Source organism: Butyricicoccus sp. AM32-19 (genome assembly GCF_003480365.1).
Taxonomy (GTDB): domain Bacteria; phylum Bacillota; class Clostridia; order Oscillospirales; family Butyricicoccaceae; genus Agathobaculum; species Agathobaculum butyriciproducens.
In genome coordinates this window covers 173015-226523 of the sequence record NZ_QUIX01000003.1, presented here as the reverse complement: position 1 = coordinate 226523, position 53509 = coordinate 173015, and the positions used below count along the sequence as shown (strand labels likewise).

The 53509-nt window shown below is 53.6% G+C and carries 53 protein-coding genes, 1 tRNA gene and 1 riboswitch (1 of these 55 only partly in view); of the genes, 31 read left to right on the top strand and 23 right to left on the bottom strand.

Features of this window, described 5'->3' with window-relative positions:
- Window positions 1-83: 83 nt before the first annotated feature.
- Genes DW806_RS04820 through DW806_RS04810 form a run of 3 tightly spaced genes read right to left on the bottom strand, consistent with a single transcriptional unit; the run spans window position 84 to window position 899 of the window.
- Window positions 84-380 (bottom strand): DUF3847 domain-containing protein, encoded by a 297-nt coding sequence (locus DW806_RS04820; protein ID WP_008703759.1) that lies wholly within the window; start codon window positions 378-380, stop codon window positions 84-86.
- Window positions 373-714: a DeoR family transcriptional regulator gene (locus tag DW806_RS04815; RefSeq protein ID WP_008703761.1), complete on the bottom strand. Its 342-nt coding sequence runs from the start codon at window positions 712-714 to the stop codon at window positions 373-375. The genes DW806_RS04820 and DW806_RS04815 overlap by 8 nt, the downstream gene beginning before the upstream one ends.
- Window positions 711-899, bottom strand: a complete 189-nt coding sequence (locus DW806_RS04810) for a hypothetical protein (protein WP_005930722.1) — start codon at window positions 897-899, stop codon at window positions 711-713. Before DW806_RS04810 ends, DW806_RS04815 begins: the two co-directional genes overlap by 4 nt.
- Before the next feature lie 483 nt (window positions 900-1382).
- On the opposite strand from DW806_RS04810, the gene DW806_RS04800 reads away from it, so the two are divergent.
- Window positions 1383-2189, top strand: coding sequence for a helix-turn-helix transcriptional regulator (locus DW806_RS04800; protein WP_118729272.1), 807 nt, complete (start codon window positions 1383-1385; stop codon window positions 2187-2189).
- Between the two features lie 99 nt (window positions 2190-2288).
- On the opposite strand, the gene DW806_RS04795 is transcribed toward DW806_RS04800, so the two are convergent.
- From DW806_RS04795 to DW806_RS04770, 6 genes are all read right to left on the bottom strand, one after another.
- Window positions 2289-2855: a CPBP family intramembrane glutamic endopeptidase gene (locus DW806_RS04795; RefSeq protein WP_117762285.1), complete on the bottom strand. Its 567-nt coding sequence runs from the start codon at window positions 2853-2855 to the stop codon at window positions 2289-2291.
- A gap of 47 nt (window positions 2856-2902) precedes the next feature.
- A complete protein-coding gene (locus DW806_RS04790) occupies window positions 2903-3280 on the bottom strand; it encodes a TnpV protein (RefSeq protein WP_118729271.1) in 378 nt (125 codons plus the stop codon).
- 656 nt (window positions 3281-3936) lie between these two features.
- Window positions 3937-5295 carry an MATE family efflux transporter gene (locus tag DW806_RS04785; protein WP_118729270.1) on the bottom strand — a complete coding sequence of 453 codons (1359 nt, stop codon included), beginning with the start codon at window positions 5293-5295 and terminating at the stop codon, window positions 3937-3939.
- A gap of 118 nt (window positions 5296-5413) precedes the next feature.
- Window positions 5414-6904, bottom strand: coding sequence for a Na+/H+ antiporter NhaC family protein (locus DW806_RS04780; RefSeq protein WP_118729269.1), 1491 nt, complete (start codon window positions 6902-6904; stop codon window positions 5414-5416).
- Window positions 6905-7044: 140 nt separating this feature from the next.
- Window positions 7045-8430: an alanine/glycine:cation symporter family protein gene (locus DW806_RS04775; protein ID WP_118729277.1), complete on the bottom strand. Its 1386-nt coding sequence runs from the start codon at window positions 8428-8430 to the stop codon at window positions 7045-7047.
- 144 nt (window positions 8431-8574) lie between these two features.
- Window positions 8575-9774, bottom strand: a complete 1200-nt coding sequence (locus tag DW806_RS04770; RefSeq protein WP_118729268.1) for a nucleotide sugar dehydrogenase — start codon at window positions 9772-9774, stop codon at window positions 8575-8577.
- 97 nt (window positions 9775-9871) lie between these two features.
- Between DW806_RS04770 and epsC the strand changes: the two genes are divergently transcribed.
- Genes epsC through DW806_RS04755 form a run of 3 tightly spaced genes read left to right on the top strand, consistent with a single transcriptional unit; the run spans window position 9872 to window position 11416 of the window.
- A complete protein-coding gene (gene epsC, locus DW806_RS04765) occupies window positions 9872-10648 on the top strand; it encodes a serine O-acetyltransferase EpsC (RefSeq protein ID WP_118729267.1) in 777 nt (258 codons plus the stop codon).
- Window positions 10649-10700: 52 nt separating this feature from the next.
- Window positions 10701-11060, top strand: coding sequence for a sulfite exporter TauE/SafE family protein (locus tag DW806_RS04760; protein ID WP_118360541.1), 360 nt, complete (start codon window positions 10701-10703; stop codon window positions 11058-11060).
- The gene (locus DW806_RS04755) at window positions 11057-11416 is read left to right on the top strand and encodes a sulfite exporter TauE/SafE family protein (protein WP_118729266.1); all 360 of its coding nucleotides are present in this window, start codon (window positions 11057-11059) and stop codon (window positions 11414-11416) included. Before DW806_RS04760 ends, DW806_RS04755 begins: the two co-directional genes overlap by 4 nt.
- A gap of 252 nt (window positions 11417-11668) precedes the next feature.
- Here DW806_RS04755 and rnhA read toward each other — a convergent pair whose 3' ends face one another.
- A complete protein-coding gene (gene rnhA, locus DW806_RS04750; RefSeq protein ID WP_110435770.1) occupies window positions 11669-12106 on the bottom strand; it encodes a ribonuclease HI in 438 nt (145 codons plus the stop codon).
- A gap of 252 nt (window positions 12107-12358) precedes the next feature.
- On the bottom strand, window positions 12359-13759 hold the full coding sequence (locus DW806_RS04745) for a sodium-dependent transporter (RefSeq protein ID WP_118729265.1): 1401 nt from the start codon (window positions 13757-13759) through the stop codon (window positions 12359-12361).
- A gap of 269 nt (window positions 13760-14028) precedes the next feature.
- Here DW806_RS04745 and proC point away from each other — a divergent pair, with 269 nt between their 5' ends.
- The 4 genes from proC to DW806_RS04725 all read left to right on the top strand — a co-directional run bounded on the left by proC (window position 14029) and on the right by DW806_RS04725 (window position 17061).
- Window positions 14029-14835 carry a pyrroline-5-carboxylate reductase gene (gene proC, locus DW806_RS04740; RefSeq protein ID WP_118729264.1) on the top strand — a complete coding sequence of 269 codons (807 nt, stop codon included), beginning with the start codon at window positions 14029-14031 and terminating at the stop codon, window positions 14833-14835.
- Window positions 14836-14974: 139 nt separating this feature from the next.
- Window positions 14975-15292 (top strand): hypothetical protein, encoded by a 318-nt coding sequence (locus tag DW806_RS04735; protein ID WP_117750626.1) that lies wholly within the window; start codon window positions 14975-14977, stop codon window positions 15290-15292.
- Between the two features lie 78 nt (window positions 15293-15370).
- Complete coding sequence (locus DW806_RS04730) at window positions 15371-16243, top strand: radical SAM protein (RefSeq protein ID WP_118729263.1); 873 nt, start codon at window positions 15371-15373, stop codon at window positions 16241-16243.
- Window positions 16244-16461: 218 nt separating this feature from the next.
- A complete protein-coding gene (locus DW806_RS04725) occupies window positions 16462-17061 on the top strand; it encodes a zinc dependent phospholipase C family protein (RefSeq protein ID WP_118360546.1) in 600 nt (199 codons plus the stop codon).
- A gap of 91 nt (window positions 17062-17152) precedes the next feature.
- Here DW806_RS04725 and gyrA read toward each other — a convergent pair whose 3' ends face one another.
- From gyrA to dnaA, 8 genes are all read right to left on the bottom strand, one after another.
- On the bottom strand, window positions 17153-19735 hold the full coding sequence (gene gyrA, locus DW806_RS04720; RefSeq protein ID WP_118729262.1) for a DNA gyrase subunit A: 2583 nt from the start codon (window positions 19733-19735) through the stop codon (window positions 17153-17155).
- A gap of 58 nt (window positions 19736-19793) precedes the next feature.
- Complete coding sequence (locus DW806_RS04715) at window positions 19794-20816, bottom strand: threonine aldolase family protein (protein ID WP_118729261.1); 1023 nt, start codon at window positions 20814-20816, stop codon at window positions 19794-19796.
- An 11-nt stretch (window positions 20817-20827) separates the two neighbouring features.
- Window positions 20828-22768: a DNA topoisomerase (ATP-hydrolyzing) subunit B gene (gene gyrB, locus DW806_RS04710; protein WP_118360549.1), complete on the bottom strand. Its 1941-nt coding sequence runs from the start codon at window positions 22766-22768 to the stop codon at window positions 20828-20830.
- Window positions 22769-22922: 154 nt separating this feature from the next.
- Window positions 22923-23183, bottom strand: coding sequence for an extracellular matrix regulator RemB (remB, locus tag DW806_RS04705; RefSeq protein WP_110435761.1), 261 nt, complete (start codon window positions 23181-23183; stop codon window positions 22923-22925).
- 269 nt (window positions 23184-23452) lie between these two features.
- Entirely contained in the window at window positions 23453-24565 is a 1113-nt protein-coding gene (gene recF / locus DW806_RS04700) for a DNA replication/repair protein RecF (protein WP_118729260.1), read from the bottom strand.
- A gap of 76 nt (window positions 24566-24641) precedes the next feature.
- Window positions 24642-24848, bottom strand: coding sequence for a S4 domain-containing protein YaaA (yaaA, locus tag DW806_RS04695; RefSeq protein WP_110435759.1), 207 nt, complete (start codon window positions 24846-24848; stop codon window positions 24642-24644).
- Window positions 24841-25950, bottom strand: a complete 1110-nt coding sequence (gene dnaN / locus DW806_RS04690; RefSeq protein WP_118729259.1) for a DNA polymerase III subunit beta — start codon at window positions 25948-25950, stop codon at window positions 24841-24843. The genes yaaA and dnaN overlap by 8 nt, the downstream gene beginning before the upstream one ends.
- Window positions 25951-26376: 426 nt before the next feature.
- A complete protein-coding gene (gene dnaA, locus DW806_RS04685; RefSeq protein ID WP_243022633.1) occupies window positions 26377-27654 on the bottom strand; it encodes a chromosomal replication initiator protein DnaA in 1278 nt (425 codons plus the stop codon).
- A 547-nt stretch (window positions 27655-28201) separates the two neighbouring features.
- On the opposite strand from dnaA, the gene rpmH reads away from it, so the two are divergent.
- The 15 genes from rpmH to DW806_RS04615 all read left to right on the top strand — a co-directional run bounded on the left by rpmH (window position 28202) and on the right by DW806_RS04615 (window position 41431).
- A complete protein-coding gene (gene rpmH / locus DW806_RS04680) occupies window positions 28202-28336 on the top strand; it encodes a 50S ribosomal protein L34 (protein WP_110435757.1) in 135 nt (44 codons plus the stop codon).
- Window positions 28337-28416: 80 nt separating this feature from the next.
- Window positions 28417-28677, top strand: a complete 261-nt coding sequence (locus DW806_RS15115) for a hypothetical protein (protein ID WP_158578291.1) — start codon at window positions 28417-28419, stop codon at window positions 28675-28677.
- On the top strand, window positions 28643-28987 hold the full coding sequence (gene rnpA / locus DW806_RS04675; protein WP_110435756.1) for a ribonuclease P protein component: 345 nt from the start codon (window positions 28643-28645) through the stop codon (window positions 28985-28987). Before DW806_RS15115 ends, rnpA begins: the two co-directional genes overlap by 35 nt.
- Entirely contained in the window at window positions 28984-29196 is a 213-nt protein-coding gene (gene yidD, locus DW806_RS04670; protein WP_110435755.1) for a membrane protein insertion efficiency factor YidD, read from the top strand. Before rnpA ends, yidD begins: the two co-directional genes overlap by 4 nt.
- Window positions 29197-29302: 106 nt before the next feature.
- Window positions 29303-30310 (top strand): YidC/Oxa1 family membrane protein insertase, encoded by a 1008-nt coding sequence (locus DW806_RS04665; RefSeq protein WP_158578290.1) that lies wholly within the window; start codon window positions 29303-29305, stop codon window positions 30308-30310.
- 3 nt (window positions 30311-30313) lie between these two features.
- Window positions 30314-31351, top strand: a complete 1038-nt coding sequence (gene jag / locus DW806_RS04660; protein WP_118564344.1) for an RNA-binding cell elongation regulator Jag/EloR — start codon at window positions 30314-30316, stop codon at window positions 31349-31351.
- Window positions 31352-31366: 15 nt separating this feature from the next.
- Window positions 31367-32728 (top strand): tRNA uridine-5-carboxymethylaminomethyl(34) synthesis GTPase MnmE, encoded by a 1362-nt coding sequence (gene mnmE / locus DW806_RS04655; protein WP_110435752.1) that lies wholly within the window; start codon window positions 31367-31369, stop codon window positions 32726-32728.
- 374 nt (window positions 32729-33102) lie between these two features.
- Window positions 33103-34989 carry a tRNA uridine-5-carboxymethylaminomethyl(34) synthesis enzyme MnmG gene (gene mnmG, locus DW806_RS04650; protein WP_118729258.1) on the top strand — a complete coding sequence of 629 codons (1887 nt, stop codon included), beginning with the start codon at window positions 33103-33105 and terminating at the stop codon, window positions 34987-34989.
- On the top strand, window positions 34986-35690 hold the full coding sequence (rsmG, locus tag DW806_RS04645) for a 16S rRNA (guanine(527)-N(7))-methyltransferase RsmG (RefSeq protein ID WP_118729257.1): 705 nt from the start codon (window positions 34986-34988) through the stop codon (window positions 35688-35690). The genes mnmG and rsmG overlap by 4 nt, the downstream gene beginning before the upstream one ends.
- A 262-nt stretch (window positions 35691-35952) precedes the next feature.
- A complete protein-coding gene (locus DW806_RS04640) occupies window positions 35953-36786 on the top strand; it encodes a ParB/RepB/Spo0J family partition protein (RefSeq protein WP_243022631.1) in 834 nt (277 codons plus the stop codon).
- Window positions 36787-37445: 659 nt separating this feature from the next.
- On the top strand, window positions 37446-38222 hold the full coding sequence (locus tag DW806_RS04635; RefSeq protein ID WP_116705075.1) for a ParA family protein: 777 nt from the start codon (window positions 37446-37448) through the stop codon (window positions 38220-38222).
- Window positions 38222-39097, top strand: coding sequence for a ParB/RepB/Spo0J family partition protein (locus DW806_RS04630; protein ID WP_118729256.1), 876 nt, complete (start codon window positions 38222-38224; stop codon window positions 39095-39097). The genes DW806_RS04635 and DW806_RS04630 overlap by 1 nt, the downstream gene beginning before the upstream one ends.
- Window positions 39098-39109: 12 nt before the next feature.
- Complete coding sequence (locus DW806_RS04625; protein ID WP_118729255.1) at window positions 39110-39679, top strand: hypothetical protein; 570 nt, start codon at window positions 39110-39112, stop codon at window positions 39677-39679.
- Window positions 39680-39712: 33 nt separating this feature from the next.
- Window positions 39713-41005, top strand: coding sequence for a serine--tRNA ligase (gene serS / locus DW806_RS04620; RefSeq protein WP_118729254.1), 1293 nt, complete (start codon window positions 39713-39715; stop codon window positions 41003-41005).
- Window positions 41006-41038: 33 nt separating this feature from the next.
- Entirely contained in the window at window positions 41039-41431 is a 393-nt protein-coding gene (locus DW806_RS04615; protein ID WP_118729253.1) for a thioesterase family protein, read from the top strand.
- 49 nt (window positions 41432-41480) lie between these two features.
- Here the strand turns inward: DW806_RS04615 and DW806_RS04610 are convergent.
- Window positions 41481-41564, bottom strand: a tRNA-Leu gene (locus tag DW806_RS04610).
- A 799-nt stretch (window positions 41565-42363) separates the two neighbouring features.
- Here DW806_RS04610 and DW806_RS04605 point away from each other — a divergent pair.
- From DW806_RS04605 to DW806_RS04590, 4 genes are all read left to right on the top strand, one after another.
- A complete protein-coding gene (locus tag DW806_RS04605; RefSeq protein ID WP_116705072.1) occupies window positions 42364-42621 on the top strand; it encodes a heavy-metal-associated domain-containing protein in 258 nt (85 codons plus the stop codon).
- 95 nt (window positions 42622-42716) lie between these two features.
- Window positions 42717-43607: a helix-turn-helix domain-containing protein gene (locus DW806_RS04600; protein WP_158578289.1), complete on the top strand. Its 891-nt coding sequence runs from the start codon at window positions 42717-42719 to the stop codon at window positions 43605-43607.
- 263 nt (window positions 43608-43870) lie between these two features.
- A complete protein-coding gene (locus tag DW806_RS04595) occupies window positions 43871-44182 on the top strand; it encodes a DUF6110 family protein (RefSeq protein ID WP_116705070.1) in 312 nt (103 codons plus the stop codon).
- A gap of 209 nt (window positions 44183-44391) precedes the next feature.
- Window positions 44392-46500, top strand: a complete 2109-nt coding sequence (locus tag DW806_RS04590) for a heavy metal translocating P-type ATPase (RefSeq protein WP_118729251.1) — start codon at window positions 44392-44394, stop codon at window positions 46498-46500.
- Window positions 46501-46889: 389 nt separating this feature from the next.
- Here DW806_RS04590 and DW806_RS04585 read toward each other — a convergent pair whose 3' ends face one another.
- The 3 genes from DW806_RS04585 to DW806_RS04575 all read right to left on the bottom strand — a co-directional run bounded on the left by DW806_RS04585 (window position 46890) and on the right by DW806_RS04575 (window position 48843).
- Window positions 46890-47339 (bottom strand): GNAT family N-acetyltransferase, encoded by a 450-nt coding sequence (locus tag DW806_RS04585; RefSeq protein WP_442861142.1) that lies wholly within the window; start codon window positions 47337-47339, stop codon window positions 46890-46892.
- 29 nt (window positions 47340-47368) lie between these two features.
- Window positions 47369-48115, bottom strand: coding sequence for a hypothetical protein (locus DW806_RS04580; protein ID WP_118729250.1), 747 nt, complete (start codon window positions 48113-48115; stop codon window positions 47369-47371).
- 122 nt (window positions 48116-48237) lie between these two features.
- Complete coding sequence (locus DW806_RS04575; protein ID WP_021885137.1) at window positions 48238-48843, bottom strand: YczE/YyaS/YitT family protein; 606 nt, start codon at window positions 48841-48843, stop codon at window positions 48238-48240.
- Between the two features lie 245 nt (window positions 48844-49088).
- Here DW806_RS04575 and DW806_RS04570 point away from each other — a divergent pair, with 245 nt between their 5' ends.
- The 4 genes from DW806_RS04570 to DW806_RS04555 form a co-directional block, all read left to right on the top strand.
- On the top strand, window positions 49089-50441 hold the full coding sequence (locus DW806_RS04570) for an MATE family efflux transporter (RefSeq protein ID WP_118729249.1): 1353 nt from the start codon (window positions 49089-49091) through the stop codon (window positions 50439-50441).
- An 87-nt stretch (window positions 50442-50528) separates the two neighbouring features.
- Window positions 50529-50893: riboswitch (cobalamin riboswitch) on the top strand.
- Window positions 50894-51057: 164 nt separating this feature from the next.
- Window positions 51058-52071, top strand: coding sequence for a sirohydrochlorin cobaltochelatase (locus DW806_RS04565; RefSeq protein WP_442861141.1), 1014 nt, complete (start codon window positions 51058-51060; stop codon window positions 52069-52071).
- 526 nt (window positions 52072-52597) lie between these two features.
- Window positions 52598-53494, top strand: a complete 897-nt coding sequence (locus tag DW806_RS04560; protein WP_118729248.1) for a hypothetical protein — start codon at window positions 52598-52600, stop codon at window positions 53492-53494.
- On the top strand, window positions 53491-53509 hold the beginning of the coding sequence (locus DW806_RS04555; RefSeq protein ID WP_118729247.1) for an ABC transporter substrate-binding protein. It continues 1127 nt past the right edge of the window; 19 of the gene's 1146 nt are visible here — the first part of the coding sequence; its start codon is at window positions 53491-53493; the stop codon falls past the right edge of the window. Before DW806_RS04560 ends, DW806_RS04555 begins: the two co-directional genes overlap by 4 nt.

Genomic DNA, 53509 nt, shown 5'->3' with positions numbered 1-53509 from the left:
AAAATCACAGCCCTCCGGCGAGGAGCCTTCGGAGAACGCAATGCACCAACCTCTGGGTGGTGTATAATTGCGCCCTTAGTAAACTAAGGGGTTTCTGGCTTCTTCCGTTCCAGCAGTTTTTTCAATAATTCCTGCGTGTCCTGCCTGTGAAAAATGATTTTGAGCAACACCTTGACATCATCATCTGTCAGGCGTTCCGGCTCTTGCAGAAAACTTTCCAGCATACCGCCACGGATACAGAGCCGGTGCGTCCGTTCCTTTCGGGTAAGCTGCTTCAACTGGTGCTGCAACGCCTTTTCATCATTGATGGCTTTCCGCAGTTTCTTTTCGCTTTTTTCCAACTCCCGGTTGAGCTTTTCCAGCTTTGAGGTATCAGGCAAGGGCAGCGTTCTCCTTTCCCGGTATCAGCACATAAATCCTGTTTGGTTCTCCAATGCCCTGACGCACCCGCATGATAAGCCCGGCGGTTTCCAGTTCATTCAAAGAACGCTTGACCGTCATGGGGCTGCGGGACAGGACTGTAGCAATGGCTGTGACAGGGAAGCAGACAAACAGGATTCCATTTTCGTCCTCCTGCCCTTTGGACAGCATAGCGTCCAGCATCCGGCAGTACATGACCTTTGCGGTGCTGCTGACTGGAAATCCTGTCAACGCTCTGGGAAAGGGCATACAGGGCGGCAATGGTGTGTCTATCGTCATAAATTCAAAATTCATTCGGTGTGTTCCTCCTTTTTCTTTGCTCGTTTGGATAAATAACGGGGGCAGTCAATCACAACCGCCCGGAAGCTCTGCCTGCACCCGTGCTGGCATTTCCGGCATAATTCGTTGTAAGTGACACGCCCCCGGTCATTGAGGTAAAAGGAAAGCTCATGCTTCCTCTTTTTGCTCATTCTCGGCATATTGCGCTTCCTCCCGTTTTAGTGTATGGTTTCGGGGCGATTTTCGGCAAAATTACGCTCATAGAGCCGCTTAAAATCTCCCGAATTATCAGCGATAGGGTAGACTATCCCCCTATCCGATTGTCGTGTTTCGGTATCATTTCAGTGTCAGTTCGCCAGTTCTCCCCGGTGTCGTTCCTCCCCTGAATCTCACAGCGGCGTATCGCTCCCTTTGGTATGCTCGTTTCGGTCAGGGTTCCTCCACATCCCTGCCAAAAGTCATGGCACTACATCGCCGGGGAAGCATATCCCACACAGGCTGGTCATTCGATTGGAATAATCCATCGATGAACTACCTGTATCATAGAACATTTTTGTGCCCTATGCCGTATGTCCACAAAGTAGGAATTAGGGGTAAAAATCAGAAATTTCCACGATTGCGGAATTGATATGGTATAATCAATTCAACGGTTATAAATGTTGTCAGAAGGGGGAACTGCTTCAATGAACGGAGCTACTACAATACAGGAACGGCTAAAAGATTTACGATTAAACAAAGGATTAAAACTGGAAGAACTGGCTGAGCAAACGGGTATTTCAAAATCGGCTCTTGGCAGTTATGAAAAAGATGACTATAAGGAAATCAATCATGGCAACCTTATCCTGCTGGCAGATTTTTATGGGGTGTCCCTCGATTATCTCTTTTGCCGGACAGAGAACATGGTGGAGATCAACACGCCATTAAGGGAGCTGCATTTGAGTGATGAAATGGTGGCACTTCTGAAAAGTGGTCGGATTAACAACCGTCTGCTCTGCGAACTTGCCACACATAAGGATTTTATCAAGTTTCTTGCGGATATTGAGATTTATGTGGATGGGATTGCCACCATGCAGATTCAGAACCTCAATGCCCTTGTCGATACCGTCCGGCATGAAATCATTGAACGGTATCGCCCTGGCGAAGACGACCCCCATTTGAAAGTGTTGCAAGCCGCCCATATCAGTGATGATGAATATTTCAGCCACATGGTTCTGGATGACCTCAACCTCATTATCCGGGATATTCGGGAAGCCCATAAAAAGGACAGCGAGAGTGCACCCCAGACCACCGTTGCCGATGAACTGAAAGAAAATCTGGAAGCTGTCGAAAATTTCAAAGGCAGCCGGGATGAAAAGCTGGTTGTTCTTTACTGCAAGCAGCTTGGTATCAACTATAAAAATCTGTCAGACGAAGAATTTCGCTGGCTGATTCGGATTCTCAAAAAATCAAAGAAAATGGGAACGCCTATCAGCCAGAGGAAAAAACGATAAAGAAAAACCGCTGTTGCATGGTTTGTTGGCTTCCATGTAGCAGCGGTTCGTGCTGTGGTTATTCAGTTGATATTGTATAAAGCGATAAACTGTAAGCTATCAATCGCCACTTAGGCGTGTTTTCCCAATAACAATGTAAAACAACGGTATCATTATAATCATTGCTGCTATGATATGTACATATATGAAACTTTGTGTTCCTGTAACAAGAAACAAACTTGTTATTGTATAATTCCATAACCAATGAAATCCTGTGGGCATCCAAATACTCTTTGTAGTGTAAAACATTTCATTGGCAAATATTCCATATAGAAAAGGAAAAATAAACATTACCAGAACAGAAATATTATCGGTATTAAAAATATGTGGTAGTGTAAAAATAAGTGCAGCTATTACGCAACTCAAATACTTATTTTTACATTTTTGCAGCAACAGCCCAAAAATAATTCCTCTAAAAATAACTTCTTCAATAAAGGACACGAAAAAGTAAAATATGAATTTCCCTTTATGATTCATCAACAGTGATAAAAAATCAGTGTCTTGAAGAATTATATTTGATTTGACTGATGAATAAACTATAAACAATACAATGATTGGCATTATAGCTCCAACTGCAAAATTCAGAAAATCTATTTTTCTAAAATATAACCCTATGCTTTTTAACATAACGCACCTTTTAACCTCTGATTTGTCATAATCCTGACACCATACTATTATGAATAAATTATCTCTTGCAAAACAATTTCTTCTGCCCGATTGTGGATATTATTGCACCGCCGCACCCATTCCATTTGACGGGTACACTTTAATTCCTCGGTTACGCCCTCGGCAATTTTCATCTGCTCCATGATGGTGTCTAACCGTTCCTGTGCCTGTTCGTTCAGGTCTGAAAGATATGTCCATAACTCTCCAGTCAAGGTCAATGTGTTCAATCGGGCTGGATGGATTTCCCTTAAATATTCCCGGTGCAGCCGTCCATACTTTCCAACGGGGCGGTGTTCTTCCGGCAGTTTCAGGTCTGGGATGTAGTAATCTCCAACAAGGATATAATCAATTCCGTTTTCCGTTATTCTTGGTTTCAATTCGCTCATGTTTTAATCTCCTCATTCTGGCTCATTTTTTTGCAAGTCTAGCTCTCCAGAAATATTGGTAAATCTTTGGTAAATTTGAGACTGAAGCACAAAAAACGCTTAAAAACGGGGCTTATGAGACGATTTGAGACTTTTCATCATGCCCGGTAAATCCTGCCGTGGCAAATAAAAAGTATCCTCACCCAAACACCTCCTGCTGTTTTTCTCCATCATATCACACAGAGCCGCAATCATCACGCAATTTCAAAACCCACCATTCCTGTGAACGGCATGCGCGCCTCGTTTTTTCCGTGCAAAACAGTACCCCGCCGAATGGAATTATACTCGCTTTCCATCCGGCGGGGTATCTCAATTATGAGGAGTTGTTCTTCATATTGCGGAAGCTGCGACCCTGCAATTCATCAGCCGGTATCGAAGCCGTTACTCGACGGTGCTGTCCGCTTCTTCCGTATTATCTGCTGTGCTTATACCATAGCAGATTTTCGATCATCCGGAACGTCTTTTTCACGAAATGCAGTTTTGCGGGAACGAAATGCAAAAAGGCCCTGCCCTAAAGCGAGAAATTGTCAGCCGTGTCGTTATGCAGATTCTTAATAAACAGGCATGAAAAAAGGTTTCCCGATGGGAAACCCTTTCATTTACAATTTTACGGCCGGTTAGAATGTAGGCAGATTCTTTTTCCATGCGCCGGACTTATAGAAGAACACCGACAGACCCGAGCCGAGGAACCAGCCAATCGGCCAGCTAAGCCAGATACCGTGCTCGTTGCCGACCACATAGAACAGTGCAATGGACAGCACCACGCGGATAATCAGGTCGGAGAACGTCGTTACCATGAACGGACGCATTGCGCCGGCGCCGCGCAGCACGCTGTCGCATACGAACTTGGTGCATACGACCAGATAAAACGGCACAACCGTGAACAGGTAGCCTCGTGCGACATCGATAACACCGGAGGCACTGCCCGCCGGAACGAACAGGCTGATGATCTTATTCGCAAACGGCAGATAGATCGCCATAAACACCACGGACAGGCCGAGCGAATACACCGCACCCCATTTGAGACCCGGACCGATGCGGTCCAGCTTGCGGGCGCCGATATTCTGCGCAACATAGCTGGACAGACCGGACGCGAACGACATGCAGCAGGTCAGCGCAAACTGGTTGACGCGGTTTGCCGCCGAGAATCCCGCGATAACGGTCGCACCGCACAGGTTGATGTAATACTGAATGACCACATTGCCGACCGATACAAAGCTCTGCTGTGCGATGGACGGCACGGCGTAGTTTGTCAGGCGGCGCAGCATTTCGGGCGCGAACAGCACGAAGTGGTGGCCCGTATCAAATGAGCGCACACGGTGCAGCAGCAGCACAAACGCCAGAATACCGGACGCACCCTGCGCAATAAACGTCGCCCATGCAACACCGGCAACGCCCCAGTGCAGACCGGCAACAAATACCATATCCAGAATGACATTGCCGACCGAGGACAGCACAAGCAGGATCAGCGGCGTTCGGCTGTCGCCCATGGCATTGAAGATACCCGTACACACGTTATAGATAAACAGGAACAGCAGACCAAACACATACACGCGCAGATACAGTGAGCCGTCCGCAAAGATATTCTCCGGCGTGGACAGCGCGTTCATGATGCCGTGCGTACCGATGGCTCCGATCAGCGTCAGCAGCAGCGCTACCGCCGTGGTGGTGAGCAGTGCGGTCGAGATGGCGGTCTTCATGCGCAGATAGCGCTTTGCGCCGAACAGCTGCGAGACGAGCACGCCGGTACCGATGTTGATACCGGTTGCGACCGCAACGAACAGCTGTGTGATCGGATAGCTGGCGCCGACGGCGGCCAGCGCCAGCTCACCGGCTTCTACAGTTTCGGCAAAACGGCCTACGATGATGGAGTCAGCCATCTGGTACAGCTGCTGGAACGCGACGCTGAGCAGCAGCGGAATCGAGAACCAGAACAGCTTCTGTGACGTTTTTCCGACGGTAAGGTCAGTGGTCAAACGGGATACCTTCTTTCGGGAGTCTGCTTATCCGGTTTTGACCGGATAAAATGGTTTTTTTGCAATTTTATGCTCTCCCCGAAGGGAGAGCATAATTTTACGACTTTGATTTACGTTGTTACGCCTTTTTCTTCTGACGTGCGGTAATAACCGCAATAGTGAGCACCAGCAGTACCGCACCTACGCCAAGCGCCAGAATGCCGTTTCCGGTCACACCGCCGACGAGGAAGCCGACAAAGCTCATCGCCGCGATCATCAGCGCGTACGGCATCTGCGTGGAAACGTGATCAATATGGTTGCACTGTGCACCCGCGGATGCGAGGATGGTCGTATCCGAGATAGGCGAAATGTGGTCGCCGCAGACCGCACCGGACAGGCAGGCTGCCACGGTCATGACCAGCATGGTGGACGGTGCATCGCCGAATACCGCAATAGCGATCGGGATCAGGATGCTGAACGTGCCCCAGGAAGTACCGGTGGCAAAGGCCAGACCGAGCGCGATGAGGAAGAATACCGCCGGCATGAACATACCGATGGTGGATTCCGCCTTCACCACAGAGGATACGAAGCCGCCGATGTTGAGGTACTCTTCACGGCAGACACCGGACAGCGTCCACGCAAGCGTCAGGATGAGAATAGCCGGAACCATTGCCTTGAAGCCCTCGGTGAATGCCTCACAGAACTGGCCAAAGGACAGCACCTTGCGCGGGATGTACAGCACAAAGGTGAACAGCAGCGTGAAGAACGAGCCGAGCACCAGCGCGGTGGAAGAATCGCAGTTTGCGAACGCCTCAACAACGTTTGCGCCGTCCAGAATGCCGCCGGTGTACAGCATGCCTGCAATGCAGAGCACGATCAGTACGCTGATCGGCAGGATCAGGTCGTAAACCTTGCCCGAGCCGGCTACAACGTGAGTTTCCTCAATCAGAGAGAGATCGTCATCCTTATGCGCGAGCTCGTACTTTTTCATCGGGCCGAAGTCGAAATCAGCAGCCATCAGCCAGATGAGGAACGCCAGCGTGAGCAGCGCATACAGGTTCAACGGGATGGTCTTGAGGAACAGCGAGAAGCCGTCCAGCGTGCTCGATTCCGGCAGGGACGAGCCGACCGCCGCCGCCCACGAGGAGATCGGCGCGATGATGCAGACCGGAGCCGCCGTTGCATCGATGATATACGCCAGCTTTGCCCTGGAAATGCTGTACTTGTCCGTCACCGGGCGCATGACCGTGCCGACGGTGAGGCAGTTGAAGTAATCGTCCACGAAAATGAACATTCCGAGGAACGAGGTCGCAAACGACGCGCCGCGCCGGCTGCGGATGGTCTTGACCGCCCACTCACCGTATGCGCGTGATGCGCCCGATTTGGTGATGAGCGATACCAGAATGCCGAGCAGTACGAGGAAGATACAAATATTGATATTATCTCCCAATTTACTGCCCATGATGGTGAAAGTCGTTTCGACGGCTTTCAGCGGATGGAAGCCCGTATAGAGCAGCGCACCCGAAAGAATACCGATCATCAGCGAGGAGTAAACCTCCTTCGTGATCAGCGCAAGCGCGATTGCGATGATCGGCGGCAGCAATGTCCAGACAGTTGCCGTAACGTCCATTCCTTATTTCCCCCTTATACGCAGACATATCGTGTCCGCAATTCCATTCTATTTTATATGGATTTAACCGGATTTACAAGTGCTAATCCGGTTTTTTCCGTCCGAAAAGATATTTTTGTGCAACTTGCAATGGTTTAACGTCATAAATTGCGTTTATAGCGACACCATTCCGCAATCACCTGCCGCCGAAGGGCCAGCACGCCCGCTAGATTAGGCAGCGCCATCAGGCCGTTGAACGTGTCGCTGAGCGCCCACACCGGCTCAAGCCGCATCATGCAGCCCGCTACCGCCGCCAGAAGAAAGGCCGCCTTGTAGACCGGAATCACCCGCTCCCCCATCAAATAGGCCGCTGCACGCTGTCCGTAATATGACCAGCCGAGCAGGGTCGAGAATGCAAACAGCGCGAGCGACACCGCAACGAATCCCCTGCCGAACCGTCCGAATACGGTGGAGAACGCCTCTGCGGTAAGCTGTGCACCGGTTGTCAGCTGAGAAAGCAAAGGCGTTCCGGACGCGAGCGCGTAGCGGCTTACGTCGTATACCCCGCTCGTGAGAATGACGAACGCGGTGACACTGCACATCACAATCGTGTCGAAGAACACCTCAAAAACCGCCCACATCCCCTGTTCACACGGCTCTTTTGCGTCTGCGGCAGCATGCACCATGACGGATGAGCCCAGCCCGGCTTCATTTGAAAATACGCCGCGCGACACGCCCGCCCGGACGGCCTGCGTCATGCCGTAGCCGAGCACGCCGCCTGTGCCCGCCCGCATATCGAATGCCATCGAGCAAATCTGCGCGAACGCCTGCGGCAGCGCCGCCCGATACACCCACAGCACAACGACCGCACCGCCCATGTAGAACAACGCCATGAACGGTACGAGCGTTTCCGTCACGCGGGACAGCCGTTTGAGGCCGCCGAGCAGCACCGCGCCGAGCAAAACCGCGGTCACCGTGCCGACGATCCCGCTCGGTATGCCGAACGAGCCGGAAAGTCCCTGCGCGATTGAGTTGCACTGGCTCATGTTGCCGATACCGAACGATGCCAGCACACAGAACAGCGCAAAGGCTCCCGCCAATAGCGGACTGTGCAGACCGTTTTTCAGGTACAGCATGGCTCCGCCGCGCCAGCTGCCGTCCGCTCCCCGCTCACGGTAGAGCATGCCGAGCGTGTTCTCCGCAAAAGCCGTCATCATGCCGACAAAGGCGCTCACCCACAGCCAGAATACCGCGCCCGGACCGCCGAGCGTCAGCGCGGTTGCCACACCGGCGATGTTGCCCGTGCCGACCGTCGCGGCAAGCGCAGTGCACATGGCCGCAAACGGAGAAACGCCGCCGCTTGTCCGTCTTGCAGCACCGGTAAAGCAGGAAAACAGTGTTTTCCGCAGCCAGAGCATGCAGTACCGCACCTGAAAAACTCCGGTCACCGCCGTGAAGTACAATCCGGTGCCGAGCAGCAGAATCAGCATGGGCGCGCCCCATATCAGGCCGCGCAGCCGCTCATTTACCTGTAAGATATCGTCCATCGGCATCCCACCTCTCCCCTGTTCCGCATTATATGAACCGGAATTCAGCGGCAGAACGCCCATAATCACTCATTTCTAACGACTAATTCCTACTTCAAACAACAGAAAGCCGCCCAGACAGGCGGCTTTCTGTTATTTGCGAAATTATTCCATCAGACCAACGCAGTCGAAGTACGGCTTCTCTGCGATCTTGTCTTTGTTCTCCTTGAACAGTGTGTGACCGAGTGTGATGACCAGATAATCTGCCTTGAGAACCTCCTCGAACGATACGTTCGGGATGTTCTGCACCTCAGTGCCCTTGGCGAATGGCTCGCACGCAATAACCTTTACGCCCTTTTCCTGCAGGATGTGGCACAGCTCGATGGACGGCGACTCACGCAGATCGTCAACGTCCGGCTTGTAGGACAAGCCAAGCACGCCGACCGTGTCGGTTACCTTCTTCATCTTTGCTACAACCTTGTCAGCGACGAAGTGCGGCTTGTTCTCGTTGCGCTCGCGTGCCGCAAGGATAACCTTAGCCTCCGCCGGGAACTGCTCGTAGATAAACCACGGGTCAACTGCGATGCAGTGGCCGCCAACGCCGACACCCGGGGTCAGGATGTTAACGCGCGGATGGCAGTTTGCCAGCTTGATCAGCTCAAATACGTCAATGCCCATCTTGTCGCAGATAACGGACAGCTCGTTTGCGTAAGCGATATTGACATCACGGAAGGTATTCTCGGTCAGCTTGCACATTTCGGCGGTCAGGTCGTCGGTCTTGTGAACGACACCCTTCTCAAGCACCTTCTCGTAGATGGATGCCGCCATTTCAGCAGCCTCCGGCGTGCGGGCGCCGACGATGCGATCATTGTTCTTCAGCTCGTACATCATGTTGCCCGGGATAACGCGTTCCGGACAATGTGCAACGTGAATCTCATTCATCGGAATGCCGGATTCCTCGCTCAGTACACGCGCGAGCATCTCGGAGGTGTGCGGCGGCACGGTGGACTCCAGAATGACCAGATTGGACGGCTCGAGCACCTTGCCTGCCATACGGCCTGCAGACTCTACAAAGCGCAAATCAGCCTTGTGGCTGCCGTTCTCGTCCTTAAAAAACGGCGTCGGAACCGAAATATAGAATACATCGGACTTGCCAAGCTCTTCGGAAAAATGCAGATGACCGTGTGCAACAGCCTTTTCAAAGGCTTCCTGCAGACCCGGCTCTACAATATGGATATGACCGCCCTGCAGGGTTTCGATGGTATTTTTGTTTACGTCAAAGCCGCAGACCTCAAAACCGGCCTCAGCCAGCGTGATCGCCGTCGGCAGGCCGATATACCCCAGTCCCATGACAGTAATTTTCATAATTTTCGTACCTCGTTCAGCATAATCTTCTTACATTATACCACTTTTTTCACGGAATTCAACGTAGTGTTTGAATTTTCACCGAAAAGAGTCTATAATGATACTATCGTTCGTTTATGCAAGTATCATAAACGACTGTCGGAACCTTTTATCTTCCGATTGCATATACTGCTTTATACCCCTAAAGTTTGGAAGGGATACTATGATTTTTAAGGGATTGCTCGAGGATGCACGCTCGATCCGGGACCGTGACCCGGCAGCACGCACCACATTGGAAGTTGTTTTGCTCTATCAGGGCTTTCATGCCCTGTTTTACCACCGTCAGGCGCATTGGCTGTACAAACACAAGCATTTCTTTCTTGCGCGTGCACTGTCGCAGTTTGCACGGCATATGACCGGTATTGAGATCCACCCGGGCGCCAAGATCGGCAAACGCCTGTTTATTGACCACGGCATGGGCATCGTTATCGGTGAAACCGCCGAGATTGGTGATGACTGCACGATTTACCACGGTGTAACGCTCGGCGGTACCGGTCACGACACCGGCAAGCGTCATCCGACCATTGGCAACAACGTGCTCATTTCGACCGGCGCGAAGGTTCTCGGACCGTTCAAGGTGGGTGACAACAGCCGTATCGGCGCGAATGCTGTCGTACTGCAGGAGGTTCCGCCGGATTCCACGGTTGTCGGCATCAAAGCGCGCGTCGTCAAGATTGCCGGTCAGCGTGTCGGTCCGTCTCCGGCATATGCACTCGACCAGGTCAACCTGCCGGACCCGCTTGCACAGGAGCTGTGCCGTCTGCAGAACCGTGTTTACGCCAACGAGCAGAAGCTCAAAAAGGAAGAGGAACGCGAGCGCGAAGCCGACAAATAATACACATAAAAGCAAGCCCTTCGGTGCAAACTGTCACCGGAGGGTTTCTTTTATGAAAATTTCAGTAAAATATGCGGTCACCGGTGCACTTTCCGGTGCAGCAAACGGATTTTTCGGGGCGGGCGGCGGGTTATTTCTCGTACCGCTGCTGATTTCCTGGTGCGGCATGGAGCAGAAGCGCGCATTTGCAACCTCAGTCGCGGTAATTTTCCCGCTGTGCGCGGTCTCAGCGGTGATTTACTGGCTAAAGGGCGGTCTGCCGATTGGGCAGGCGGTGCCGTATCTGCTCGGCGGCGCGGCAGGCGGCGTGCTGGCCGGAAAGCTATTCGGCAGGGTAAAGGCGGACTGGCTGCGCCGTGCATTCGGCGTGTTGATTCTCTATGGCGGCATCCGTGCCGTCCTGCTGCTGTGAGCGCGGTACTTGCGGTCGCAATCGGTCTGCTGACCGGTATTTTAAGCGGCTTCGGCATTGGCGGCGGATCACTTTTGCTGCTGTATCTGACACTTTTTAAAGGGACAGGGCAGTATCAGGCGGGCGGCATCAACCTGCTGTATTTTCTCTCGTGTGCGCCTGCAGCGCTGATTTCGCACCGCAAAAACGGACTCATCGAAAGGGAAGCGGTCAAATGCTGCGTACCGGCAGGCGTGGTGACGTCCGTGCTTGCGGCGCTGCTTGCCGCAAGAGTGGACACCGATCTGCTGCGGCGTGCTTTCGGCGTGGTTTTACTCTATATCGGCGTAAAAGAGACCTTTTTACGCAAAAAATAACACCTTCTTCACAAAATATGAAGAAGGTGTTCAGTTTGTCTAAAGAGTGGATATTCCTGTCGCTCCATCCAATTCGCGCTGTAGCGCGCGTAAAATAGAATTTGCTTCGCAAATTCGTAAAAACCGGGAGCATGTATCTCGGTTTTTACACTTCTGGAGGGAGAAAGTTTCTGTATAGGAACTTTCGGACGACTTTGGAACGGCCCACGGTCCGTTCCTGCTTGTCGGCGAAACTGTAGTTTCGCGACAGCCTTACTTATACTTCTGATACTCGCCGACGGCAAGCTCGTCACAGCGGTTGTTATATGGATTATCCGCATGCCCCTTGACCCAATGGAACCGCACCTCGTGTTTATCCAGCAGATCGAGCAGACGACCCCAGAGTTCCGGATTTTTTGCAGGTTTCTTATCGCTTTTAACCCAGCCGCGCGCACGCCATCCCTTGGCCCAGCCCTTGGTAATGCCGTCAACAACATACTTGCTGTCCGAATACAGATCGACCGAGCACGGCTCCTTGAGGGTCTCGAGGGCGGTAATTACACCGAGCAGCTCCATGCGGTTGTTCGTGGTGGACGGCTCGGAGCCGGAAAGCTCCTTTTCCGCCTTGCCGTACTGCAGGATCGCACCCCAGCCGCCGGGACCCGGATTGCCCGAGCACGCGCCATCCGTGTAAATGGTTACAGTTTTCATTGGTTTTCTCCTGTGAGAGTGTTAGGCAATACCGCATAATTGAACAAGAGCGATTTGCGATCAAATTTTGCGTACTGATGAGGCGCGAATTTGCAGCAATACTTGCCGTATTGCAAGAAATCTCGGCAGCGCGGACGGAACTCGCGCAAGGAACCGAAGCCAAAATCAGGGCGCAAAATTTCCGCAAAGCGCCGCGGCAGCGCGACCGGAGCCTGCGCAAGGAGCCGCGGCTTTAATTGTGCGGTGTTGCCTTTAGATAGTGAAAAGGTGGAATACCTTGGTTGCCAACTCGGAAGCGAGGATCGCTGCCAGCATCACCGGAGCCACCCAGCGCACCATAACGCGGTGCAGCTTCTCGCGGTGGAACGAACCAGCGCCTTCCTTTACCTCGTCTGCGATGACCTTAGCGCCGACTACATGACCAATCAGGATGCAGGTGAGCAGCGCCACGATCGGCATGAGCACGGAGTTGGAGATAAAGTCAAAGAAATCGAGGAACTGCATGCCAATAACGGTGATCGTTGCCCACGGACCATAGCCAAGACAGGACAGCATGCCAATGAGCAGGCAGCTTACCGTAATAACGATGGTAGCCGTCTTGCGCTTCATGTGTGCCTTGTCCATCAGCACGGAAACCAGTGTTTCCATCAGCGAAATGGAGGAGGTCAGCGCCGCAAACAGCACGAGCAGGAAGAATACTGCGCCGATAATGGTGCCAAACTTCATGGAGTCGAATACCATCGGCAGAGTGATGAACATCAGACCCGGACCGCTGTTTACCTGAGACGGATCGCCGCCGTTGAACGCGATAACCGCCGGAATGATCATCAGACCGGCCACAAACGCGAACAGCGTGTCGAAAATCTCAATCTGGGTGACAGAGTGCTCAAGCAGATTTTCCTTCTGCATATAGGAGCCGTAGGTGATCATAATACCCATTGCCAGCGACATCGAGTAGAACATCTGTCCCATCGCGCCAAGCACGGTAGATACCGAAAACTGCGAGAAATCAGGCAGAATATAATATTTCAGACCCTGCAGTGCACCCGGAATGGTCAGCGAGTAGATTGCGATAACGATCGCCAGAATGGCGAGAATCGGCATCATGATACGGCTTGCCTTCTCGATGCCCTTCTCAACACCGAAGATAACGACAATGGTGGTCGCCAGCACGAACAGGATGAACCACGGGGTCGGTCCATTTAAGCTGAAAATCGTCGAGGACAGCGAACCCGCATCGTAGCCAATGAAACTGCTGAAAAATCCGCCGTTGTCGGCCGCCTCCAGTGCGTTGCCGCTGATAAAGGTGAACAGGTATTTCATAACCCATCCGCCGATAACACAGTAATACGGCGTGATGATGAACGGCACGAACGCCGCCAGCCAGCCGAGGAATCCGAACCGCTTATCAAGCGCCTTGTACGCACCGATACAAGACAGACGGGTCTTTCGTCCGATGGCAATCTCGGTAATCATCAGCGAAAAGCCGAACGTCAGCGCGAGAATGAGATACACCAGCAGGAAAATACCGCCGCCGTACCGTGCCGCCAGATAGGGGAATCGCCAAAGGTTGCCCAGACCTACCGCCGAGCCTGCCGCCGCCAGCACGAAACCAATTCGGCTGGAGAAGCTGCTTCTCTTTTTTTGTTCCATGTTTTGTGTTTTACTCCCTTACATACAATATCTTTTAGCCTGTCCGAAATGACAGCCATAATGAAATAAAAGTATTTTTATTGTACCATATCCGAAAGTTTTTCACAAGCTGTTTGCAGGAAAAGTCCATTGTGCTATAATATCTTTTATCAGATATGATTGTTTTATCTGCCATAATTTGAAAGAAACGGCAGCATTCCTTTCGCAGAGCGGGCTGCTCTCTATCTTTAAGCATATATGAAAATAAACCATAAACGAGGTGTATTGACATGAAAAAATACAAATTCGGTGTTCTCGGTGCCGGCAACATGGGTACCGCTATCGCAGAAGGCGCAGTGCGCGCAGGCCGTCTCACGCCTGAGCAGGTTCTGATGTTCAACCGCAGCGAGGAAAAACGCGCCGCTCATGCAGCCAAGGGCTACGCCGTCACAGGTGACTATACCGAGGTCTACGCAGAAAGCGAGATCGTGCTGCTGGCCGTTAAGCCGCAGAATTTTGACGAAATCCTGCCGAATCTGGCGAAATTTGAAGGAGAAAAGCCGCTTGTCGTATCCATTGCCGCAGGCGTGACCTTCGCCAAGCTGGAGGGTGCGCTCGGCGCGGACACCGCAATGATCCGCGTGATGCCGAACACGCCGCTTATGCTCGGCGAGGGCGCAACCCAGCTGGTTAAGAATGCGGCCGCAACCGACAAGCAGCTGTCCGAACTCTGTGAACTGTTCAACACCATGGGCGTTACCGTCACGTTTGAGCAGGAGAACATGCTCAACGAGGTCATTCCGTATGCCGGTTCGGCTCCGGCGTACCTGTATGCCTACGCGGACGCGTTCGTGCAGAGCGCGAAGCAGCACGGTATCAACGAGGACGACGCGCTGACGCTCATCTGTCAGACCATGATCGGCTCGGCCAAAATGCTGCTGCGCCGCGATAAGACGCCGGCAGAGCTGATCCGCGCGGTGTGCTCGCCCGGCGGCACCACCATTGAGGGCATGAAGGTGCTTGAGGACCGCGATCTGTACGGAATCGTGTCGGAAGCCTGCGATAAATGCATTAAGCGCGCCTATGAGCTCGGCTAAATGTGCCGTTAGCATTGACTTTGCTCCGTCCGTATGGTAAAGTATAGGCAAAGCACTTAATCGGCATTTACGCTGTATTTTGTTTAATTGATTTTTATTATGACAATAGTTCCGCATCATTTGAGAGGGAGTGGATACCGTGAAAAATTCTACCAAGGTGAAAGCAGGTCTGCTGCTGACCAGCCTTGCCTGTGCAGCCGGTGCTACCGCAGCGCTTGTCATGCTTCAGAAAAAGCGTGAAGAGGAAGTTTACCACGAGGCTGAACTGAAGGCCATGGATGAGTTGGAGGAAATGATGCGTGCCGAGTCCGACTGTGCCTCCTGCGCATGCGCAGAGGAGTGTGCGGATACTTCGGTATATCAGGACGCATTTGACGATGCGCCCAAGGCAGCTGAACCGGCGGCTGAGGAGCCGCAGGCTGAGGCCGAGGAAGAGCCGGAAGCCGAAGAGGACTAACCCAATGTTACCAGCAAACGGACGGAATACTCCGTCCGTTTTGTTTATCCAAATAGCTAAAATAAGGAGTTTTTACCCATGATTGAATACGAAGGCAGAGTTTTTCGTCCGCCCTCTGAGGCATACAGCCTAATTGTGCAGGTCACCATCGGCTGCAGCCACAACAAGTGCACCTTCTGCGATATGTACAAGGAAAAGCGTTTCCGCGTACGCAAGCTGGAGGAGGTCAAGGCAGATTTTGACGAGGCACGCCGCATGTACCGCCGTGTCGGCCGTATTTTTCTGGCAGACGGTGATGCGCTGATGTGCCGTCCCGAGCACATGGCAGAAATCCTGCGCTACATCAAGAAGGTATTTCCGGAGTGTGAGCGCGTTACCAGCTATGGCTCTCCAGCGTCCATTCTGTGCAAAAAGCAGGAAGATTTGAACATGCTGCACGATTTAGGTCTGGAGATGATCTATCTGGGTCTGGAATCCGGCTCGGATGAGGTACTGCGCCGCATCAACAAGGGCGAAACCGCCGATGAGATCGTTCGTGCGGGTTTGATGGTCAAGGAAGCCGGCATGAAGCTGTCCGTTACCTGCATTGCGGGTCTCGGCTCGCTGGAGCTGAGCGAGGAGCACGCCATCAAGACCGCAGGAGCACTCTCCCGCATGAAGCCAGAGTACATCGGCCTGCTGACCCTGCTGTTTGAGCTGCCGACACCGCTCATGCGCGACTGGCAGGAGGGCCGTTTCTACCTGATGAACCCGATTGAAATCGCGCACGAAACCCTCATCCTGCTCGAGCATATCGACTCCGAGGGCAGTGTTTTCCGTGCAAATCACGCGTCTAACTACGTTAATCTGGCGGGCACGCTCAATCAGGACAGGGAAGCCATGTGTGCACGTCTGCGCAAGGCACTTGAGGGCAAAATCAAATTCAAGAGCGAGCAATACCGGGCAAGATAACCAATTTAATGCAACTTAAATTGTGATAATCCGCAAAATTGTTAACATTCTGTGTTGTTTGCGTTACAATTTTCAAAAAAGCGAGACAATGTGCAAAAAGTGTGCTATACTAGCTTTAATCGTGAAAAGCGGAGAGGATGCTTTTCGGGTGTTAAGAAATTGTTAATTTAATATTTACTGTTAGCATTAACATATGTTCCGTCTTGGAGGACTGATAAATGGATTCCGTATCCCACATTCGCGTTGCAAATCTGCTGATGGATTACGTTGAGCAGACCTGCGGCGTGACCTTTGATCAGAGCGGCTTTATTTACGGCAATCTGAAACCGGATCTGACCGGTACTTACCTCACCAAACGCCATAACCCGTCCATTATGATGGATGAGGTGATGGAAAAAATCCGCACTTTTACGCACAAGTATACCATCGGGCGTACCAACGGACGCGAGCTGTCGGTCGATCTCGGCGAAATCTGCCACTACATGACCGACTTTTTCACCTACCCGCACAACGACGATATCTACGAGCACAATCTGCTCGCACATTATGTTTATGAAAAGCGCGTTGCACTGGTAATTCGCCGCCGTATGACCGAAGATAAGTTTGAGAAATGGGCAAGTCCCATCATTCCGCCCACGACCGTGGACACACTCGTGAACCGCATTTCCACGATGCACGAGGCTTACCGCACTTCGACTAAGCCGCATGGCATCAACGACGATCTGCAGCATATCTGCATCGCTACCGCTACCGTGGTGCTGTCTATCATCAGCATCGTTTACGAGCAGGTCGAGGATACTGCAGTCGCTACCGCGTAAAACTGTATAAGTCAAAAAACCGCCTTTACAGGCGGTTTTTCTGTTTTTCAGGTACAAAAAGACGAGTTCAAACGGACTCGTCTTTTGCTGTTTATTCTTCAGCTGCTTCGGTGGACTCTGCGTTTTCAGCGGATTCAGAGGTTTCTTCCTCGGCTTCTGCCGGGTCTTCCTCCTCCTTGTCCGTGCGGGCAATCGAGATAACCTTCACGTCCTCACCGGTGCGCATTACGATAACGCCCTGCGAGCCGCGGCCGCATTCGCGGATCTCCTCAACGCCGGTACGGATGATAACGCCGTCATCGGTGATGATCATAACGTCGTTTTCGCTGTCTACAACCGCGATGCCTGCCACCAGACCGGTCTTTTCGGTCAGGTTATGCAGCATCATGCCGCCGCCGCCGCGATGATGCACGGTGAACTCCTCGACCGGGGTGCGCTTGCCGTAGCCGTTCTCGGTAATGGAGAGCACATATGCGTCCTTGCGGGCACGCGCCGCGCCGATAACGTAATCGCCCTCAGCCAGCTTGATGCCGCGCACGCCGGTAGCCACACGGCCCATTGCACGAACCTCGTTCTCGTCAAAGCAGATGGCCTTGCCCTCGTGGGTGGCAATTAGGATGTTCTGCTCGCCGTCGGTCAGGCGAACGTCAACCAGTGCGTCATCCTCGTTGAGGTTGAGCGCACGCAGACCCGCGCGGCGGATGTTCTGCAGGTCGCTCAGCACGATACGCTTTGCAATACCCTGACGGGTGACGAAGAACAGGAACTTATCATCTGCAAACTCCTGAATCGGGAACATTGCGGTGATTTTTTCACCGCTTTCCAGCTCCAGCAGGTTTACAATGTTCATACCCTTTGCCGAGCGTCCGGTCTCCGGAATCTGGTAGCCCTTCAGCTTGTAAACCTTGCCGCGATCCGAGAAGAACAGGATGGTGTCATGCGTGGACGCGGTGAAGATATCCTTTGCGAAGTCCTCCTCACGGGTGCTCATTGCGGAAACACCGCGGCCGCCGCGGCGCTGTGCGCGGTAAACCGAGGTCGGCTGGCGCTTGATATAGCCGAAGTGGGTGAGGGTATAGGCGCAGTCCTGCTGCTCTATGAGATCCTCAATGTCAATCTCATCTGCTACATTTTCGATGCGGGTATGTCGCTCATCGCCGTACTTCTGCTTGATTTCCTGCAGCTCCTGCTTGACAACAGCAAGAATATTCGCATCGCACGACAGAATTTCCTCAAAGCCCGCAATGCGGCTCTCGAGATCCTTATACTCGTCGTTGATCTTCTCCTGCTCCAGACCGGACAGGCGGCCCAGACGCATATCTACGATGGCCTGCGCCTGCGGCTCGTCGAGGTGGAACTCGAAGTGCTCCGAGCCGTCCACGATGCCGAGCAACGCAATCTGATCAATCCAGAACGGCTCTGCCATCAGGTTTTCCTTGGCTTCAGCTTCGTTTCTGGAAGCGCGGATGATGGCAATAATACGGTCGATATTGTCGGTTGCGACCTTGAGACCTTCCAGAATGTGTGCACGGTCGCGCGCCTTCTTGAGATCAAAACGCGTGCGGCGCTCGACAACGTCCTTCTGGAAACCGATATACTGATCGAGAATCTGGCGCAGCGTCAGCACACGCGGCTGCAGCTTGCCGCCCGCACCCGGCACGAGCGCGATGTGAATCATCGAAATGGTATCCTCAAGCTGAGAGTAGGTGAACAGCTGATTGAGGATGACCTGCGCGTTCGCGTCACGGCGGATATCGACCACAATCTGCATGCCTTCACGCGAGGAATGGTCCTGGATATTCGTGATACCCTCCACGCGCTTATCCTTGACGAGATTTGCCATGGACTCGACCAGACGCGCCTTGTTGACCATGTACGGAATCTCGGTGATGATAATCTGGCTCTTGCCGTTCGGCAGATCAACAATTTCGGTCTTTGCGCGAACCTTGATCTTGCCACGGCCGGTTGCATAAGCCGCACGGATGCCGCTGCGGCCCATGATAACGCCGCCGGTCGGGAAGTCCGGGCCCTTGATAAACTGACAGATCTCGTCCATCTCGGCTTCCGGATGGTCGATGACATAGCAGGTGCCGTCGATGACCTCGGAAAGATTATGCGGCGGGATGTTGGTCGCCATGCCGACCGCGATACCGGACGAGCCGTTCACCAGCAGGTTGGGGAAGCGGGAGGGCAGTACGACCGGCTCCTGGCGCTCCTCATCGAAATTCGGCTGGAAATCGACCGTGTTTTTCTTGATATCCGCCAGCATGTAGTTTGCCAGCTTGGCCATGCGGGCCTCGGTGTAACGGTAAGCTGCCGGAGGGTCGCCGTCCACGGAACCGAAGTTGCCGTGACCGTCGATCAGCGGATAGTGCAGCGAGAACGGCTGCGCCATACGCACCATCGCGTCATAAACCGATGCGTCACCGTGCGGATGGTAGCGGCCGAGCACATTACCGACGGTCGTTGCCGACTTGCGGTAGGGCTTATCCGAGGTCAGGCCGTCCTCGTACATGGCGTACAGGATGCGGCGGTGTACCGGCTTGAGGCCGTCGCGCACATCCGGCAGCGCGCGGCCGACAATAACACTCATTGCATAGTCGATATAACTTTTCTTCATCTCGCGTTCGAGATCGACCTGCATGATTTTCTGCTGTTCGTATTCTTGACTCATATTTTAATTTTGCCTCCAAAAGTGTTGGCTTTCAGCCGAAAACGACTGTTTTTATCGCTTAGAGGATACTGAGAAGCTCGTCCACCTGCTCCTCGGTCGTCGCCCAGCTGGTCGTCAGACGGATGACCGTATGCTCCGCGTCGTATTTCTCTATAAAGCTGTAAACTACCTTGGTTTTCAGTTCAGGCAGTCTGCTGTTTTCTACAATGATGAACTGCTGGTTGGTGGGGGACTCGATCGCGAAGCGATATCCCTTTGCTTTGAGACCGTCCCGCAGCTTGATGGCGAGTTTGACCGCCGGTGCGCAGATTTTCTCGTACAGCCCATCAGTGAACAAGGCATCGAACTGCAGCGCGTTCAGACGGCCCTTTGCGATCATTGCGCCGCGGCGCTTGACCATCGTGACAAACTGGCGCGGCATATTTCCGTGCGTGAACACAACGGCTTCACCGCAGAGTGCGCCGCATTTGGTGCCGCCGATGTAGAACACATCAGTGAGCTTTGCGATGTCTGCCAGTGTCACATCGGTATCCGCCGTGAGGCCGTAGCCGAGGCGTGCACCATCCAGAAACAGCGGCATGGCAAACTCCTTGCAAACGGCAGAAATGCGCTCCAGCTCGTTTCTCGTGTAAAGCGTGCCGTATTCAGACGGATGGGAGATGTACACCATGCCGGGAAATACCATATGGTCATGGCTTGCGTCCGCGTAAAAGGTCTGAACATATTCGCGGAGATCGTCCGCATCTAGCTTGCCGTTCTTATGCGGAACGGTCAGCACCTTGTGTCCGGTGGACTCGATGGCGCCGGCTTCATGCGTGTTCACATGCCCGCAGGAGGACGCCACAACGCCCTCATACGGACGGAGCAGCGTATCAATAACGACCATGTTGGTCTGTGTGCCGCCCGTCAGAAAATACACCTGAGCGTCCGGGCAGTCCGCCGCCGCTTTAATCTTTTCTGCCGCCGAAGCGGTAAATTTATCGTTGCCGTAGCCGGAAACCGGCTCCATATTCGTCTGTGCCAGATGTTCTAAAACCTTGGGGTGTGCGCCATAACCGTAATCATTTTCAAAAAACAGCATAGTTTTCTCCCTTATACGTCCAAATTCATTACATATTTTGCATTTCGCTCGATAAATTCGCGTCTGGGTTCTACCTTTTCGCCCATCAGGAGTGCAAAGGTTTCATCGGCGGCTGCCGCGTCCTCCATCGTAACCTGCAGCAGTGTACGATGCTCCGGGTCCATGGTGGTCTCCCACAGCTGCTGCGGATCCATCTCGCCGAGGCCCTTGTAGCGCTGTACGCGCACGTTGTCGCCCATTTCAGCGATGCAGTCGCGCTGCTGCTCCTCGGTGTAGGTGTAGCGGACATCCTTGCCCTTTTCGTTCTTGAACAGCGGCGGCTGTGCGATGAACACATGGCCGTGCTCGATCAGCGGGCGCATGAAGCGGAAGAAGAATGTCAGCAGCAGGGTGCGGATATGGCTGCCGTCCACATCGGCATCGGCCATCAGGATGATCTTGCCGTAACGCAGCTTTGCGAGGTCAAAATCATCACCGAAGCCCGCGCCGAACGCGGTAATCATCGGAGTCAGCTTGTCGTTGCCGTAAACACGGTCGAGACGCGCTTTTTCGACGTTCAGCATCTTGCCCCACAGCGGCAGGATCGCCTGATGACGGCGGTCGCGGCCTTCCTTGGCGGAGCCGCCTGCGGAATCACCCTCGACGATGTAGATTTCGGTGTAGGTCGGATCCTTTTCAATGCAGTCCGCCAGCTTGCCCGGCAGGGAAGCCGAATCCAGTGCAGACTTGCGGCGGGTCATCTCGCGCGCCTTCTTTGCAGCCTCGCGGGCACGCGCGGCGGTCTGCGCCTTTTCGATGATGGTGCGCGCTACCTGCGGGTTCTCCTCGAAGAAGGTCATCAGCTTCTCGGAAACCATCGCGTCCACCAGCGCACGCATTTCGCTGTTGCCCAGTTTGGTCTTGGTCTGGCCCTCGAACTGTGCTTCCTGCAGCTTGACCGAGATAATCGCGGTCAGACCCTCACGCGCGTCCTCGCCCTTGAAGGACTCATCGTCCTTGAGCAGCTTGTATTTCTTGCCGTAATCGTTGAGTACACGGGTAAGAGCAGCCTTAAAGCCGGTCTCGTGCGTACCGCCCTCGGTGGTGTTGATGTTGTTGGCAAAGGACAGCATCAGCTCGCTGTAGCTGTCGGTATACTGCATGGCAACCTCGGCCATCGAGGTATCGCGGCTGCCCTCCATGTAGATCACCTGATCGTGCAGCGGCGTCTTCGTGCGATTGAGGTGCTCCACGAACTGACGGATACCGCCCTCGTAGTGCATGACCTCCTCGACCGGCTCATCGTCGCGCTCGTCGCGCAGCGTGATCTTGAGTCCGGCGTTCAGGAACGCCTGCTCGCGCAGACGCTTTTCGAGTACATCGTATTCGTAGACCGTAGTCTCGAAGATCTCCGGGTCCGCGTGGAAGCGGATGGTCGTGCCGGTTTCGCTCTCACACGGCGTATCGCGCATCTTGACGGTCGTTACACCGCGCTCAAAGCGCATGTAGTGCTTGGTATGGCCATCGCGTACCTCGGCCTCCAGCCAGTCGGACAGCGCGTTTACGACCGACGAACCAACGCCGTGCAGGCCGCCGGATACCTTGTAGCCGGAACCGTCGAACTTGCCGCCTGCGTGCAGGACGGTGAGTACAACCTCGAGCGTTGGGATGCCCATCTGCGGGTGAATACCGCAGGGAATACCACGGCCGTTATCGGCAACGCGGATGATATCGCCCTTTTCAATCGTAACTTCGATGTGCGTGCAGTAGCCTGCCAGCGCCTCGTCGATCGAGTTATCGACGATTTCGTACACCAGATGGTGCAGACCGCGTGCCGAGGTAGAGCCGATGTACATACCCGGGCGTTTGCGGACAGCCTCTAAGCCTTCGAGTACCTGAATCTGATTTTCATCATAGGTCTCGGTAACCTTCAGGTCGAGCACTTCGTCCTTGATTTCGATTTCTTCACTCATATCGTTAAATTTCCTTTCCAGAAATTGCGGGAACAAAATAATTGAGAATTGAAAATGGAAAATGCCGCTATCCTTGCGCGGTTATGCTTTTATTAAATCACAGCGCACCGCGCCGAACCTTCATTCTCCATTACCCATTCTCAATTTTCAATTATCAAACGGCGTAGCCCTTTTCCGCACGTCTTTGAATAGCCTGCGGAGAAAGCTGCGTCAGGTACAGGGTCTCGCCGAGGGCGTTTTCGCACAGCACAGCCGCACGCGGCAGATCGTCGTACAGCTCGATGATCCGTCCCTCGTCCTGCAGGCGTTCGAGCAGCAGGCGCGTGCGCTTGGATGCGGTCGCCGTGTCCATATCGAACACCGCAACTACGCTCTGCAAGGGCACGATGTAGTCCTGACCTAAATGTAAATACATTCTATTCCTCCGGAATAATTAGAAATTAGTAATGCGTAATTAAAGTCCTGCGGATTTTCTATCCGTTTCAACAATCGCGCCGTGCGCGACACCCCAATTCCTAATTACTAACTGGATTTAATTATACCACTTTTTTCACTAATTGTGTACCCTAAACCTAAGGAAAAACAAATATTTCTCTGTTTTTTTGAAAGAAAACAAGGGCACGGCAGGGAATTTCGAGGTGGTATCTGTTCCCGCCGTGCAATAGTTTGTAAAAATATGTGATTTTAGTGTGTTTCTGCGGATTTTTTGCCGTTTTGGATATGGAAAACCGCGCCTGCACGCAGCTTTTCCGAGATGCCGTCCTCGCAGCAGGTGATCATGACCTGACCCGCCGATATGCGGTTGAGCACAAAGTCCTGACGACGGCGGTCAAGCTCGCTGAGCACATCGTCGAGCAGCAGCACCGGATACTCGCCGTCCTCGTCGAAGAACAGCTCACGCTCGGCGAGTTTAAGCGATAATGTGCAGGTCCGCACCTGTCCCTGAGAGCCGAAGGAAGCGGCACTGCGGCCATCCAGCAACAGCTCCAAATCGTCCTTATGCGGACCGGAGAGACAGCTTTTTGCTGCAATCTCAGCGGTCTTATGGCTGAACGCATGGTCGATGAGTTGCTTTTCGATTGTCCGTGCGTCTGCAAACGGGTCGCTGACACTCGACACGGTCTTATACACACCGGAGAGCACCTCGTGCGGCGCAATATCCGCATAGACGGCGGCCGCAGCCTTGAGCAGCTTACGGCAGTAGTACGCGCGGTAGCGGATAATCTGCGCGCCGATATGCGCCATGCGAAGCGAGAAATCCTCCCACATGGAGAGCAGGGAAGGCTTTTCTTCACTGTCGCGCAGAATGCGCGTTTTATGCTCGTGCAGACGGTTGTACTCCTCGAGATAGCGCGCATAGTTTGGCCGCATCTGGCACAGCGCAGTATCGAGAAACCGACGCCGAGCCGCCGCTCCGGCGCGGACAAGCATCAGGTCCTCCGGGCAGAACAGTACGGTTTTGAGCAGTCCCTGTGTGTCTGACTGGCGTTTCTGTCGCACACCGTTTTTATAGATTTCCATCGCTTTGGTGCGGGAAAACCGCAGTTCAAGCGAAATATCGCGCTCCTGCGCGACAAAATCCGCAAAGATGAAAGCATGATTCTCTCCGAACCGCAGCCCCTCTTTTTTCTGAGCCGTGCGAAACAGCCGCATGGTCGAGCAGGCCGCTGCCGCTTCGAGCAGGTTGGTTTTGCCCTGTCCGTTTTCGCCGCAGATCAGGTTGACCGCCGGATCGAACGCAAACGATTCGTCCGCGTAGTTGCGGAAATTCTGCAGTTTTAACGACTTGATGTACATGGGCTTCTCCATATTAGGCGATTTGTATGATAACGGACACGCAAAATTGCGTTCGTTATCATACATAGTGTTTATTTTATTTGATGCAGACCTTCGCGCCGTCCAGCTCTACCGTGTCACCGGAACGCAGTTTTTTGCCGCGCATGGTGCAGATTTCGCCGTTTACCAGCACTTCGCCCTCGGCAATGCGGATCTTCGCTTCGCCGCCGGAGCTTACCAGGTTTGCAAATTTGAGCAGTGCATCAAGTTTGATGAATTCGGTTTCAATTTTAATTTCAGTCATTGGCTTTCAGTCTCACAGGCAGTACAAGATAGGTGTATTTATCGCCTTCCATCGGCGAAATGATCATCGGGTTGAGCGCTCCCTTGAGCTGCAGCTTCACCTGCTCATCGCCGGCCGCGCGCAGCGCCTCCAGAATGTAACGGTTGTTGAAGCCGATCTCAAGGTTCTCGATCGAGCCGTCAAACGGGCATTCGTCATAACTCTTGCCGATCGCGGTCACGCACGACATCTGCACATACGAGCCGTCAAAGTGGAAGCGGATCGGGTTTTTCAGCTTTTCCGACACGATCAGGGAGACACGCTCGATGCACTGGATCAGCTCCTGGCGATCCGCCGAAACCTCGTGCTCGAACTCCTTCGGAATGGCCGCACGGTAGTTGAGAAACTCGCCGTCGATCAGACGGGTGATGAGGGTCGTGCCGCCGATGCGGAACAAAATGTTCTTGGAATCCGGGAAAATCTCGACAATATCGTCATCATCGTCCAGAATTCGTTCGATCTCGCGCAGGGACGTGCCCGGCACAACAAACTTCATATCATCGGGAACGCCCTCGACGGTCTCACGGCGTACAGACAGGCGGTAGCCGTCAACGGCCACGACGTTCAGGCGGCTGCCTTCGATTTCAAACAAGCAGCCGGTGTGGATGGGCTTGGATTCGTTATCCGAAACCGAGAAAATGGTCTGCGCGATCATGCTCTTGAGGATGGGCTGCGGCAGAGAGAGTCCCTTGTCGCTGGCCACATCAGCCAGAGCCGGATATTCGTCAGCCTCGCTGGCCATCAGGTTGAACACCGACCGGCCGCACTTGATGGTGGTCATCAGCTTGTCGTCGGTCTCAAGGTAGACCACGTCCTGCGGCAGCTTGCGAACGATGTCACAGAACAGACGGGAATTCAGTACGATTCTGCCGGGCTCTACCACATCGACCTGCGCGGTCGTGCGGATGCCCATGGACAGATCGTAGCCGGTGATGGTCAGAGTGTCTGCATCGGCTGCCAGCAGCAGACCTTCGAGCAGCGGCATCGAGCTTTTGCCGGTTACTGCGCGGGAGGCGATGTTGAGCAAATTCAGCAGGGTTTCTTTTTCACAGGAAAACTTCATAGTTGCTCCTCTCAAAAATGGAAATAAAACAAAGAGTCGATTTATGCAATGTTTGCATATTTATAAATATGCATCGGCGAATACTGTGCGATGGCACACACCTCTTAATGACTGTGTCCTCGACACGCGAACAGCTTTCAGCAGGTATTGCCGGCGGCGAGAAAGATCACACAGAATAGAAAGATAGGATATAGTATTCGTAGTAGTACCTGGGGAAATTGGGGAAAACCCGAAAATCCTCAGGTATGGCGCGGGAAATGTCGTACACAGGAGGTTGTGGATGAAAAATAAACGATACACAGTGAAAATAACCCCACTGTTTATCCACAGAGTTATCCATGTGGAATCCACAGGTTGATTGGGGATAATTAGGCTGTGCATTTTTAGGCTGTGGAAAAGCCGTTTTGCACGAATGCACGGTAAAGATCAGCCGTCGCCGCGGATATTATTATGCAGCTTTTTGATGACGTCCTCGGTCTCACGGGAGTTCTTGCGCTCCTCCTCGATCTTGTTGCAGGCGTGCATGACGGTGGTATGGTCGCGCTTGAATATCTTTGCAATATCGGGGAAGGAGTATTCAAGCTCCTGCCGGATCATGTACATTGCCATCTGCCGCGGGTAGGCCACATCCTTGGAGCGGTTCTGCGAGATCATCTGCTCGACCGGGATATAGAAGTAGTTCGCTACCGCTTCCATAATGCGCTCCGGTGTCGGATTGAGACCCGGATTCTCGGTGCGCAGCGCGTCAATCGCGTTTTCCGCGAGCGAAACCGTGATGCGTTCGCCCATCAGCTCGTGCATGGCCTTGATCTTTTTGACTGCGCCTTCGAGCTGGCGGATATTTGCCTGAATATTCTCTGCAATGTAGTTGGATACGTCATCGGGCAGTTCAACGCCCATTTTGACCGCTTTATCACGGATAATAGCGATTCTGGTCTCAAAATCAGGCGGCTGAATATCAGCCAGCAGACCCCATTCAAAACGGGTCTTCATGCGGTCCTCGAGTGTGTTGATTTCCTTCGGCGGACGGTCAGAAGTGAGCACGATCTGCTTTTTTGCCTCATAAAGAGCGTTAAAGGTATGGAAAAATTCCTCCTGCGTGCGCTCCTTGCCGGCGATGAACTGCACGTCATCCAGCAGCAGCAGGTCAACCATGCGGTACTTGTTGCGGAATGCCTGTACGTTGCCTTCCTGGATGGCGGTGATCAGCTCGTTGGTGAAATCCTCACCCTTTACATATATAATGCGGTATTCTGGATGGGTGCGGCGCAGCACGTTTGCGATCGCGTACATCAGATGCGTTTTACCCAGACCCGAGTTGCCGTAGATAAAAAGCGGGTTGTTCTCTGCCGCCGGGCGCTGCGAAACCGCAAGTGCAGCCGCATGCGCGAATTTGTTGCTCGAACCAACGATAAAACGCTCAAATGTGTAGTCGTCATACGGAGAAGTGCTCGTGCTCGGCGCGGTGTATTCGCCGGTCACCACAACGACCGTGATCGGGTCGCCGGTCAGGTTGTGCAGCACATCCTGTAAAGGAGCGATAAATTTGGACTCGATAAATTCTTTCTTAAAGGGCACCGGAGAGTGCAGCACCAGCCGATTATCCCCAAAGGAAACGACCGTTACGTCGTCAAACCAAGCGGAAATGGTGGAAGGAGGGAAGTCCAGCTGCTCGAGCGCCATCTCCAATATATTGTTTGCCATAGGGCGCCTCCTGTCGATAATGATTCTATTTTATAATAGCATATTTTATCCACAAGTTCAATGCGTCGATGTGGATAACTGTTCGGCGGCATGCCGCGTGGCAGCATGATTTTGAACAGCCGAACCGGTTTATTTACTTCGCGAAATTTAAAAAAATCGGCGTTTTTTACGTCAAAATAATCGAAAATTAAAGCCGGTTGGGAAAAATGCACGGCGTTTTTTATGAAAACTGCGGAATTTCTGCAAAAATTCATCGAAAATAGACGGATTTTCCGCGAAAATCCGAAAATCCGCAGATTGCCGAAAACCGTGATTCCGCAAGCCGTTGAGCATATGTTTCTATTTATCCACAACATGTTGACAACCTGTGCAAACTGCTGAAATTCGTTCCGAGGGTCGGAAAAAATGCTTGACAAAATCGAACCTATATAGGATAATAAATATCGTATCCTATTATGCAGACAGGCAGCGGCATATGCCCGCGTCTTGCGCCGGACCTATGCCGGTGCCCATCTGTAAATTTTAGAACAGGGAGGTGCACAAAGTTATGAAGAGAACGTTCCAGCCGAAGAAGCGTCAGCGCTCCAAGGAGCACGGCTTCCGTAAGCGTATGTCCACGTCCAACGGCCGCAAGGTACTTGCACGCCGTCGCGCTAAGGGTCGCGCTAAGCTGTCTGCTTAATGACAGCCTGTAAAGGGAGTATTCAGACTTCCTGAAAATTCGCGCCAGCGGCGCAAAAGAGTTCGTAACGAGCCGCATTCGTGCGGCTCGTTTTTTCGTTTACGGGCAACACCACTCAAGCAATCGCTGTCTGGAGCGGTGTCATTCTGTTTAGGGTGCAGTCCATGCAGCGAAAATACGGTATTCCGGTTCGGATTTTACTGACCGAAACGAACGAAACAGTAAAATCAGCTTTGCAAACCATCAGATGCAAAGAAAAAATACGTTTTTTTCGAGGGCATCAGGAAAAAACGGGAGCATCAGAAGATGAAAAAAACAGTATCCTTAAAGGAAAACCATGAATTCCGCCGATTGTATCATCGTGGCGTGTCCACGGCAGGAAAACACGTTGTGATCTACTGCCGCAGGAACAAGCTCGGCTACAACCGGCTGGGGCTCACCGTCAGCGCCAAGCTGGCGTGTGCGGTGAAAAGAAACCGCATCAAGCGTTTGTTTCGTGAGGCGTACCGTCTCAACGAGGACAAATTTGCCGACGGCATCGACCTTGTGCTGGTCGCACGGGTACGGGCCGTAGGCGCAAGCTATCAGGAAATCGAAAAATCGCTGCTGCGCGCCTTGAAGGACAACAAGGTTGCGGCAGCTCGGACATGAAGCGGCTGCTGCTGGCGATGATCCGGTTTTATCGCCGGTATATTTCTCCAAACAAACCGCCCTGCTGCCGGTATATCCCGACCTGCTCGCAGTACGCGATCGAGGCCATCGAGAAATACGGCGCGATTAAGGGCGGCTGGCTGGCGTTTAAGCGCATCTGCCGCTGCAATCCTTTCTCTAAGAGAGGACCCTATGATCCGGTTCCATAATAGGAACGGGATCATGTTTTATACTGCCTTACGGCGGTAAAGTGAGGATTTTGCTTTGCAAAATCCTTTTCACTGTGTCGTTTTACAATTTAACATGGAGGTTTTTATGACCCTGGATCAACTTTCTAACCTGATCAAAGATCCGAAGCTGTTCGGTATTTTGATCGTTCGACCGTTCGGCCTGCTCCTGCAGTGGCTGTACAGCATCGTGCAGAACTACGGTATCGCCGTTATCCTGTTCGCGCTGCTGGTAAAGCTGGTCTGCATCCCGCTGACCATCAAGAGCAAGAAGAGTATGCTCGCCATGAGCGCGATGAACGCCGAGCTCCAGCAGCTGCAGAAGAAGTACGCGAACAACCGTGTCAAGCTCAACGAGGAGATGCAGAAGCTGTATGAGAAGCACGGCGTCAGCCCGATGAGCGGCTGCCTGCCCAACCTCATCCCGCTGCCGATCATGATGGGTCTGTACTATGCGGTTCAGCAGCCGCTGCAGTACATCGTCGGCCTGAGCCGCGAGACAGTTATCGCATTGGCGCAGATGATCGGTCTGGATCAGCTTGCGGGCGCAAACTACACCGTTCAGATCCTGATCGCCGAGAAGCTGAACGCTTTCGTGGACGGAAGCGGCCATTTCTCGGATGCTGTTACCAACTGCCTGCAGAGCGGCGAGACCATTTTCCCGCTGGATTTTCACTTCTTCGGTCTGAATCTGGCTGATACGCCGTCCATCTCTCATCCGAGCATTATCTGGATCATCCCGATCCTGTCCGGTCTGACCGCATTCCTGTCCTCCTACATCATGCAGAAGATGCAGGGCACGCAGAACTCTGCGGCAGCAGGTCAGATGAAGATGCTCAACTTTATGATGCCGCTGATGTCGCTGTACTTCGCGTTCATTCTTCCGGGTGCGATCGGCATCTACTGGATCTTCAACAACGTATTTACCTGCGTACAGGAGATCATCCTCACCAAGACGCTCCGCGGCAAGCAGGAGGCCAAGCAGGCTGCTGAGGCTGCCCGCATCGAGGCAGAGAAGCAGGCCAAGCGTGAAGCACACAAGGCTGCACAGAAGCAGCAGTCCCAGAACGCAAAGAACAAAAAGGGGGACAAGTAAATCATGCAGAAGTTTTTAGAGGCTACCGGTGAAAACCGTGACGCAGCAGTCGAGAATGCCCTCAAGCAGCTCGGTCTGGAGCGCGACGATGTATCGGTAGAGGTACTCGAGATCGGCAAAAAGGGCTTTCTGGGTATCGGCGCAACGCCGGCACGTGTGCGCGTGACCTATGAAGCACCGGATATTCCGGCGGCAAAGCCGGAGGTAAAGCGTGAGGAGCGCAAGCCCGCTCCCAAGGCTGAGCCGAAGCAGGAGAAGCCTGCTGTCAAGGCGGAAAAGCCGGCTCCGAAGCAGGAGAAACCCGCAGAGAAGCCGCAGAAGCTGTCCATCACCACGGATGATAACACGCCTCGTCTGGTAAAGGCTGCTCCGGCAGACTTTGTACCGGAAAAGCTGGAGTTTGAGCGTCCGCCGCGCCGTGAGCGCAGCGACCGTCCGCGCCGTGACCGCGGCGACCGCAATGGCCGTGACCGCCGTCCGCGCCGCCCGCGTGAGGACCGTCCGATCACGCCGTCCGTTCCCAAGGAGCGTGAGCTGATCCCGGTTTCCGAAGCAGGCATGCAGCAGGCGGAAAAGCTGGCTACCGATTTTGTAACCGGTCTGCTGGCAAAGATGGGCGTTGAGGGTCAGGTTAAGACCCTGCCGCAGGTAGAGTGCGACCAGCTCCGTCTGGAGATTTCCGGTCCGGATATGGGCCCGATCATCGGCCGCCGCGGCGACACGCTGGATGCCATCCAGTACCTCGGCTCTCTGGTGCTGAATAATGCACTGGATGAGCACGTTCGTCTGTCTGTCGATACCGAAAATTACCGCGAGAAGCGCGCGGAAAGCCTGGAGCGTCTGGCCCGCAAGATGGCGATGAAGGTCGTTAAGGCGCATCGCTCCATGACGCTTGAGCCGATGAACCCGTATGAGCGCCGCATCATCCATGCCGCGCTGCAGGACTTCAACGGTGTGACCACCTATTCGACCGGCACCGAGCCGGGTCGCCGCGTTGTTATTGCGCCGGATAACAGCTATCGCAACCGCGACCGCGGTTAAATCGGGGTATTCGTTATGAACGATACGATTGCCGCAATTTCCTCCTCCGGCGGACCGATCGGTTTGATCCGCGTGTCGGGTGAACGCGCAATCGAAGCGATAAATGCCGTTTTTCAGGCGAAGAACGGCAAGCCGCTTACGGAAGCACCCTCGCAGAAGCTGGTTTACGGCACGCTGACGGACAAGTCCGGTAATGTGATCGACTGCTGCTACGCTGTCGCGCTGCATGCACCGCACACCTATACGGGTGAAACGATGGCGGAGCTGCAGTGCCACGGCTCGACAGCCGTGCTGTGTGCCGGTCTGGACGCTCTGTTCGCGCAGGGCGTGCGGCAGGCAGAGGCAGGTGAGTTTACCCGCCGCGCCTTCTTAAACGGCAAAATGGGCCTTTCTGAGGCTGAAGCCGTGCATGATCTGATCACCGCGCGCACCGCAGAGGCGGCGCAGAATGCGGCGGCACAGGTCATGGGCGCGGTCGGCTCTCCCGTGCAGCAGATGCGCGATGAGCTGCTCGGCATGGTGGCGCATTTCCACGCGGTCGTGGATTTCCCGGACGAGGACATTGATCCGGTGCTGTTCGAGGACGCCGCAGCACTGCTGCACCGCACGACAAGCCGTCTGTACAGCATGGCGGAAAGCTATGAGCGCGGCCGTATTCTTAGAGAAGGCGTACCGTGCGTTATCCTCGGAAGGCCGAACGCCGGCAAGTCCACGCTGCTGAACACGCTGCTCGGCCGCGAGCGGGCGATCGTGACCGATATTCCGGGAACGACCCGCGATCTCATCGAGGAGAATGTCAAGGTCGGACAGATTCTGCTTCGCGTGACCGACACCGCCGGTCTGCGCAACACGGACGATCCGGTGGAGCAGGCGGGCATTGACCGGGCGATGGCGGAGGCTTCGGCTTCCTCGCTCATCCTAGCTGTGTTTGATGGCTCCAAGCCCATCAGTGACGAGGATATGCTCGTGCTGGCACGCTCGGCAGGCCACCGCGCGATCGCGGTTGTGAACAAGGTCGATCTGCCGCAGCAGCTGGATGAAAAGCTGCTGAAAAAGCACTTCCTGCATATCGTGCCGCTTTCTGCGAAAACCGGTGACGGACTGGATAAGCTGCTCAATCTTATCCCGCGAACCGTGGGTCTGGGCGACGGTGCGTTTGACGGTGCACTCATCACTAACGCAAGACAGGCGGCGGCGCTGGCGCGTGCTGCCGAACGCTGTGAAGCAGCGCTGTATGCGGCGCAATCCGGTATGACGCCGGATGCGGTCGTGATGGATGCCGAGGGCGCGATTACCGCACTGGGCGAGATCACCGGCGAAACCGTGACCGATGCGGTCGTTACCCGCATTTTCAGCGACTTCTGCGTCGGAAAGTGATGCAGCTGCAGCTGCTATTAAGAGAAATTGCACTTAAAATTCAGAGAGGACGTTTGCAATCTGTGCAAACGTCCTCTTTTATTTTATGCTGAAATCGTGTATGATATATACTGTATGTCCGCAGGTAAAAATGAGGTAAAAACCACTTGTGCACAACTTCTATCCGGCGGTATACGAGATATAGTGGACAACCCGGAAAATTGCCCTATATTTAACTACTTATTGTAATAATAAAACGGAAATAAAACTGTGCGTATAAAAATATGGTCAAAAACTCACAAGTTATCAACAGTATCCACAGAGTTATCAACAGTTACGCACAGGTTTCACACAACCGAAATCACAGGAATTTTTTGAAAGGGGAGAGAGCGCCAATGACGGTTTTTCCGGCGGAGAGTTTTGATGTAGCGGTGATCGGCGCCGGTCATGCCGGTATTGAGGCGGCACTGGCTGCAGCACGTTTGGGTGCAAAAACAGCGTGTTTTTCGATCAATTTGGACGCCGTAGGCAATATGCCGTGCAATCCGGCGATCGGCGGCACAGCTAAGGGACACCTTGTACGCGAGATAGATGCGCTCGGCGGTGAGATGGCGCGTGCGGCTGACGCGGCCTGCATCCAGTACCGCATGCTCAACCGCGGCAAGGGACCGGCAGTGCACTCGCTGCGTGCACAGGCCGACCGCATTAAATACAGAGAGTATATGAAGCACACGCTTGAGCGGCAGGAAAACCTGTTCCTCATGCAGGACGAGATCGTTTCCGTTGAGGTGGAGAACGGTGCCGTTTCCGCGGTTGTTACCGCCATCGGCGCACGACATCCGGTCAAGGCGGCTGTCATTGCGTCCGGCACATTCCTCGGCGGACGTGTGATCATCGGCGAGTATACCCGTGAATCCGGTCCGGACGGCATGGCGGCAGCCAAGCCGCTCACCGAGTCGCTGCGCGGTCTGGGACTGCGGCTGCAGCGGTTTAAGACGGGTACGCCGCCGCGCATCAATCGCCGTTCAATCAATTATACCGATCTGGCGGAGCAGGCCGGTGAGGATGAGATCATCCCGTTTTCGTTTGAGACCGACCACCCGCCGGACAACCGCGCGGTGTGTTATCTGACCTACACAACCGCGAAAACACATGAAATCATCCGCGCAAATCTGAGCCGTTCGCCGCTGTACGGCGGCCAGATTGAGGGCGTGGGACCGCGCTATTGTCCGTCTATCGAGGACAAAGTGGTGCGCTTTGCGGATAAGCCGCGCCATCAGCTGTTCCTTGAGCCGATGGGTCTGGACACCGAGGAGGTCTATGTGCAGGGCTTCTCGTCGTCCATGCCGTTCGACGTGCAGCGCGAGATGCTGCGCTCGGTCAAGGGATTGGAGAACGCGGAGATTATGCGGCCGGCGTACGCCATCGAGTATGACTGCATCGACCCGCTGGAGCTGCGGCCGACGCTCGAGACGAAAAAGGTGTCCGGACTGTACGGCGCAGGCCAGTTCTGCGGCTCGTCCGGCTATGAGGAGGCGGCTGCGCAGGGACTGGTTGCGGGCATCAATGCTGCGCTCAAAATCAAGGGTGAGAAGCCGCTTGTACTCGACCGTGCGGACGGCTACATCGGTACGCTGATCGATGATCTGGTGACGCGCGGCACGAGCGAACCCTACCGCATGATGACCTCACGCTCGGAGTATCGCCTGCTTCTGCGGCAGGATAACGCAGATGAGCGTCTGGTGCCGATTGGTGTTCGAGTTGGCTTAAATCCGCCGGAACGCGGAGAAAAAGTGCGTAAAAAGTACGAAGCCGTGCAGGCAGAAATCGACCGCACAGCCTCGGTCGGCGTGGTGCCGAGCGATAAATTGAACGGCTTTCTTGCGGGTAAAAACTCCACACCGCTCAAGGCGGGCTGCAAGCTGATCGACCTGCTGCGCCGCCCGGAACTCAGCTATGCGGACCTTGCAATGTTCGATCCTGAGCGTCCGGAGCTGCCCGCTGTTATCCGTGAGCAAGTGGAAATTCGAGTCAAATATGCGGGCTATATCGAGCGCCAGATGCGTGATGTGGAGCAGTACCGCAAGCTGCAGAGCCGCCCGCTGCCGCTCGATCTGGACTACAACGAGGTGGACTCGCTGCGACTGGAAGCACGTCAGAAACTGAACGCCGTCAAGCCGCTGAATTTCGGTCAGGCGGCCCGTATTTCGGGCGTTTCACCGGCGGATATCACGGCACTGATGATCTACATTGAGACCCATAAAAAGGAGGAAAAGGCATGACCGAACGCGAGCTTTTGACCGCCGGTCTGCGCGAGCTGGGCGTCGCAGAGTGTCCGTTTGCAGCGGACAACTTACTGCGTTATTCCGAGATTCTGCGCGAGAAAAACAAGGTTATGAATCTGACCGCCATTACCGATCCGACCGAAATCGTGACCCGGCATTTCCTCGATTGCGCGGCACTTGCACCGTATATGCCGCAGGATGGACGCGTGCTCGATGTGGGAACGGGAGCCGGTTTTCCGGGCATGCCGCTGGCGATTCTGTGCCCGCAGACCGAGTTTGTGCTGCTCGATGCACTGCGCAAGCGCATTGATTTTCTAAATGAAGTCATCGCCGAACTGGGCCTGACCAACGTTACTGCGGTGCATGCCCGTGCGGAGGATTACGCCAGGGACAACCGCGGCACGTTTGATCTTGCGGTGTCGCGTGCGGTAGCCGATCTGCGCGTGCTGAGTGAACTTGCGCTGCCGATGGTCAAGGTCGGCGGTGCGTTCCTCGCCATGAAGGCCGAGGACTGCACAGAGGAAGTTGAAACAGCGGCAAACGCCCGAACGGTTCTCGGTGCGCCGGACGCTGAAGTGCTGCACTACACTGTGCCGTTTGATGAGGTTTCCCGAGCCATCGTGCGCCTGCAGAAAACACAGGAAACACCGGAAAAGTATCCGCGCCGCTTCAAGAAAATACAGACTTCGCCGCTGTAAATCAGGCGAGAAATATACGGAAAGTACCCCTCTGTACGGAAAATTACAGAGGGTATTTTTTGTCCGAAAATAGGGGAAAATATAGATATCAAGTAGAATTTGTCATGTTTTCGTCGAATTTTGCAGATTGTGCGGTCGATTTTACTTGTCAATATGTAATTATATGGTAATCTATTACCAAGGGCGACATTTCTGCTGGTGGTGCGGCAGAGATAAGCGCGAATGAAATGAACGAATAAGACGAATTGGAGAGTGGTTGACCATGATGTCTGTATTAACACTGGTTTCCGGCAAAGAGGATCGCACGCTGCGGCGTATTCGCGTGAGTGAGATTGCGCGCAATCCCAATCAGCCGAGAAAATACTTTGATCCGGAGGCAATCGCGCAGCTGGCAGAGAGTATCCGGCAGTACGGCGTGCTCAATCCGCTGACCGTACGGCGTGCTCCCGGAGGCGGTTACGAGCTTGTGGCAGGGGAGAGAAGGCTGCGCGCGGCGCGTGTTGCGGGGCTTAACGATGTACCGTGTCTGCTGATTGCGGCGGATAACGAGGATTCCTCGGCGATTGCGCTCGTGGAGAACCTGCAAAGGCGTGATCTGGATTTTTTCGAGGAAGCCTACGGCTTCAAGCGTCTGATCGATCAGTACGGACTAACGCAGGAGGAAGCCGCGCGCAAAGTGGGGAAAACACAGTCTGCGGTGGCGAATAAGCTGCGTCTGCTGCGGCTTTCTCCGCAAAATATGGAATTGATCCGCAGTGCGAACCTTACAGAGCGGCACGCGCGCTGTCTGCTGCGTCTGCGTGATGACGAGGAACGGATGAACGCCACACACTATATTATCGAGAACGAATTAAACGTCAGCCGATCGGAGGAGTATATCGAGAACCTGCTGGAGCAGAAAAAGCATCCGGAGTTGACCGAGCCGCCGCATAAGGATAATGTTGTGCGGCTTATTAAGGATGTGCGTTTTTTCCTGAATACGCTCAATCGGGCGGTCGGCGTGATGGTGGACGCCGGAATCGGTGCAACCGTAGACCGGCAGGAAAACGAGGATGGGATTACGCTGACAATCAATATTCCGCACGCAAAAAGCTGATGTTTCACGTGAAACACTTTTGTTCCACAGGAGGGCGGATTTTGTTTCACGTGAAACATGGGATAGTTGCTTGCGAAGCAAACGGAATCTGCGCTGACGCCGCGCGGGCGCACAAGAGGGTAGACACCAAGGTTTGCCCGTAGGCCACTAAACCTTTTTTCCGCGCCGTGCGCGGATTAAATGAGTACCACCCTCTTGTGAATTACCCCTTTCCCTTTAGGAAGCACGGCGAAAATCGGAGAGCGGCGACCGCTGCGAAAAGGAGAACGGCAGTCGGGTTACTCTTGCGTGACTTTCGTAGACTATCGCAGTTTACAGATATATGTACTGCTACACATGTCGGCTACTCTACGCAGGGTCGGCATAACAGTGCCGACCAACGGTTTTACTGTGTATGATGCACGGCAATTCTGGGTAGGGCGGGAGCAGATTGGAGAGCGTGTAAATGTATATATAATAAGGTAAGAGAGCCGAACGGCTCTCTTTTGTTTCACGTGAAACAAAAGTCAATGAATTTACCAGTTGTATCCTGCAAAACGGCAAAATACTTGATGTTTCACGTGAAACAGCTGTAAAAATACTGTGATTGCTTTGCAATTAAAAGTGCAATGTGATATAATGAAATCCGTAGAAAAAACCATGGACGAGAGGAAATGACTATGGGGAAGATTATCGCGTTTGCCAATCAAAAGGGCGGCGTGGGAAAAACTACAACCGCCATCAACCTCGCGGCAGCGTTGTCAGAGCGCGAAAAGCGCGTTCTGCTGTGTGATTTCGATCCGCAGGGCAATGCAACCTCCGGTTTTGGCGTGGATCCGCGCTCACTGGGAACCTCGATTTACGATTTGATTGTAGCCGATCAGCCGGATGTCAAGAGCGCAATCGTATCGACCAAGTGGGTTGATCTGCTGGGCGCGAACGTCAATCTGGCGGGTGCTGAGTTGGATTTGATTGGAATGTCCGACCGCGAGTACCGTCTGAAAAACGTACTCGATCAGGTGAAGGACGATTACGACTATGTATTTATCGACTGTCCGCCGTCACTCGGTCTGCTGACGCTCAACTGCCTGTGTGCGGCCGACAGCTTTCTGGTGCCGCTGCAGTGCGAGTATTACGCGCTTGAAGGTCTGAGTCAGCTGATGACGACCGTGCGTATGGTAAAGAAGGCGCTCAACCGCAAGCTGGTGATGGAAGGCGTGCTGCTGACCATGTTTGACGGACGCACCAATCTGTCGATTCAGGTGGTTGAGGAAGTGAAAAAGCACTTCCCGGGCGAGGTGTTTTCGGCTGTTGTGCCGCGCAACGTGCGTCTGAGTGAAGCGCCGAGCCACGGCAAGCCCATAACGGCATACGACAGAATGTGCCGCGGCGCAGAGGCTTATCTGGCTCTCGCGGACGAGATTCTGAAGAAAAATGACCGAAAGGGGAGAAGCTGATGGCAGGCGCAAAAATGGGTCTGGGCGGCGGCTTGTCCAACCTTTTCGGCAGTGATACCAGCGATTTAATGGAAGAAAGTCTGGATAACGGCACAAAAAACCTGCCTTTGGCAAAAATCGAGCCGAATCCCGATCAGCCGAGGAAGGTCTTTGATCAGGTATCTCTGGACGAGCTGGCAGAGAGCATTCGCCTGCACGGCGTCATCACACCAATCACGGTGCGCAAGGGCGAGAAGGACGGCTACTACCAGATCATTGCAGGTGAGCGCCGCTGGCGTGCAGCACGTCAGGCAGGTTTGGAAGACATTCCTGCGATGGTGCTTGAGGCTGAGGAAGACGAGGTCATGGAGCTGGCACTGATCGAAAATCTGCAGCGGCAGGACCTGAACCCGATCGAAGAAGCCGAAGGCTATGAGCGTCTGATGAAGCAGTTCGGACTGACGCAGGAGCAGGTTGCCAAGCGCGTGGTCAAGTCCCGTTCGGCGGTAGCGAACGCACTGCGTCTGCTGGCTTTGCCGACCGAGGTGCGGACGATGGTCAGCGAAGGCGAAATCTCCGGCGGTCACGCGCGGGCAGTCCTTGCAGTAAACGAAGCGGATAAGCGCGTAGAGGCAGCCAGACAGATGGTCGGCCTGTCGGTCCGTCAGTCGGAAGCGCTGGCCAAGCGCATGAACAAAAAGCCGGTCGAGAAGCCTGAGCAGTCGCTCGAGGTTTCCGTGGACTACATTGCCGAGCTGGAGAAGGAGCTGGAGGGCGCCCTCGGACGCAAGATCAGCATCCAGCAGGGCAAGCACAGCGGCCAGCTGACGCTGGAATATTACGGCGCAGAAGATTTAGAGCGGCTCAGTGAAGCACTCCGAAACCTGCGTGTATAAAGGAGGCAAGCAATGGACGAGCAGAATAAGCAGCCGGAACAGAACAAGCCGGAGAAAAAGCTCAGCCGCACCACGCTGACCTTTTATATCGTCGGACTGTTTTCTGTAGCGATTGCGCTGATCCTGATCAGCTATGTGGCGCAGTCGCGTGCGGACAAGCAGGTCGAAAATCTAAGCTCACAGCTGACACAGCAGCAGACCGTGGCACAGGGCGCAACCCAGAAAGTGGAAGATTTACAGAAGCAGTATGACATACAGAACACTGCACTGGATAAGGTCCGCAAGACGCTGGACAGCGAGCAGGCGGCAACCGATGTAGTCGGTGCTACCGAGCGGCGTATGGAGGAGCGTGAGGTGTATCAGTACCTTGCGCAGATCGGCGTTTCCCTGGCGGCAAAGCAGACCGCAGATGCCCGCAAGACCTGCGACGAAATGCTGACGAAATACAGCGAGGAGCGTTTGTTGGGCAGCAGCGAGGATGGCTTTGATGAGAACATCAGCAAACTGTTCCAGTCGGTCAAAGCTGCACTGGAGCAGGCTGAGAAAGCACAGGATGCAGAGCCGAACGACACGGAAGAATAACACGTATATAATGTAAAAGGAGATATAGACACAATGCTGGATATCAAATTTGTCCGCACCAATCCGGATGCGGTAAAGGAAAACATCAAGAAGAAGTTCCAGGACGAGAAGCTCCCGATGGTTGACGAGGTCATCGAGTTTGACGCGAAGTACCGTGCAGCCAAGACCCGCTGTGACGAGCTGCGTGCACAGCGCAACAAGAAGTCCAAGGAAATCGGCGGTCTGATGGCTAAGGGTCAGAAGGAAGAGGCTGAGAAGATCAAGGCCGAGGTTAAGGCAATGGCCGACGAGATGACCAAGCTCGAGGAGGACGAAAAGACCTTCGCTGAGGAAGTCAAGAACCGTATGATGGTCATCCCGAACATCATTGACCCGTCCGTTCCGATCGGCAAGGACGATTCCGAGAACGTTGAGATTGAGAAGTTTGGCGATCCGGTCGTTCCGGATTTCGAGGTTCCGTATCACGTTGATATTATGGAGTCCTTCGACGGCATCGACCTCGATGCTGCACGCCGCACCTCCGGCAACGGCTTCTACTACCTGAAGGGTGATATTGCCCGTCTGCATTCCTCCATCCTGTCCTACGCACGCGACTTCATGATCGACCGCGGCTTCACCTACTACATTCCGCCGTTCATGATTCACGGTGATGTCGTTAAGGGCGTTATGTCCTTTAAGGAAATGGAGAACATGATGTACAAGATCGAGGGCGAGGACCTGTACCTGATCGGTACCTCCGAGCACTCCATGATCGGCAAGTTCATCGACACCATCAACGATGAGGAAACCCTTCCGCAGACCCTGACCAGCTACTCTCCGTGCTTCCGTAAGGAAGTCGGCGCACACGGCATCGAGGAGCGCGGCGTATACCGTATTCACCAGTTTGAGAAGCAGGAAATGGTTGTTGTCTGCAAGCCGGAAGAGAGCAAGATGTGGTATGACAAACTGTGGCAGAACACGGTTGACTTCTTCCGTTCGATGGACATTCCGGTTCGTACGCTCGAGTGCTGCTCCGGCGACCTGGCTGACCTGAAGGTTAAGTCCTGCGACGTAGAGGCATGGTCGCCGCGCCAGAAGAAGTACTTCGAGGTAGGCTCCTGCTCCAACCTTGGCGACGCACAGGCTCGCCGTCTGGGCATCCGTGTCCGCAGCAAGGAGAATCCGAAGGAGCTGTACTTCGCACACACGCTGAACAACACCGTTGTTGCACCTCCGCGTATGCTGATCGCATTCCTCGAGAACAACCTGCGTGAGGACGGCTCGGTTGCAATCCCGAAGCCGCTTCAGCCGTATATGGGCGGCATGACTGAGATCCGCAGAAAGTAATTTATCTTACTATAGAAAAAAGGAGAGATTCCAATGCAGGTTGGTATTAAGGGCGAGAAGAAGTTCACCGTAACCAAGGATCAGCTGGCATGCAATGTAGGCAGCGGTCTGGTATCCGTGTTTGCCACCCCGATGATGATCGCAGCTATCGAGAACACTGCAGCAGGCAGCGTAGCCAGTGAGCTGGAAGAGGGTAAGACCACGGTCGGCACGCTGGTAAACGTAAGCCACGTTGCCGCTACGCCGGAGGGCATGGAAGTCCGCATCGAGACCGAGCTGACCGAGATCGCGCCGAACGGCAAGATGCTCACCTTCAAGGTTGCCGCATATGATGAGGCAGGCCTGATCGGTGAGGGCACGCATCAGCGCGCTATCGTAGCGAAGGAGCGCTTTGAGCAGAAGGCACAGAGCAAGCTGTCCAAGTAAAAATAAGCAAAAGAAAAACGCTGTGGAGAGATTCCACAGCGTTTTTTGTTGGTGCGGGTAACAGGACTTGAACCTGCACGTCGAGGACACCAGAACCTAAATCTGGCGCGTCTGCCAATTCCGCCATACCCGCAGGTAAGATTAGTATACCCTTTTTGCGGGTATTTGTCAATCTTGATGATATGCTCATCGGGAGTGGGCACTTGCGAAGCGAGGGAATCTGCGCTGACGCCGCGCGGGCGCACAAGAGGGTAGACACCTGCGGTTTCCACCCTCTTGAGAATCACCCCTTTCCCATGGATAGCCTGGCGCAGATTACCGATATGTGACCTCTCCGAAATATGGGGAACGGCAGAGGATTTTTTCTTCTGTAGGGGAGCACAGTGTGCTCCCATGCCGAAACCTATACGCAGTGCTGGATACCGTTCTGCTACACAGACGGGCTACTCTACGCAGGCGCGGCATAACCGTGCCGCGCAACTCGTTAGCGCGTTATGATAGACAGCACCTACGAGGATAAATTGTACCAAATGCCTAATCCGCAGGTGCCGTGCGGTACAACGCGCCAAAGAGTTGCGCGACACTGTTATGTCGCGCCTGCGCAGACTTTCCGGTCTGTGTAGCAGAATACTATCTGACCCTGCGAACAGGTTGAGAAAGATACGGAAGAAAAAATCCTCTGCCGTTCCCCATTATCGAAGCGGTCGCCGGTCTCTGGTCTGCGCCAGACTAAGAAATAAAGGGAAACGGGAGTTAAGAGGGTAGAAACCGCAGGTGTCTACCCTCTTGCCCCTGCCGCGGGTGCGGCGAATCCTGCATGAGCAAACTCCTACGCAAAACTAAGGATTCCCCCTTGCAATCTGCGATATTTCGTGATATATTGTTAGTTAGTAAAAGCTAACCAGCTCGGGTACAAAAGGAGCATTACACCCATGTTGAAAATTACTCTCGGCGTTGACGGCATGATGTGCGGCATGTGCGAAAGCCATGTCAACGATGCGGTTCGCAAGGCATTTCCTGTGAAGAAGGTCACTTCCTCTCACGGCAAGGGGCAGACGGTTATCCTCACTGAGCAGGATCTCGATGAGCAGGCTGTCCGCGATGCGGTAAACGCTACCGGCTACACCGTTACGTCCTTTTCCAAGGAGCGATATGAGAAAAAGGGACTGTTTTCCTTTCTGCATAAATGAGCAGAGTAAGGCCGCTTTGCAGCGGCTTTGCTTTTCAACATAGGTTAGCAAAATCTAACCTAATAAACCGATATATACCAACGGAGGAAATCGCAGTGCTGGAAACTCTGCTCAAACCGAATACCGGCGCATCGCTGTCCGGCTGCGTACGCTGGACCCAGCCGATGGATGGCGTGCGCGTGTGCGATTTTGACTGCGCGCTGAGCGTGCCGCCGGCCATGCCTGCGGAGCCATCCGAGGTGCCGTGCGAGGTGCTATTCTGCCGGCAGGGCGGTCTGCGGCTGACCATGACCAATGGGCGGCAAGTGTTTCTGCATGAGCACGAGGTACTGCTGCTGCTCGGCGCAAGTGTGCAGAGCCTTTCGGTCGCGGACGGATTGTTCAGCGGTGAGCTGGTGCTCATCGAGCAGAGCGCAGCGGCACCGTGCCGTCTGACGGTCAACGCAGCACGAATCAAAGCACGAGTCACTCCGCATATGGGCTGCGTAGTGCTGCGCAGCGCGGTGTGGATTGATAGTCTGGCTGCGGCACTGCAGTCCGTTCCGGAGCAGGACAGAGCCGCCTACAGTGCAATCAAGGCCATTGAGCTGCTGTACCTCATCAGTACAGACAGTCCGCTGCTGACGATACCGCCGGAATCCGTCTCCCGCGATCACTATCTGACCGATACAGTGAGGCAGGTACAAGAGTATATGGTATCGCACCTGTCCGACCCGCTTACGATCGACCAGCTGTCTGCACGGTTCCGCATTTCGCCAACCGCCCTGAAGGATATATTTCGGCAGACCTATGGTCGTCCGATCCACCAGTATCTGCTTGAAAAGCGGGTGCAGCATGCTGCCGAACTGCTGCATCGGAGTCCGCTCTCCATCGTGGATATTGCAGCGGCGGTCGGCTATAACAGCGCCAGTCAGTTCGGTGTGGCGTTCAAGCGCCGCTATCAGCTGACGCCCTCGCAGTACCGCCGACAAGCTCGAAAAAGTTAGCAAAATGCAACTATTTTGACGATAAAACTAAAAATTAGCGGCAACAAACTGCGAAAATGTCCGATTCCGTGCGTTTCATGTCTAAAGCTGTGCGACAAGCAGGGAAAATTGTGATATGATAATCGCAAACAAAAAACACACCATGTTTGGAGGTGTACTGTATGAAGCAGCATCGTTTTTGGGCATGGGCCGCGTTGTTCTGCATGGTAATGACGATGATTACCGGCTGTAAGCGCAAGTGAGATTGATAGGAGGAACATATTATGAAGAAGATTTACAAGGACATCGCCGTATTTGTTGGTGGCACTCTGTTCGGTTCCGCAGGTATCAAGCTGCTGAGCAGCAAGGATGCTAAGAACGTATATACCCATGCTACCGCAGCGGTTCTTCGCATGAAGGATACTGTTATGAATACCGTTGACTGCGTTAAGGAGAACGTCGGCGACATCCTCGCTTCCGCAGAGGAGATCAACGAGAAGCGCGCTGCTGAGGCAGAGGCTGCTGCTGTTGAGGATGCAGACATTGAGGTTGAGCTGACCGATGAGGACCCGACTGCTGCTCCGGTTGAGGCATAAGAACCTGTTGCCAAACCGTGGTTTGGCGGACAGGAAGAACGGACTGTGAGCCGTTCCAAAGTCGCCCGAAAGTTCCCGTTCGGAAGCTTTCTCCCTCTTAGGGAATGAAAACCGAGGCACATGTTCCCGGTTTTCATGGGACGAATATCAAAGAGGGGCAGAGCCCCTCTTTTCCTATCTACCGGAAGTAAGCTGGAGGTAATTTTACTATGAAAGCATTCATTGAACACGAAAGCCGCGGACGGCTTCGCGTGCGCATGAAGCAGTACCGCATGACGCTGGAGCAGGCTGATCTGCTGGAGGCGTATCTGCAGAATCAGCCGGGTGTACTCAGCGCAACCGTGCACGAGCGCACCTGCTGTGCTGTCATCCGCTACATCGGTGACCGCGAGAATATCATCCGCGCGATCGCTCAGTTTAACTATACTGCACCGTCTGTCACGGCGCTGACGCCGACCCACAGCGGCCGTGCGCTCAACCGTGAGTATCAGGAAAAGCTGGTTGGCAAGGTTATTACGAAGTTTGCCTGCACGCTGTTCCTGCCAACGCCGCTGCAGATTGCACGCACGATCTGGCTGTCGCTGCCGTTCCTCGGCCGCGGTCTCAAGCGCCTGATTCACAGAGAGCTGAAGGTTGAGCTGCTCGACGCGCTGTCCATCGGTGTTTCGATGGTACGCCGGGACTTCTCCACGGCAGGCTCGGTTATGTTCCTGCTGGATATTGGCGAGCTGCTCGAGGAGTGGACGCATAAAAAGTCGGTTGACGATCTGGCACGCTGCATGTCGCTCAACGTAAAACGCGTATGGCTCAAGACCGATGACGCAGAGGTACTTGTACCGCTGTCCAACATCGCTGTCGGTGACCACATTCTGGTTCGCATGGGCAGCGTCATCCCGCTGGACGGTGAGGTTATTGAAGGCGAAGTCATGGTTAATCAGGCATCGCTTACCGGAGAATCCATGCCGGTTGCAAAGCGTCCGGGTACGCAGGTTTACGCCGGCACGGTCATCGAGGAAGGCGACTGCGTGATCGAGGTCACACAGTCCTCCGGCGAGAGCCGCTACGACAAGATCGTTTCCATGATCGAGCAGTCCGAGCAGCTGAAGAGTGCTGCTGAGAGCCATGCCGCCAATCTGGCGGACAAGCTGGTGCCGTACACGCTGGTCGGCAGTGCGCTCAGCTACGCACTGACCCGCAATGTCACCCGTGCACTGTCCGTGCTGATGGTTGACTTCTCCTGCGCGCTCAAGCTGGCTATGCCGCTGGCGGTTCTGTCCGCCATGCGTGAGGCAAGCATGTATCATATCACGGTCAAGGGCGGCAAGTTCCTCGAGGCTGTCGCGCAGGCGGATACCATTGTATTCGACAAGACCGGCACGCTGACGCACGCCTGCCCGGTGGTTGCCAAGGTTATTCCGTTCGGTGGTCGTTCCGAAGACGACATGCTGCGCGTTGCAGCCTGCCTGGAGGAGCATTTCCCACACTCTATGGCGAACGCCGTTGTCCGCGCTGCGCGTGAGCGCAATCTGGCGCACGAGGAAATGCACTCGCAGGTTGAGTATATCGTAGCGCACGGCATTTCCAGCATGGTTGAAAACAAGAAGGTCGTTATCGGCAGTGCACACTTTATCTTCGAGGATGAAAAGTGTACGGTTCCGGCCGGTGAGCAGGAGAAGTATGATGCACTCCCGCCCGAGTTCTCGCACCTGTATCTGGCCATCGGCGGTGAGCTGGCGGCCGTTATCTGCATCGCAGACCCGCTTCGTCCGGAGGCCCACGATGTGATGAAGGCGCTGCGCGCCCTCGGCATCAAGCGTACAGTCATGCTGACCGGCGACAGTGAGCGCACGGCAGCGGCTATCGCGGCTGAGGTCGGCGTGGACGACTACCGCGCTGAGGTTCTGCCGGAGGACAAGGCAAACTTTGTCGAGCAGGAACGCGCGGCAGGCCATACGGTCATCATGCTCGGCGACGGTATCAACGATTCTCCGGCGCTGTCGGCGGCTAACGTTGGCGTAGCCATCAGCGACGGCGCTGCCATCGCCCGTGAGATTGCGGACATCACCATCGCAGCCGAGAATCTGTTTGAGCTGGTTGCGCTGCGCCGTATCGCACGGGGTCTGATGAGCCGTATCAACTCCAATTACCGCTTCGTAATCGGCTTTAACGGTTCGCTGATCGGTCTGGGCGTTGCCGGCGTGCTGGCTCCCGCAACATCTGCGATGATGCACAACCTGTCTACGCTGGGCATCAGCCTGCGCAGCATGACCAATCTGATCGATTCTTCCGAGACGACTCGTCTGCTGGAGAGCAAGTAATTTTAATAGAGTTAAGAGTGGAGAGTGAAGCGCTTTCCACTCTTTCTTTTTGCGATTCAGGTATAACAACCCCCCGTCTTTGACGGGGGGTTGAGGCTGTCGAAAAACTATCGTTTTTCGAGCAGCCTCTCGATCGAAACCACGCTTTCGATCGAATGCTGAAGAAAAACCGCGTCCTCCGGACACAATTTTTCTTCCCTTGTATAAAAACCGAGGTACACAAGGTGAATTGCCGCATAGCGGCAAGAGAGGGTGGTCTGGACCACGCCCCCCGGTTTTTATGAATTTGCTGCGCAAATTCTATTTTATGCGTGCTGTCGCACGAAGCACAAAATAGAAATCTGACTTTTTCGACAAGCTGCCCCCGTCTTTGACGGGGGTTTGTGTTTCTATAACTGTTTGAAAAACTGTATTTTACTTCTGCTGCCACGCCATTCTATAATCTTTTTCTCCGGTAGCTTCATCCAGGCCGCTGTACTGAATTTCAAATCCTTCTCTTTGATAAAAAGATATTGCTGGTGTGTTTTTTGATATACATTCAAAATCAGTTTGCTTTTTGTATTCTTTACATAATTCAGCAGTATTTTACCGATACCCTGCGACTGCATTGCTTCAGAAACAAAAATGCCTTCAATATATTCGCCATTCAGCCCGATAAATCCTTGTATCTTCTGATTGTCCTCATAGACATAGACAGTTGCCTGCAACAGCAGTTCTTTCACAAGCTCCAAATTACTTTTCCAATATTGGGCAGGGATAAAATAATGTGCCTTTATATTGGTATCCAGCCATATATCGGCAACTTGATTGATATCTGCTTTTCGTAATTCTCTAATCATAGTGGGGGACTCTCCTGCAAATTTGATTGTTACACAATAGAAGGTAATGTCAGATACGTTACCGGATGCGGAAACGTAAACAGCGGGCGCTGTTCGCCGCTGGCGTTGATCAGCGTGAGGGACAGCGTGCGCAGGTCATTCGTCGGCAGCGGCACAAGCTGTGTCCACTCGGTGCGGATAAACCGGTCCGGATCGGTCTCAGTCAGCGTGTAAGTTCCGTTATGGTATGCAAGGAACAGGGGCTGTCCCAGAGCAGGCTGCATTTTCAGAGAAATGGCGGAAGTCTGGTCTCGATGGATTGCAAAAAAGCGCGTCAGCAGCGCATACGGCGGCTTGAGTTTGTTCTGTCCGGTCAGGCGCAGTGTACCGCAGTCGCGCCAGCGCGGCACAGAACAGATATGCCGGGCGTCCCACTCGGTCACCGGATCAAAAATGTGCTGCCCAATGTCGGAATCGGCCATAAACCATTCGGTGTAGGGGAGACCATAGGCGTTTTCGCCGTCCGCGGAAAACAAAACCGAATAGGTGAATTCGTCGGTCTGTCCGCACGGCTGCAAGTGATACTCTGTGCCGTCAAATGTCAGAGAACCGGTTTCACCGTCCGGTGTGCGCAAGGTGAGCGTGCTGGGTTCGTCCGCTGCGGCAAGCTCATACAGTACAGAATCATCTATGACCTCGCGGACAGAGGAGATCGTCAGCGTGCCGAAATCAGCAGCCATAGCGGGATAAGCACATAGAACCAGCGCCAAAACGGCAGATAACAGGCGTTTTTTCATATAATCGTCTCCTTGGATGCTGCTTTATCTGCAATCACGTTCTTTTCGCTTTCCAATTCCTTATTTTCCTCTCCGATAATTTCTTTGTTTGATTAAACTGGAAGTTGTAAGTTTCTTTACTATCATATCTTTAAAACTTGTTTTGCTTTCGCATTAACAAATTGGATAATTGGGCCTGAAATGATAACTGTAATAAGCGTGCATACACCAAACTTTCCGCCAAACAAAACACCTGTAACAACAACCAAAATATCCAATGCCATTCGGACAAATTTAATCTGCCAGTGATTTTTTTCTGCTAAAGCAAAAGTGACTGCCTCATAGGAGCCTCTACCAAGGGATGCCGACGCATATAGTCCTGTTCCGACAGCAAACAAAACCACTCCTAACAACATAATTAAAAAATTGATCCACTTATAGGTACTGTAAATATGGCAGTTAGCAAACAAATCTACACAGGTACTGTATACAATCTGGTACAACACAGTTCCTATATGAATCTGACTTTTATCGTAAATGAGCGCAAACAAAATCATTCCCAATGCTACAACAAAAGATGCTGTGCCAATGCTTATGTGAAATGTTCTTGCAATCCCCTGCCACAGCACCGCAAGCGTAGCTCCGCCAAATCCAGCATACAGTGCAAGTGTAATTCCATAAGCCGCAATTATAGAACCTATTACAAGGATTGCCAATTTCTTTAGTGTTTTTTTATTGTTATTTTTCATTGACTTTTAATAATTCGCTCCTCGTATAATTTTCTTTGGGTTTAAAGCACACCGTTAGCAACCGCTCTAATTTATTTAATACCAGCAAATTACTCTCCTCCACAAATCCCGATTTATCATTCTACTGTGGCTTTACTATACCATGAATACTCCCGAAGCACAATCACCCATTGACACCACCGATATTCCGATAGATAATATAGGCAATAGGAAAACTTTACGCAAGAAGGGAAGTGCTTCAACGAATGAAACGCAGCTACGAGATGGACCTGTGCAGCGGTCCGCTGCTGAGCAAAATCCTGCTGTTTTCGCTGCCGCTGATTCTTTCGGGTGTGCTGCAGCTGCTGTTCAACGCGACCGACATTGTCGTAGTCGGCAAATTTGCGGGCAGCAATGCAATGGCGGCGGTCGGCTCGACCACCTCGCTGTTCAACCTGCTGGTCAACTCATTCATTGGTATTTCGGTCGGCGCGAACGTGCTTGTCGCACGGCATTACGGCGAGCGGGATTACGACGGCGTACAGCAGACCATCCAGACGGCGCTGCTCACCGGCTTAATCGGCGGCACGATACTGATCGTGCTCGGCGTTGTGCTCGCACGTCCTATGCTAACGCTGATGGCCACACCGGACGAGGTTATCGACCAGGCCGTGCTGTACATGCAAGTGTACTTCATCGGTATGCCGGCAACCATGATCTACAACTTCGGTGCAGCCGTGCTGCGTGCCGTGGGCGATACCCGGCGTCCGCTGTACTTCCTGATGGCGGCAGGCGTGATGAACGTCCTCGGCGACCTGCTGTTTGTGTGCCTGCTCGGCATGGGCGTTGCCGGAACTGCGATCGCCACCGTACTCAGCCAGTGTGTCTCTGCGGCGCTGACCGTGCTGTGCCTTGTAAAATCGGACGGCATGTGCCATCTCGACTTACGCCGTCTGCACTTCCACATGGATAAGTTCCTGAGAATCATGCAGGTCGGTCTGCCTGCCGGTATGCAGAGCGTTATCTTCAATATCTCGAACGTACTCATTCAGTCCTCGGTCAACAGCTTCGGCGCAGTAACGGTTGCGGGCAACACGGCAGCCGCCAACATTGAGGGGTTTGTGTACATTTCGATGAACGCGCTCTATCAGACCTCCATCAGCTTCACCAGTCAGAATCTCGGTGCAAAGAATTATCACCGCATCGACCAGACACTCGTGCGCTGCATGTGCATCGTCACACTGATCGGTCTGGTGCTCGGCAACGGCGCACATCTGCTCGGCAATCATCTGCTGCACATCTACTCGGATGATCTGGAGGTCATCTCGTTCGGTATGCAGCGCCTGTCGGTCATCAGCGTCACCTACTGCCTGTGCGGCATGATGGATGTGCTCGCGGGCACAATACGCGGTCTGGGCTATTCCATGCTGCCAATGATCGTCTCGCTGATTGGCGCATGTGTGTTCCGTATCATCTGGATTTTTACGGTCTTTCGCGTGCAGCATACGCTGTTCATCCTGTATGCGTCCTACCCGATCTCGTGGATACTGACCATCCTGGCGCACTTTGTGTGCTACCTGATCGTGCGGAAAAAGGTTTTCCGGCCGCAGGAGACATAAGCGCGCGTTTTTCTCCGGAAAACGGTTGTAATTGACGGTTAAATATAGTATAATACTCGTGCAATGCGGGAATTTTCCGCGCAATAAGTAAATAAGCGAACAGTCGGTGCCGCTGTATGTTTTCGAACAGGACAGCGGGTAAAAGGGAAGCAGGTGCAAATCCTGCACGATCTCGTCACTGTAAGCGGGGAATGGACTGCCATTTACGTCACTGATATTGCGGTATCGGGAAGGCGGCAGTTCTAAGGCAACATCGCATGATGAAAGCTGCGGCGCTTTGCGGAAACTTTGTGTCCTGACTTCGTTGTGATTTCACGGTAATACATCAAGTATTACCGCAAAACCACGCCTCGTCAGTACGCAGAATTTACTCGCAAATCGCTCTTGTGCAATTATGCGGTATTGCCTTAAGAGCCGCAAGTCAGGAAACCTGCCGGTCTGTTGGTACGGGAAGCTGCTTCCGGGTCACGAGTTATTGATTGTACTGATACCGCATGATTTTTGATTCAAGCAGTCCCTTTCATCATATATTGATGGGGGGACTGTGTGTTTTCCGTACCCTTTTTCTTTCAAAGTGTGCGCTTTCGCTTTGCAAGCAAAACGAAGGAGGAAAACCATGAGCAAAGTAAGCAAACTGAAGAAGCTCGGCATTATGCTGATCGTTTCCGGCATGCTGATGTCCATGCTGACCGCTTGCGGCGGCAGCAAGACCGCAGCTGCGGACGACACGAAGGACAATAACACCACTGCACAGACCGATGCGCAGGATCAGACCGATCCGGACGAAAACTATGAAACGGGTGACGCTTCCTTGGACGATCCGCTGAATCAGGATGAAATTGGTGATACCGAGCTGCTCGTAGTCAGCTTCGGCACCAGCTATAACGACAGCCGCCGTGAGACCATCGGCGCCATCGAGAAGGCTATGCAGAAGGCGTTCCCGGATTACGCGGTACGCCGCGGCTTCACTAGCCAGATCATCATCGACCATGTAAATAAGCGTGACGGCGAGAAGATCGACAACGTAACCGAGGCACTGGACCGCGCCGTAGCTAACAAGGTAAAGACCCTGGTTGTTCAGCCGACCCATCTGATGAACGGTCTGGAGTACAACGACCTCAAGGATGAGCTGGCAGGCTATTCGGATTCCTTCGAGAAGATCGTGCTCGGTGATCCGCTGCTGACCTCTGACGATGACTTCCAGAAGGTTATGAATGCCATCGTAGACGCAACCAAGGAGTATGACGACGGCGAGACCGCAATCTGCTTCATGGGTCACGGCACCGAGGCGGATTCCAACAGCGTTTACACCAAGATGCAGGAGACCCTCAAGGCCGCAGGCTACGATAACTACTTTGTCGGCACTGTTGAGGCAACTCCGTCCCTCGATGACGTAATCGCAGCCGTTAAGGCAGGTGGCTATAAGAAGGTTGTTCTGCGTCCGCTGATGATCGTTGCAGGCGACCACGCCAATAACGATATGGCAGGCGACGAGGACGGCTCCTGGAAGACCGAGTTTGAGAAGGCAGGCTTCGAGGTAACCACCGTAGTTGAGGGCCTTGGCTCTGTGCAGGCAATCCAGGATCTGTTTGTTGCACACGCACAGGCAGCGATTGATTCCCTGAAGTAAATCAAGTAAACAGCAGGGTCCGGACCGTGGAATGCGGACGGACCCTGTTTTTGTGGAAATTTTGATTGTCTATTTCGGTGTGCAGAATTGAGAATTGAAAATGGAGAATTATACCCAGAGTGAAGCGTTGAGAGTGAAGAGAACGTGATAGGCGTAATTCGCAGGTGCCGTCTGTAATATCCAGATTAACGATTTGTGCGGCACGGTTATGCCGCACGCTGCGTAGAGTAACCCACATGTGTAGCAGTACGGTATCTGACATTGCGAATATGCGGATACATGAACGCACATCGTGCGTCCTGTGGAAGAAAAAATCCTCTGCCGTTCCTTTATAGTCTCAGTTCTGAACAACCACTGTGCTCTCTTAGGAAAGGGGTGATTCACAAGAGGGTGGAAACCTTGGTGTCTACCCTCTTGTGCCCCTGCCGGGTAGGCAAGATTCCGTTCGCTTCTCAAGCGCAAATGCCCCGAATGGCAGCCATTCATCAAAATCCCGTTTATATCGCAAAACAAAGGAGAAACCACAATGAAGAACAAAAAAGCACTGTTAAGCGCCGTATTTGCGGCATTCATGCTGCTTTCCGCCTGCGGCGGCAGCACCCAGCAGGATACCTCCGCGCAGGACAGCAGCACCACCTCTCAGGTCGCTTCTGCGTCCGATATGGCCGGTGTCGAGGACGTTGTTGAGGACGGCATGACGCCGATCACCGGCGACAAAGTGAAGGACGGCACCTACGATGTAACCGTCGATTCCAGCTCCAACATGTTCAACGTTACCGCATGCGAGCTGACCGTCAAGAACGGCGAAATGACCGCTAAGATGCACATGGGCGGTACCGGTTATCTGTACGTCTACATGGGCACCGGCGAGGAGGCTGCCGCTGCCGAGGAGGCCGACTACATTCCGTTCACCGAGGAAGCCGACGGCACACACAGCTTTACCGTTCCGGTTAAGGCGCTCGATGAGGGAATTGACTGCGCAGCCTTCAGCAAGAAGAAGGAGAAGTGGTACGACCGCACCCTGGTGTTCCGCGCGGACTCTTTGCCGGCAGACGCACTGGCAGACGGCGTAATGACCACCGCTGAGAGCCTGTCTCTCGCAGACGGCACCTACACCGCTGACGTAACGCTTTCCGGCGGCTCCGGCCGTGCAAGCGTGGAATCTCCTGCAGCGCTGACCGTTTCGGGCGGCAAGGTGACGGCTAAGATTATCTGGAGCAGCAAAAACTACGATTACATGAAGGTGAACGACGAAAAGTACGATGCTGTGATCGAAAATGAGCACTCCACGTTTGAAATTCCGGTTGCGGGCTTTGACTGGGCGATGCCGGTCGTAGCCGACACTACCGCAATGAGTGAGCCGCACGAGATCGAGTACACGCTGCGTTTTGACTCTGCGTCCATCGCTTCGGCAGCAAAATGAGAAGAATTACAGCAT

Coding starts and splice junctions, on each gene's coding strand:
- DW806_RS04815 (WP_008703761.1), bottom strand. CDS start 714: ATGAATTTTGAATTTATGACGATAGACACACCATTGCCGCCCTGTATG.
- DW806_RS04810 (WP_005930722.1), bottom strand. CDS start 899: ATGCCGAGAATGAGCAAAAAGAGGAAGCATGAGCTTTCCTTTTACCTC.
- DW806_RS04800 (WP_118729272.1), top strand. CDS start 1,383: ATGAACGGAGCTACTACAATACAGGAACGGCTAAAAGATTTACGATTA.
- DW806_RS04795 (WP_117762285.1), bottom strand. CDS start 2,855: ATGTTAAAAAGCATAGGGTTATATTTTAGAAAAATAGATTTTCTGAAT.
- DW806_RS04790 (WP_118729271.1), bottom strand. CDS start 3,280: ATGAGCGAATTGAAACCAAGAATAACGGAAAACGGAATTGATTATATC.
- DW806_RS04780 (WP_118729269.1), bottom strand. CDS start 6,904: ATGGACGTTACGGCAACTGTCTGGACATTGCTGCCGCCGATCATCGCA.
- DW806_RS04775 (WP_118729277.1), bottom strand. CDS start 8,430: ATGGACGATATCTTACAGGTAAATGAGCGGCTGCGCGGCCTGATATGG.
- DW806_RS04770 (WP_118729268.1), bottom strand. CDS start 9,774: ATGAAAATTACTGTCATGGGACTGGGGTATATCGGCCTGCCGACGGCG.
- epsC (WP_118729267.1), top strand. CDS start 9,872: ATGATACTATCGTTCGTTTATGCAAGTATCATAAACGACTGTCGGAAC.
- DW806_RS04760 (WP_118360541.1), top strand. CDS start 10,701: ATGAAAATTTCAGTAAAATATGCGGTCACCGGTGCACTTTCCGGTGCA.
- rnhA (WP_110435770.1), bottom strand. CDS start 12,106: ATGAAAACTGTAACCATTTACACGGATGGCGCGTGCTCGGGCAATCCG.
- DW806_RS04745 (WP_118729265.1), bottom strand. CDS start 13,759: ATGGAACAAAAAAAGAGAAGCAGCTTCTCCAGCCGAATTGGTTTCGTG.
- proC (WP_118729264.1), top strand. CDS start 14,029: ATGAAAAAATACAAATTCGGTGTTCTCGGTGCCGGCAACATGGGTACC.
- DW806_RS04730 (WP_118729263.1), top strand. CDS start 15,371: ATGATTGAATACGAAGGCAGAGTTTTTCGTCCGCCCTCTGAGGCATAC.
- DW806_RS04725 (WP_118360546.1), top strand. CDS start 16,462: ATGGATTCCGTATCCCACATTCGCGTTGCAAATCTGCTGATGGATTAC.
- gyrA (WP_118729262.1), bottom strand. CDS start 19,735: ATGAGTCAAGAATACGAACAGCAGAAAATCATGCAGGTCGATCTCGAA.
- DW806_RS04715 (WP_118729261.1), bottom strand. CDS start 20,816: ATGCTGTTTTTTGAAAATGATTACGGTTATGGCGCACACCCCAAGGTT.
- gyrB (WP_118360549.1), bottom strand. CDS start 22,768: ATGAGTGAAGAAATCGAAATCAAGGACGAAGTGCTCGACCTGAAGGTT.
- remB (WP_110435761.1), bottom strand. CDS start 23,183: ATGTATTTACATTTAGGTCAGGACTACATCGTGCCCTTGCAGAGCGTA.
- recF (WP_118729260.1), bottom strand. CDS start 24,565: ATGTACATCAAGTCGTTAAAACTGCAGAATTTCCGCAACTACGCGGAC.
- yaaA (WP_110435759.1), bottom strand. CDS start 24,848: ATGACTGAAATTAAAATTGAAACCGAATTCATCAAACTTGATGCACTG.
- dnaN (WP_118729259.1), bottom strand. CDS start 25,950: ATGAAGTTTTCCTGTGAAAAAGAAACCCTGCTGAATTTGCTCAACATC.
- dnaA (WP_243022633.1), bottom strand. CDS start 27,654: ATGGCAAACAATATATTGGAGATGGCGCTCGAGCAGCTGGACTTCCCT.
- rpmH (WP_110435757.1), top strand. CDS start 28,202: ATGAAGAGAACGTTCCAGCCGAAGAAGCGTCAGCGCTCCAAGGAGCAC.
- rnpA (WP_110435756.1), top strand. CDS start 28,643: ATGAAAAAAACAGTATCCTTAAAGGAAAACCATGAATTCCGCCGATTG.
- yidD (WP_110435755.1), top strand. CDS start 28,984: ATGAAGCGGCTGCTGCTGGCGATGATCCGGTTTTATCGCCGGTATATT.
- DW806_RS04665 (WP_158578290.1), top strand. CDS start 29,303: ATGACCCTGGATCAACTTTCTAACCTGATCAAAGATCCGAAGCTGTTC.
- jag (WP_118564344.1), top strand. CDS start 30,314: ATGCAGAAGTTTTTAGAGGCTACCGGTGAAAACCGTGACGCAGCAGTC.
- mnmE (WP_110435752.1), top strand. CDS start 31,367: ATGAACGATACGATTGCCGCAATTTCCTCCTCCGGCGGACCGATCGGT.
- mnmG (WP_118729258.1), top strand. CDS start 33,103: ATGACGGTTTTTCCGGCGGAGAGTTTTGATGTAGCGGTGATCGGCGCC.
- rsmG (WP_118729257.1), top strand. CDS start 34,986: ATGACCGAACGCGAGCTTTTGACCGCCGGTCTGCGCGAGCTGGGCGTC.
- DW806_RS04640 (WP_243022631.1), top strand. CDS start 35,953: ATGATGTCTGTATTAACACTGGTTTCCGGCAAAGAGGATCGCACGCTG.
- DW806_RS04635 (WP_116705075.1), top strand. CDS start 37,446: ATGGGGAAGATTATCGCGTTTGCCAATCAAAAGGGCGGCGTGGGAAAA.
- DW806_RS04630 (WP_118729256.1), top strand. CDS start 38,222: ATGGCAGGCGCAAAAATGGGTCTGGGCGGCGGCTTGTCCAACCTTTTC.
- DW806_RS04625 (WP_118729255.1), top strand. CDS start 39,110: ATGGACGAGCAGAATAAGCAGCCGGAACAGAACAAGCCGGAGAAAAAG.
- serS (WP_118729254.1), top strand. CDS start 39,713: ATGCTGGATATCAAATTTGTCCGCACCAATCCGGATGCGGTAAAGGAA.
- DW806_RS04615 (WP_118729253.1), top strand. CDS start 41,039: ATGCAGGTTGGTATTAAGGGCGAGAAGAAGTTCACCGTAACCAAGGAT.
- DW806_RS04605 (WP_116705072.1), top strand. CDS start 42,364: ATGTTGAAAATTACTCTCGGCGTTGACGGCATGATGTGCGGCATGTGC.
- DW806_RS04595 (WP_116705070.1), top strand. CDS start 43,871: ATGAAGAAGATTTACAAGGACATCGCCGTATTTGTTGGTGGCACTCTG.
- DW806_RS04590 (WP_118729251.1), top strand. CDS start 44,392: ATGAAAGCATTCATTGAACACGAAAGCCGCGGACGGCTTCGCGTGCGC.
- DW806_RS04585 (WP_442861142.1), bottom strand. CDS start 47,339: ATGATTAGAGAATTACGAAAAGCAGATATCAATCAAGTTGCCGATATA.
- DW806_RS04580 (WP_118729250.1), bottom strand. CDS start 48,115: ATGAAAAAACGCCTGTTATCTGCCGTTTTGGCGCTGGTTCTATGTGCT.
- DW806_RS04575 (WP_021885137.1), bottom strand. CDS start 48,843: ATGAAAAATAACAATAAAAAAACACTAAAGAAATTGGCAATCCTTGTA.
- DW806_RS04570 (WP_118729249.1), top strand. CDS start 49,089: ATGAAACGCAGCTACGAGATGGACCTGTGCAGCGGTCCGCTGCTGAGC.
- DW806_RS04565 (WP_442861141.1), top strand. CDS start 51,058: ATGAGCAAAGTAAGCAAACTGAAGAAGCTCGGCATTATGCTGATCGTT.
- DW806_RS04560 (WP_118729248.1), top strand. CDS start 52,598: ATGAAGAACAAAAAAGCACTGTTAAGCGCCGTATTTGCGGCATTCATG.